Raw genomic sequence first — 57,671 nt, 5'->3', positions numbered from 1 at the left:
CGGCGCGTTTGCGGTCGTAGTAGGCGCGGCTGACGGGGTCGGCCAGGGATGCGAACGCGGCGAGGAAGAGCGCGCGTTTGAGGTGTTTGTTGCCGCCTCGGGGTGGGTGTTCGCCGCGGATGCTGCTGCCGGAGCGTCGGGTGACGGGGGCGAGGCCGGCGTAGGCGGCGAGGTGGCCAGGGGTGGCGAAGGCGGTGCCGTCGCCGACTTCGAGCAGGATCCGGGCGGCGGTCCTGACACCGATGCCGGGCATCGAGGTCAGGACCGGGGCAAGAGGGTGTGCATCAAGCATCCCCTCGACCTGTGTGGCGACCTGGTCGCGCTGGCGTAGGACGTCGCGGAGGCTGTCGGCGAGACGAGGCAGGATCGTCTCCGCGGCCTGGGTGCCGGGAACGGTGACGCTCTGTTCGTCGAGGGCGGTCATGATCTGGGCGACGAGCCGTTGACCCATGCGGGGCGCGTGGGCGACGGCGATGGACAGCAGTTTGCGGCGGCCGGCCTTGCGTAGACCGGCCGGTCCACCGCAGCGCGACAGCAGCTCCAACACGGCCTTGTGGTGCACTTTCGGGCCGAGGACCCGTTCCAGCGCAGGGTGAATCTGTGTCAGCAGACCCCGGATCCGGTTGGACACCCGGGTGGCCTCGCCAGCGAGGTCGTCGTCGAAGCCGACCAGGACCTCCAACTCGGCGAGGGCCTCGTCGCCGGTGTCGACCCGCCGCAGGGTGTGGGGCAGAGTGCGGGCCGCGTCAGCGATGACGTAGGCGTCGCGGGCGTCGGTCTTCGCGCTACCGGGGTGCAGGTCAGCGATGCGTCGCATGGCCAGGCCGGACAGGTAGGCCACCTGATGACCGCACGCCCGGGCGACCGCGACCGGCAGGGCGCCGATCGAGGCGGGCTGGTCAACCACGACCAGCACCCGACCGTGGCGGGCCAGCTTGTCAAACAGCTGCCGCAGCCGGGCCTCGGTGTTCGGCAACGCCGCGTCATGCAGCCGTCTGCCCTCCGGGGCCAACCCGACCGCGTGATGATCACCCTTACCGACGTCCAAGCCCAGGTAGACGCCGTATCCGTCGTGCACCGCACCCGCCTCCACGTATCGGATCGTGGCCTCGGCCGCAGTCAGGGCGTCGGACTGCCGGCAGCCACGTTACGAAGAGACCTACCCCAACACGGGTGGCCGTGTCCCTGACTTGTTGGATCGGGGGCAGACGCGAGGGTCTGCAGCCCATAACGTTCAGGGCGCCGGTCGGCTCAGGTCCGCGTGTTCCTTGCCGCCCGTGTGGTTGGCTCACTGATAGCGTGCCACGTCGGCCGGTGCCCGGCCGTGGCGTGGCTCGACAGAGGCATGCGATCGATCTTCAAGTCAGGATGCCCACCACGCACATGCCCCTGCCAGCCGCCTGCCTGGAGACATCCGTCGTGATCGTGATCGGTATCGACCCGCACAAGTCATCGCTGACCGCCGTCGCCGCTGACGACACTGGTCATGAACTGGCGGCCCGACGCTTCGTCGTCAACGCCGGCACCTTCACCCAGCTCATCAGCTGGGCCCAACGCTGGCCGCAGCACCGCTTCGCTGTCGAGGGCGCCAAGGGACTCGGCCGCGGTATCGCTCAACAGTTGGCCGCCACCGGCGCGGGCGTCGTCGATGTCCCCGCTACCCTCGCCGAGCGGGCGCGGCTGCTGACCACCGGCGGCGGCCGCAAGACCGACGCCACCGACGCTGCCAGCGTGGCCCGAGTCGCCCTGCACCACCACCGGCTCAACTCTGTGCAACCCGAGGATCAGAGCACCATCCTGCGGCTGCTGACCGAGCACCGTGATGACCTGACCCACGAACGCATCCGCATCCTCAACTGCCTACACGGACTCCTACGGGACCTGGTCCCCGGCGGCGCGCCCACCGGCCTGTCCGCCGACAAAGCCGCCGCAGCCCTACGAGGTGTGCGACCGGCCACCGCCACCGACGCCTGCCGGCGCGACATCGCCCGGCAACTCCTGGCCGCGCTCCGACGAATCGACGCCCAACTCAACACCAACGAGACCGAGCTCAGTCAGGCAGTTACCGCAGCGGGAAGCAGCCTGACTGAACTACCCGGCGTCGGCGTGATCATGGCGGCGAAGATCCTCGGCCACGTCGGCAACGTCACCCGGTTTCCCAACGCCGACCACTTCGCCAGCTACACCGGCGCGGCACCCATCGACGCCTCCAGCGGACCCCGCAGGCGCCACCGCCTCAACACCGGCGGCAACCGCCAACTCAACTCCGCCCTGCACATCATCGCCGTCGTCCAAGCCCACCACTCAGACCTCGGACGGGCCTACTACCAGCGCAAACTCGGCGAAGGCAAGACACCAGCCGAAGCCCGACGCGCCCTGAAACGCCGCCTCGCCAACGTCATCTACCGACGAATCCTCAAAGATCAGAAACAAGCACACCCAACGGCCGCTTGACAGACAGAGGCGCTATCAGCGGTCCACCGACGCCACCCGACCCGGCGACAACACCCCCCCCGGATCATCCAAACGACAGGGGCAGAAAGTCATACCGGGCCGGGCAACCGAGGGTCCCCGGCCGGGGACGATCAACAAGGTAACGGGGGATCGTGTCGATGATCTGCCCGTCGGTGAAGTAGTCCCCGTGCCAGCGGTAGTGGGACTGCAGGTCGATCGGGCACGATGTCGACCGGCGCCGCGAGCATCGGCGCGACTGGCCGACGCAACACCGGTCCCGCCCCGGCGCTCGACCATACGGGCTTGACGTCATCCCAGCCCCCGTCACGCCGACCGCCGGTGCCACTCATGTCCGCCCCCCACACCATCGTGGGACAGATGTGGGCTGTCTCGGGCGGAGATCCGCGACAACGCATGTGCCAGCGAGGGGTCGCAACACGCTCGACGCTGGTCGGAAAGGGAGGAAGAACGCGATCATCCCCCGTGTGGTCCCTTCTACGGCCCGCAGCTGCGTCCGCGCTGTTGGTGACACGAGGGCTACCAGATCCGGCCATGATCAGGGGGTCATCCACAGGCATCAGAGTTATCCACAGCGCAGGGCCTTTGCCTCAGCGTACCACCGCATTTTCCTGGCCTGGGGCCTCCTCCATATCAGGCTCGGGCAGCGCGCGCAGTCTCGGCAGCGGCGAAAAGATGATCCACAGCACGCCCAGCAGCCCGCCGACCACCGCGATCCAGACTGTGGGTTTCAACCCGATCGTGGCGCCCAGCGCGCCACCAAGCAGGGCTCCGATCGGACGGATGCCGTAGTTGACGGTGCGGCGCGCGCCTTGCATGCGGGCCAGCATTGGCGGTGGGGTGGCGGCCGTCTGGACCGCCCCGGCGTTGATGTCGAGCATCACGACGCCCATCCCAGAGACGAACTCTGCGACGAACAGCATCGCCAGCACGACAGGTAGCGGGCCGTCGGCGAACGGCACCAGGATCAGCGGTGCGGGGAAGATGACATAGGCGGCCACGAGCGTCGGGCCGATGCCGAACCGGCGGGTGATCCGCCCGGTGACGACGGCCCCGATCAGGCCGCCGGCGGCACCGGCGCCGATGACGACGCCGAGCAGCCCGGCGCTGATGTTGAGCTCGGTGGTGGCGTAGAGGATGAACAACGCCTCGAACATGTAGTTGAACAGGTTGAGCGTCGTGCTGGCCAGCAGGATGGAGCGGAGCGTCACCGACCGGGCGAGATACCGCAGTCCGGCGACGGCGTTGCTCAGCCCGCTCTTGCGGGTGGATGGCGCGAGCTCGACCGCCTTGGTCCGGCCCAGCAGCAAGGCCGAAAACAGGTACGACGCCGCGTCCACGATCACCGCGACCGGTGCGCTGAACACCTGCACGAGCACGCCGCCGACGCTGGGCCCGGCCACCGACGACACCGCCTGTGACCCGTTGATCAGGGCGTTGGCGTCGAGGTAATCGTCGCGGGCCACCAGGGCGACGAACAGGCTGCTGTAGGCCACCTGGAACACCATCGACAACGTGCCCACAGCGAACATGACCACGTACAGGTGCGGCAGGGTCAGCATGTCGGCGAACCACAGCACCGGGACGGCGGCCAGCAGCAGGGCCCGGCCGAGGTCGGCCGCGATCATGACTCGGCGCTTGTGCGGGTAGCGATCCACCCATGCGCCGGCGATCACCGAGAACAGCAGATTCGGCGCGAGACCGGCGGCGGCCAGATAGCCCATCTGCGCCGGACCGGCCCCGGTGGCCAGCACCGCCAGCAGCGGGATAGCCAAAGTGGACACCTGGTCGCCGAACAGCGACACCGTCTGCGCCGACCAATAGCGCCGGAACGCCGCCTGGCGCAGCAGCTTTGGCAACCACCGCGGCCCCGGGCCGGTCGCCTGCGGGAGGGTTAGATCAGGCATGGTCGTACCGAGTCAAAAGGTCCCCATCTCATCGAGAGAGGCAGCGTAGCCGCAAAGAATCTTTCCGGCGAGCCCGGCGCCGGTCCGCACGGGTCACCCGAAACGCCCCTCGGACGGGTACTGTTCGTCGATCAAGGACGGTGCGGGGGCGCTCTCTCGCGCACCAGGCGGAGTTGGAGGAGCGGCGCATCGTGGTGTCTCGGGTTCAGACGTTGGACGAGGTCCTGCACCGCGGCGCCGCCGCTTGGCCCAACCGCCCGGCGCTGATCGGGGAGACCGTCCGGCTCACCTACGCCGAGCTCGACGTCCGGGTCGACGCGCTCGCCTCGGCTCTGGTGGAGGGGGGGCTGGCGCCCGGCGACCGCGCGGCAGTCCTGGCCGACGGGTCGGCCGGAGCGGTCCTCGCGATGGCCGCTACGATGCGCGCCGGTGCCTGCGCGGTTCCGCTCGACGCGGCCCACCCCGACGCCCGACGGGCCGAAGCCCTGCACGACGCCGGATGCGGGATGGTCGTCTCTCCCGACCTCGTCGCCGGGACTGCCGCCGCGCCGCCCGGAGCGGCACCGGAGAGCCCGGCGTACGCGATCTACACGTCCGGGTCGACCGGTCGCCCCAAGGCGGTCGTCGTCGGGCACGCCGCTTCGGCCCGGCATGCCGCTGCGGCCGCCGACTACTTCGGGATGACGCCCGACGACCGAGTTCTGCAGTTCGCGTCGCTGAGCTTCGACGTCGCGCAGGAGGAGATCTGGCCGACCTGGCTGGCCGGGGGCACTGTGGTGACCCGGCCTCGCGAGGTACTCCATGCCGCGGCGCTCGGACGCTTCGTCGCCGAGTACGGCATCACCGTCCTCCAGCTGCCGACGGCGTACTGGCGTGCCGTGCTGCTGGATGCCGAGATGATCGAGGCGCCCGACCTGCGAACGCTGCGGTTGGTGGTGATCGGCGGGGAGGCCGCGTCGCTGGCCGACGTCCATCGGTGGCGCGACAGCCCGTTCCGCGACATCGACCTGGTCAACGGCTACGGACCGACCGAGTGCGTGGTGACGGCGACGGCATTCCGGCTCGCCGGGACGGATGCCGTGCCTGTCACCGGCGGCGGCCTGCCGATCGGCTCGGCACTGCCCGGCCGCCGGTTGTGGATCCTGGACGACGCCGGCCGCCCGGTGGTCATGGGATCGGCCGGCGAACTGTACGTCGGCGGAGTTCTGGCCGACGGCTACCTCAACCGGCCCGAGCTGACGGCGGAATGCTTCCGGGACATCGAGGTCGGCGGTGAGCGGCACCGGACGTACCGGACTGGCGACCTCGTTCGCGAGTGCGAGCCCGGCGTCCTTGAGTTCCTCGGGCGGCGAGACAACCAGATCAAGGTGCGCGGCTACCGGATCGAGCCGGAGGAGATCGACGCGGTGTTGCGAGACTGCCCCGGCGTCCAGGACGTCGTCACCGTGCTGGTCGCGGCGCGCACCGGCGAGCCGGTGCTGGCCACGCTGATCGTCGGCGACGACGGCTCGGTGATCGACGAGGCGTCCCGCCACCTGCCGGCGTACATGCTACCCACGGTGACCGTCACCGCCGAGCGCCTGCCGCTCACTACCGCGGGGAAGGTCGACCGCGTCGCCGTTCAGGCTCTCCTGGCGGAGGCGCTGACCGGGCGGCGGCCGACCCCAGCGGGAAGCCCGACCTGACCGATCTCAGCAGAGGAGGAGAAGGACTGTGTTCAGGCACCGTTCGGCCGAGCTGGCCGTCACCGTCGAACCGGCCGACGCATTCATCCGCACCCCGCGCCCGGCGCAGAGGGAATGGTGGCTGCAGCGGGCCGGCGAGGAACTGGTCGACGACCTCATGCACCTCGACCGGCTCTCCGCGAATCTGGTCACTGGATCCGAACGTCCGGCCATCGCCCATGGATGGCGGGACAGCGACGCCCACTATGCCGCGGACGAGCTGATCATCGAGGGCCAGCAGGTCATGCAGGACTGGGAGGCACCGCTGATGCGCGCCATGGCCACGCAGGTCGCCGCTAATGGTGGCGACGTCCTGGAAGTCGGTTTCGGGATGGGAATCTCCGCCACCTACATGCAGGAGTTCGGCATTCGCTCCTACACCGTTCTGGAAGCCAACGAGGACGTTGCACAGGCGTTCGCCGATTGGCAGAAAACCGTTCCGGAGGCGGACACCAAGTTGATCCTCGGGCCGTGGCAGGATACACTGCCGACACTCGGTCTCTACGACGGGATATTCTTCGACACCTACCCGGCCGACGAAACCGAATACATGCAATACGTCGTCGAGGATGTCACCTTCGCCGCCCACTTCTTTACGCACGCGGCGGCTCATCTGCGGCCGGGCGGGGTGTTCAGCTACTACAGCAACGAGATTGATTCGCTGAGCCGCCGACATCAGAGGCGGCTTCTCGAACACTTCAGCGGCTTCTCGGTCGAGGTCGTCCGCGGTTTGGTGCCCCCCGACGACTGTACCTACTGGTGGAGCAATTCGATGACGGTAGTCCGGGCGGTCAAATGATGATCTTCGTGAAATTGCCGGCGATGCAGGAAAGAGGTCACGGGCGTTTCAAGATCATGGCACGAGTTCGAGGACGGTGAAGGGCCTGGTCATGTTACGGCTGGCCCAGCGGGTGGCTTCGGTGATATCACGGCGTCCGGCCAGGCGTAGGCGGGCGATCCAGGAAGTCGACAGCCGTTCAGATGACGTTTCAATAGCTATTGACCGTTATGAGGAATTTATCCCTAGCGGTTTATGCCGCTTTGGCGCTGACAGTAACCGTTTTGAGTCAGCGAAGCAGGCTGAACGACGTCCATTTGGAGTGGAAACTGACCTCCCTTTCCGTCCGGTCTAGAAAAATCAGGCTCGGACGCCTCCGCGTAGGGCGTGACCGACCACAATCGGGCATTCCGTCTTGACCTAGGCACGGAGCCGCCAGGATAGGGCCGACGAATCATCGGCAAATCACCTTAAAACGGAAACATGAATGCCTATCAAACGTCCTCTCACCGACCTGGAAGATCCCCACCGATTCGGTATACGGCAGGAACGCACCGCGCCCGACCCACATCCACCGGGTTCGAGTCGGTGTCACTGTTGAAGGACGTAAGACGCCGGTTCCTCGCGTACTCCTCTTCGACTCGCTAGCCGAACCCGCCCCATCTGGCAGTACTGGCACGTCCCGGCGTTGTCAGGGCTGCTCCCACCCTCCCGGCACCACCCGGATCAGGCTGCCCCCAGCTACATCAACCTGCTGCGACAGGCCGAAGGTGGTGGTCTCTCACCTCCACTCGAACCAACAGCACCTCACGGCGCAAACCGAAAGTGAGACAGAGCCGAAAACCCCACACTCCCCGGTGGCCCGGTATGAGGTCGCTGTCTTGTCGTAGCGCGTCGCGAGGCTGCGGAACTGCTTGAGCCGGTTGAAGCAGCGTTCGACGACGTTGCGCCGTTTGTAGAGCTGCTTGTCGAACGCTGGTGGCCGGCCGCCTCGGCTGCCTCGTCGGCGGCGGTTGGCCTGCTGGTCGGCGCGTTCTGGGATGGTGTGCCCGATGCCGCGTCGGCGTAGGTCGACGCGGATGGCTTTGGAGCTGTAGCCCTTGTCGGCGATGACGTGGTCCGGGCGCACGCGGGGCCGGCCGGGACCCGGCCGCTCGACACGGATGTCGGCGAGGACCTGGGTGAAGCGGGTGCAGTCGTTGACGTTGCCGCCGGAGAGCACGAACGCCAGGGTTCGGCCCAGGCCGTCGCAGGCGAGGTGAATCTTGGTGGTCAGTCCACCTCGAGATCGACCGAGGGCGTGATCTTGTGGTTCGTCCGTTTCTCGCCGCCCCCTTTAGCGCCGGCGGCGTGCTGGTGGGCTCGCACGATGGTCGAGTCGACCGAGACCAGCCAGTCGATGTCACCGGCAGCGTCCGCGTCGACCTGGACCCCGGACAGCATCCGCTCGAATGTCCCGTCCAGGGCCCACCTGCGGAAACGGGTGTAGATCGATTGCCAGGATCCGTAGCGGGCGGGCACGTCCCGCCACGCCGCCCCGGCTCGGATCTTCCACACGATCCCGTTGAGCACCCTCCGGTCATCGACCCGAGGCCGACCACCCGTCACCGCCGACGGCAGGTACCTCGACAGCGCTTCCCACTCGACGTCAGACAACTCGTAGCGACGACCCACGCGCTACATCATCCGACACCAAGATCCTTTAAAGACACCGCCTAGGCTCCGATCTCGGTGTCCAGGGCCTGCGGATCGACATCAGTACACACCCGTCACAACGTCGAGCGCGACGGCCGACCGGCCGGCAGCACATCGGCCCGTAGATACAAGTTGGTCAACGCCGGCTGTGGCACGTCGGCCACCCAACCTGCCATCGCCGTGTACCCGGTCGTCCCCGCCACCGTCGCTGCCGCGACCAGCGCCACCACCACCACCGCCGGATGATCCCGACCTGCGACGACCGGCCGTCCGACACCCCGACCAGCAACTCAAGCAGATCAGCGCACGCCCGAGCTACCGGGATACCCGCAACCGACGCAGCATCAGCGTCGGCACTGCGCCACGACGAAGCCCGTTGAAGACAAGATCCGTGACAACACCTCGCCCTACCGGAGCTTCATCCCTACCTGTCACACGACACGCCACTGTGGCCAGGACGCGATCGGACAGTTAGACCACACTCGCGCTCTTGAAATGCCTTCGGGAAGAAGGTGCGCTGACCAGTGGCTATGCGCATCCCCGAAGATCTTGGGTCTAGACAGACACTGACCTTCATGGTCAAATACTTGCTGCTTCGCGCTCTGCCGGGCCCGGACAGGCCTTCAGCTGCGCCAATACCGATTTGACTGATCCGGGGGTCAGCAATCATTCGTCTCGACTCACTCCTGGGCGACCGTGCCATCACGCCGGGCGCCACGTCCTACGACGAGCACCGGTCGGTGTGGAACGCGGTGCACGATCGGCGGCCGGCACTGATTGCCCGGTGCGTGAATGCCGCTGAAGTCTCGTCAGTGCTGCGTTACGCGCGGTCAGCCGGCCTCGGCGTCACCGTGCGCGCGGGCGGCCATAACGTCGCGGGCAAGGCCGTCTCCGACGACACGGTCATGATCGATCTGTCGCTGATGCGCGGCGTCTCGGTCGATCCGTCGGCCCGGCTGGCAACAGCGCAGGGCGGGTGCCTGCTCCGGGATCTTGACGCCGCCACCACCCCGCACGGGCTCGCGTGCCCGGCCGGCGTGGTCTCGCACACCGGGCTGGGCGGGCTCGCGTTGGGCGGCGGATACGGCTGGCTCGCCCGCCGATGGGGCCTGACGTGTGACCACATCGTCGCGGCAGAGGTCGTATTGCCGGACGGGTCGATCGTCGAGGCCACCGACAGCGAGCACGGCGAGCTCCTGTGGGCGTTGCGCGGTGGCGGCGGCAACTTCGGCGTCGTCACTCGGTTCACCCTTCGCCTACACCCGGTCGGCCCGGTCGTCCATCGGACCGGGGTCTACGCGCTGGACGACGCGGCGGATGCGCTGGCCGCCTATCGCGAGTTCGCCGAGAACCAGTCGGCGGATCTGCACGCTGTCGGGGCGTTCAAGATCGCCTCCAATCAGTACTGGATCCCGGCGAAGCTGAACGGCCGACCTGTTCTGCAGCTCACCGCGGCGTGGCTCGGCGACCCCGACGGTGGAGACAGCGCGATCCGGCCGCTGTTCGACAGGGCCGCTCCGGCCGGAAGGTTGGAGCGCGTCATGTCCTACGCCGAGCTGCAGGCTCTCGGCGATCACAGCGAGCCGGCCGGGCACCGCTACTTCACCAAGACCTGCTATCTGAGTGAGCTCGGTCCTGCGGTGGCCGAGAGGATGGTCGCCAATGCCAGCGATATCCGATCGCCACTGTCCTGCATAGATTTCGAATACCTCCGCGGGGCCATCATCGACGTCCCGGAAGAGGACTCCGCCTTCCCGGGACGGGCGGCGCCGTACATGTACACCGCCTCCGCGCACTGGCTGGATCCGGACCAGGACGACGAGGAAGCGGCCTGGTCCCGGCGCAGCATCGCGCGGCTCTCGGATCGGCATTACGGCGGTTCCTACGTCAACTACGTCCAGGACCAGCCGACGCTTGGATCGATTGACGTCTACGGTGCCGGCCGATACCGGCGGCTCGCGGCGATCAAACGGCGCTACGACCCGGACAACCTGCTGCGGCACAACCAGAACATCGCTCCAGCCCCGGAGGCCCGCATGACAACCGAGGAGGATGGCCGGTGACGTCGTTCGACACCACGTGTGTCCCCATCTATCCGGTCGGCCGGCGTGACAGCACCGACCCCCGGACGGTCATCGACGACCTGCGCTCCGGCTGGTACGGACTGATCGCCGAGCTCAATGACGTGGTGCACACCGAAACCGTCCGCTATGCCGCGGGGCGGGGTCTCAAGCATCTCTTCCTCCCGATCACGACGCGAACGGTGACCTGCCCGACCGCGCTGGGCAGTGACGCGGAGCCGGTGCCGGTGACGGTGACCGGGGTGCACACCTATCTCGCAGACTCCATGCAGTTCGCGCTGGAGTACGGGTGCCGTGTCGCCCCGGGCGGCTGCTACACGATCATGCCGTCGTTCCGGGCGGAGCAGGCTGACGAGACCCATCTCGGCCAGTACACGCACAGCGAGGCCGAGATCCCCGGTGATCTGAACGCGGTGATCGCCTATGTGACCCGCTACGTCAAGGCGTTGTCCGGCGCCATTCTGGAGAACCTCGGTGAGCGGCTGGAGGCGGCTCGCGGGGATGTCTCCCATCTGGTGCGGATGGCCGGCAGCGGTGGGTTCGAACAGTTGACCTTCGATGAGGCGGTCGCGCGCGTCGCCGACGTGCCGGGTACGGTCCGCGACGAAGGCACCTGGCGCGTGCTCACCCGCAAGGGCGAGCAGTTGCTGCTGGACCGAGTCAGCGAATTCCTCTGGGTGCACCATTACGACAGCCTGGCGGTGCCGTTCTACCAGGCCGCCGGCGATGACCAGTTCCGGACCGCCCGAGCCGCCGACCTGTTCTTCGGCATGGGTGAGGTGGTCGGTGCCGGCGAGCGGCATTCCGACGCCGAACCGCTACGCAGATCCATGACGTTGCACGGCGTCGACGAGCGTGAGTACGCGTGGTACGTCCACATGAAGCAGGAACTCCCGATGCTGACCTCCGGATTCGGCATGGGCGTCGACCGGTTCCTGATGTGGGTCCTGGGCCACGGCGACATCCGGGACCTGCCGTTGATATCCCGTATCGACGAGCCCGCGGACTGGCCCGTCGCGGTCGTCCGGCCGTAGTGCCAGGGAGACGAGAATGACCGCGAGCACGCTCTCCCCGCAGTCGCCCCGGCACGATTCGGTGCTTCGCCGATTCCTGCACCAGGCCGACCGTGTTCCCGACGATCCCGCGATCCGCTGCGGCGCGAACGTCACCACCTACCGGCAGCTGACGGCGTGGGCCGAGTCGCTCGCGGCCACTCTGAACGACCACGGTGTCCGCCCGGGCGACCAGGTGCCCCTACTGGCCCCGGCGACCTCGGACACGCCGGCTGCGATTCTGGGCTGCTGGTTGGCCGGTGCGGCGTTCGTGCCGCTGGACCCCGAGTGGCCGCGGGGCCGGACCGAGACGATCCTGCGGCACCTGGATGCCGAGCTGGTGCTGGTTCCCCGAACCCTGGAGGAGTTCACCTGCTCGGTCGACGCCGTCGCCGTTCCGCCGTGCCCGCCTCCGACCGCCACCGCACGACCGAGCCCGGCTGCCGAATCGGACGTGGCCTACGTGATGTTCACGTCGGGCACCTCGGGCGAGCCCAGAGGCGTGGTGATCGGACAGGCCCAGCTGGCCCACTATGCGACGGCCAGCCGCTCCGCACTGGATCTGCGGGACCGCGCGAGCTTCGCCGCCGTCTCTACGATGGCGGCCGATCTGGCCTACACGGCGGTCTTCCTACCGCTGACGAGCGGCGGGTGCGTGCGGTTGGTCGACGCGGATCGGGCTGCCGATCCGCGGCTGCTGGCCGCCGAGTTCACCGACCGGCCGGTGGAGGCGCTGAAGATCACGCCGTCGCGACTGGCCGCACTGATCGCCCAGCCGGTTGCCGGCTGGCTGCCGACCGAGGTGCTGGTGGTGGGCGGTGAGCCGCTTCCTCCGAGCCTGGCCGAGCGCGTGGCCGAGCTGAACCCCGGACTGCGCGTCTACAACGAGTACGGCCCCACCGAGACCACGATCGGCGCGTCGTGCGCGATGGTGCGGCTTCCCGCCGATCCGCGCTGCGCCTCGATCCCGGTCGGCACGACGCTGGGCGACTGCGCGCTGACCGTGGTCGACGAGTCCGGGCACCCGGTCCCGCCTTGGGTTTCGGGCGAGGTGGTCGTCTCGGGCCCCGGGGTGGGGATCGGCTATCTCGACGAGGTGCGGGCCGGGCGGCCCGGCTTCGGTGAGCGCGGAACACGGCCGTACCGGACCGGTGATGTCGGGCGCCTGGTGCCGGGGGCCGGCGTCGAGGTGCTGGGCCGGTTGGACGACCAGGTCAAGGTGGGCGACCAGCGGATCGAGTTGCTGGAGATCGAGACGCTGCTGCGGCGCCAGCGCAGCGTCGAGGCCGCCGCCGTCATCGCCCGGCGGGACGACGCCGGGTTGGTCACCCACCTGGACGCCTACGTCGTCCGCCGCGACGGGTTCGGCGACGTGCAGGCCGAGGCGCTGCAGAAGTCGCTCGGCCGTCTGCTTCCGCCGGCGGTCGTACCGGCGGGCTTGCGGTTCCTCGATGCCCTGCCGCTGACCGGCAACGGCAAGGTCGACCGGGACGCGCTGTCCCCGATCGAGGTGCGCCGGACCGGCTCGGCTCGCCCCGGCGACGCGTCCGTGCAACGGATGGTGACGGTCTGGGCCGATGTCCTGGGCCTGGCCGACATCTCGCCGGACGACGACTTCTACCGCCTCGGTGGCAACTCGCTGCACGCCATTCGGTTGATCTCCCGGGTCAAGGCAGCCTTCGGCGTCGAGCTCTCGATGGCCTCGGTGCTGACCGCCCGCACGCCCGCGACCATGGCCGGCCTGGTCGGCCCGGGAAGCGGTGCCCGGTGACGGCCGCGGAGCGCCGGCCCGAGCTCCGGCCGGTCGACCGGCCCGCACGGATCCCGCTCTCCTTCGCCCAGCAACGGATGTGGTTCCTGCATCGCTACGGCGAATCGGGAGCGGCGTACAACCTGACCTATCTCTGGCGGCTGGACGGCGACGTCGACGAGCAGGCGCTCGCCGGGGCGCTCCGGGATGTGATGGTCCGCCACGAGACGCTGCGCACGATCTTCCCGGAGGAGGCGGGCGAACCGGCGCAGATGGTGCTGGACCCGTCGGTCATCAGGACACCGCTGACCGTACGCCAGGTCGCCGTCGCCGAGGTCGACGCGGTCGTCCGGGAGCTGGCCGACCTCGACTTCGACCTGCGCAGCGAACCTCCGATCCGCGCGGCGCTGCTGATCAGCGGTCCCCGGGTGAGCCACCTGGCCCTGTTCGTTCATCACATCGCCTGCGACGGCTGGTCCGGCGGTCTGCTGGCGCGGGACCTGTCGACGGCCTACCGGGCCCGCGTCGCGGGCGTGGCCCCGCACTGGGCCGCGCTCCCGGTCCAGTACGTCGATTACACGATCTGGCACCAGGCTCTGCTGGGTACCGACCAGCAGCCCAGCGAGCTGACCACCAAGCAGCTCGGGTACTGGACCGAGACGCTGGCCGGAGCTCCGGAGCTGATCGCCCTGCCCCTGGACCGGCCGCGTCCTCCGGTGGCCAGTTACCGGGGCCGCACCACCGAGCTGACCATCCCGCCCGGACTGCACGCCGATCTGGTGGATCTGGCCGCCGAGCGGGGATGCACGCTGTTCATGGTGCTGCACGCGGCGCTGGCGGCGGTCCTGTCGGCGTACGGCGCCGGCCGGGACGTCGTGCTCGGTACCGCGTTCGCCGGGCGTAGCGACCGCGCACTGGAATCGCTGGTCGGGTTTTTCGTCGACACGCTGGTGCTGCGCCTCGACCTGTCCGGTGACCCGACCTTCGGCGACCTGCTCGACCGGGCCCGCAACACCGATCTGGCCGCCTTCACGCACCAGGATGTGCCCCTCGAACGCGTCGTGCAGGCGCTGAGACCGGAGCGGTCGAGCGCCTACCATCCACTCTTTCAGGTCTTCTTCGCCTTCGACGACGGTGCCACCACGAACGAGCTGCGGCTGCCGGACGTCGTGAGCACCGCGCTTCCGGAGCCGCTGGACACCGCTAAGTTCGACCTCTCGGTCGACTTCTTCCAGCAGCTCGGCGTGGACGGCAGCGCCGCCGGCGTGCGAACCGTCTTCGAGTTTGCGACCGACCTGTTCGACCTGGCCACCGTTGACCAGCTGGGTGCTCGGCTGCTGCGGTTGCTGACGCTGGTGTCGGCCGACCCAGACGTGCCGCTCAGCCGGCTCAGCCTGCTCACCGCTGCCGAACGGCGCCTGCAGCTGGAACAGTGGAACGGGCCGGTCACCGACGAGCCGCCCCTCGATCTGGTCGCGGTGGTGCGGCAGATCGCCGAGCAGCGGCCGGAGGCGATCGCGGTCTCCGGCGCGGACGACCAAATCACCTACCGCGAGCTGGCCGGGATCGCCGCCCGGATCGCCGGTGACCTGCGGGCCGCGGGCGCCCGGCCGGACACGCTCGTCGCGGTGCTCTCCCACCGGACGCCCTGGTATGTCGCAGCGGTGCTCGGTGTGCTCGGCGCAGGCTGTGGATTCATGCCGGTCGACGTCAGCACGGGTGTCTCGCGAGCGGCGCAGATGCTGGAGGACGGGGAGGTAGGCCTGCTGCTTGCGGCCTCCGACGTGCTCGACCGGGCCGAGTCGATCGCCGCCTCCGCCCGGCTTCCGGTCCGGGTCCTGCCGCCGGGCTCCGGCCCGACCGACGTCGCCAGCTTCGTCGCTCGGCCGAGCCGGGACGAACTGGCCTACGCCGTGTTTACCTCCGGCTCGACCGGCCGTCCCAAGGGGGTCCTGGTGCCGCACCGGGGTCTGTCGAACCACCTGCACGCGATCATCGAGCTGTACAAGCTGGATGAACGCGACGTCTTGATGTTCAACGCGCCGCTGACCTTCGACGTCTCGATCTGGCAGTCGCTGACCCTGCTGGCCGTCGGAGGTCGCGTCCACACGGTCGACAACGACGTCGCGCGCGATCCGGTCGCCATGGCCGAATGCTGTGCCGAGCAGGGCATCACGATCGTGCAGATCGTCCCGTCCCTGCTGCGGGCCGTGCTCGAGTCCTGCGAGGAGACGTTTGGGCTGGCCGACCGGCTGGCCGGGCTGCGGTGGATGCTTGCCCACGGTGAGGAACTACCGCCCGACCTGATCAGCTGGTGGCATCGGCGGGTGCCCGGCGTGCCGCTGGCCAACGTGTACGGCCCGGCCGAATGCTCCGACGACGTGTCGATCGCCATGCTGAGCACCGACGTGACCGGCCCGTTCGGCCGAGCCTCGATCGGCCCGCCGCTGATCAACACCTTCGTGTACGTGCTGGACGACAAGCTGGCCTTAGTGCCGCCCGGGGTGACCGGCGAGCTCTACGTCGCCGGAGCCGGCCTGGCCCGCGGATATGCGAGCCGCCCAGCGCTGACCGCGGAACGATTCATCCCCAACCCGTTCGGTCTGCCTGGGCAGCGGATGTATCAGACCGGCGACTTGGTCCGTTGGACCCCGAATGGGGAGCTCGAGTTCCTCGGCCGGGCCGACGGCCAGGTGAAGATCCGGGGGTTCCGGATCGAGCTCGGCGAGATCGAGCACCATCTGCGGTCTGTGCCCGGGATCGGCCAGGCGACGGTCGTCGTCCGCGAGGACCGGCCCGGTGATCGGCGGCTTGTCGCGTACTACACCGCCGACGGCCAGGTGCCAGCCGCCGCGCTCAAGACGGCGGCCGAGAAGTCGATGCCCGGCTACATGGTGCCCGCCGCGTTCGTGGAGCTGACCGAGATGCCGCTGACCGGCAACGGCAAGCTCGACGCGTGGGCCCTCCCCGTGCCGGATTACTCCGGTGGCGGCCGGGAACCGTCGAGCCCGGAGGAGCACCAGCTGGGTGCCCTGTTCGGGGAGATCCTGGGCATCGAAGGGGTCGGCGCCGACGACAGCTTCTTCGAGCTGGGAGGGCACTCGCTGATGGCGACCCGGCTGCTCAACCGCATCCGAACGGTGATGGGCGCGGAAGTCTCGGTCCGCGACATCTTCGACGCGCCGACCGTGGCCGGTCTCGCGAGCACGCTGGCCGGCCGCACCCGCTTTGCGCGGCCGGTTCTGCGGCGCCGGACCCGCGAGGGCGAGCTGCTGATTCCCCTGTCCTTCTCCCAGAGCGGCCTCTGGTTTCTCAACCAGTTGGACCCGTCCGACACCTCCTATCACGTACCGCTGGTGTGGGATTTCTCCGGCGAGGTGGATGAGCGCGCCCTGCGGGAGGCTCTGCGCGACGTCGTCGTGCGGCACGAGAGCCTGCGCACCGTCTTCCCGGACACCGACGGCGTCCCGCAGCAGCGGGTCGTGTCTTCGGCTGAGCTGGGTCCGCTCCTCGTCGAGGTGCCGGCCGGCGACGAGGAGACGTTCATCGCCCGGCCGTTCGATCTGGGTACGGACATCCCGCTTCGCGGAGCGTTGCTGCGGAGCGGTCCGAGCCGGGGCCGCCTCGTTCTGGTCGTGCACCACGCGGCCTTCGACGGCTGGTCCGAGCCGATCTTCTGCCGGGATCTGAGCCGGGCCTACGCCGCCCGCGCGGCCGGACGCGCTCCACAGTGGCCCGAGCTGCCGGTGCAGTACGCCGATTACGCACTGTGGCAGCACGAGCTGCTGGGTGACGAGGTCGACCCGGACAGCCTCATGGCTCGCCAACTGGGCTACTGGCGAGACCGCCTGGCGGGGCTGCCGCAGGAATCCGGGCTCGAGGCCGAACCGCGTACCGGGCGATCGGGACCGAGCCGCACCCGCGGCTTGCAAGTCGACGCGGAGACCCACCGGGGCGTGGTGAGACTGGCGCAGCAGACCGGCGCGACTCTGTTCATGGTCATCCATGCCACTCTCGCCGCCGCCGTCACCAGGCTTGGTGGGGCGACCGATCTGCCCCTGGGCACGGTGGTCTCCGGCCGGTCGGACGAAGCGCTCAACGACCTCGTCGGCTATTTCACCAACACGGTCGTGCTGCGGACCGACACCTCGGGAAGCCCGACGTTCACCGAGTTGCTGAGCCGGGTTCGCGAGACCGATCTGAGTGCGTTCGCCCACCAGGACACCCCGTTCGAGAAGGTGGTCGCCGCGGTGAACCCCGCACGGCGGCGGTTCGGCAGCCCGCTGATCCAGATCCTCTTCTCGGTCGAGGATCGCGCTGAACCGGCGCTCGACCTGGGTCCGGTGCACCTCACGTTTCGGAACTGGGCCGCCACGGCGGCGAAGTTCGACATCGAGGTGTTGCTGGAAGAGGAGTTCACCGGCGCCGGTGAGCCCGGCGGGTTGACCGGTGCCGTCGAGTACCGCTCGGACCGCTTCCCGGCAGCGCTGATCGATGCCCTCGTCGATGAGCTGGTCCGTTCGCTGCTGGTGATCACCGTCGACCCCGACCGCCGGATCGACGCTACCTAGCGGGCCGTCGCCAACCAAGGAGCTGAAAGTGGTCTCGCACATTTCCGGGGTGACCGGGCTTCCGCCGCGGACGGCCGGCGGCGGCCTCGAGCAGGATCTCGACATCGCACACACCCTGCACGAGTTGATCCAGGCGCAGGCCGACCGGACACCGGACGCGGTCGCCGTCGAGTCGGGATCCCGGCGGATCCGGTACCGCGAGCTCGATGACGCGGCTCACGCGTTCGCCCGGGTCCTCGCCGACCGGGGAGTGGGCGCGCGGGCGCTGGTCGGTGTCTGGTGCGACCGTGGCCCGGACCTGCTCGTGGCACTGCTCGGTGTGCTGCACGCGGGAGCGGCGTTCATCCCCTTGGACCCCGACTTCCCGCCCGCCCGGGTACAGACCCTGCTCACCGAGGCCGGTGCCGGTCACTGTGTCGTCGACGTCTCACCGTGTGGTCCAGTGGACGGCCTTGACGTCGAGGTGATCACAGTGACCGGCGAGGCCGGCGAGCCGTTGACCGTCCCGGTCGATCCCGACGATCTGGTCTCCATCTACTACACCTCGGGCTCGACCGGGAAACCCAAGGGCGTGGCCAACCCGCACCGCGGCTGGGTGAACCGGATGCGCTGGATGCAACAGCGCCATCCGCTGCGTCCCGGCGAGGGCGTCCTGCACAAGACGGTCCTCAGCTTCGACGATTCGGCGGTCGAGCTGTTCTGGCCGCTTATCGTCGGCGGCCGGGTGGTGATGCTCGAGCCCGGCCTGCACCGGGACCCGCAGGCCATCGCACGGGCGGCGGCGGCACACGAGGTGACGGTGCTCCAGTTCGTGCCGAGCATGCTCGGCCTGTTCCTAGAGGAGGTGGCCGGGAGTCCGCCGCCTGCGCTGCGGACCGTGGTCTCCAGCGGTGAGGCGTTGCGTCCCGAGCTCGTCGGCCGGTTCCACGAGGTGCTCGCCGGCACGCCGTGCCGGCTGCACAACCAGTGGGGCCCGACCGAGGCGTCGATCGATGCCACCATCCACACGTGTTCGCGCGCCGACGCCGCATTACCGGTGATCCCCATCGGCCGGGCGCTGACGAACTACCGTGTGCACGTGCTGGACGATGACGGCCGGCCGGTTTCCCCGGACGTCGAAGGCGAGCTGTACGTCGGTGGCGTCGGGCTGGCCCGCTGCTACTGGAACGATCCAGCGAAGACCGCGGAGACGTTTCTCCCGGATCCGGTCGTACCGGGAGAGCGGCTGTACCGCACCGGGGACCGGGCGGTGTGCGGGGCGGACGGTGTGATTACCTTCCTGGGGCGGCGGGATCACCAGGTGAAGATCCGTGGAATCCGGGTCGAACTGGGCGAGATCGAGCGGACCCTGGCCCGGCACCCCGACGTCGCCGAGGCGGTGGTAACGGTGTCCGAGGCGCAACCGGGGGACAAACAGCTACTCGCGTACGTCGTCGGCCGTAACGGCGTGCTCGACCGCGACACCGTGCGCCAGTTCCTGAGCGAGCGGCTTCCGGGGTACATGGTCCCGACCAGCCTGATCACGCTCAGCGAGTTGCCGCTGACGGCCAGTGGCAAGGTGGACCGGAATCGTCTGCCGACTCCCTCGAACGAGCCGGCCGCAGGCCGTCCTCCGCGTACCGAGTCCGAGCTGCTGGTCGCCGAGGCGTGGGGCCGCTTCCTGCCGGCCACCGACGCCGAAGCCGACTTTTTCGACCTGGGCGGGCACTCGCTGCTCGCCACCCGGGTCATCAGCGCGTTACGGCGGGCGCTGGACGCCGACCTGCCGCTGGTGCTGCTCTTCGACAATCCGACGATCGCGGAGCTGGCGCTGGCCATCGAACACGAACTCCTGGGTGAGGGGACCGCCGATGAGTGAACTTCAGGACCGCCTGAAGGCCGCTCGGGCCCGCCTGGCCGGCGACGCGGAACCGACCGCCGGCGCGATACCCGGTCAGGGTGACCCGGCCCGGCACGTGTCGGCCGAACAGAAGTGGCTCTGGCTGGCAGACCGGATCCTCGGCGATTCGGCGGCCTACCACGTGGCGGAGGCCGTCCAGCTCATCGGCGATCTGGACCTCCCCAGCCTGCGGACCGCGGTCACCGCCGTGGTGACCCGGCATCCGGTGCTGCGGACCGGCTTCACGGATCGGGACGGCTCGCCGGAGCCGGTCGTCCACGCGCCCGGCGCCGTACAGGTCCGGGTGGGCGACACCTCGGAGGAGACCGATCCGGTCGCTCTCGCGGCCGCGGCGGTCGCCGAACCGCTGCTTCTCGCCATCCAGCCGCCGATGCGCGTCCACGTCTACGAGATGGCCGACCGGCGGTGGCTCGTCGTCCTGGTCGTGCATCACATCGTGGTCGACGCACCGTCGATGTCGTTGCTGTGGAACGAGATCGCCGAGGGGTACGGCCGGGCGCGGGCCGGCGAACCGCCGGTGCTGGAGCGACCGCGGCTAACCTACGCCGACGTCGCTGCCGCCGCTCCGGCGCGGTCGAGCGCGGATCTCGACTACTGGACACGCACGCTGGCCGGAGCGCCGGAGCTGGAGCTGCCGCTGGACCGGCCCCGGCGTGCGGCGGGCGGCCGCCCGGGGGCGCAGACGTCGTTCACCGTGCCGGCGACCCTGGCCGCGCGCGTCCGGCGCCTTGCCCACGACTGCGGCGCGTCCGAGTTCATGGTCTACACGGCGGGATTCAGCGCGCTTCTCGGATTGCTCAGCGGGCAGCCCGACGTGGTCGTCGGGACGCCGGTGCTCGGCCGATCCGACATCGAGTTGCAGGACGTGATCGGTCCGTTCCTCAACGTGGTGGCGTTACGGATCGACGTGGCCGACGAGCCCGACTTCGTCGAGGTGATCCGGCGCACCCGGCACGCCGCGCTGGCCGGGTTCGCCCGGCAGCGGGTGCCGTTCGCCGAGGTCGTTGAACGGATCGGCCGGTCCTCGGTGCGCAACCGGAACCCGTTGTTCGAAACGATCATCACTGTGCAGCAGGGCGAACCACCACTGCCGCGGTGGCCGGGCCTGAGCGCGTTCTGGGTCGACTTCCCGGTGGAGTACGCCAAGTTCGACCTCGAGCTGTTCCTGACCAACGGGCTACCGGACGGCGAGGCCCGGGGCGACGTCGTCTACGCCGCCGACGTGTTCGACGCCGCCACCGTCGACAAGATCGTCACGCTGTACGTCCGGCTCCTCGAGGTCGCCACCCGTCACCCGCAGGATCCGGTCATAGGGTCGATGCTGGTGAGCGCCGACGACCCGCCGGTGATCCCTGGGCGCGAGCAGGCCGAAGCCCCGATCCTCATGCACCGCATCATCGAACAGGCGCAGCGCCGCCCCGATGCGCCGGCGGCCGGCAACCGGGCCCGGGTGCTGACGTACGCCGAGCTGATGGCGATCGCCGCTGGGGTGGCCGCGCAGCTCCGCGCGGCCGGAGTGCGCCCCGACGACATCGTCGGGGTCTGTCTCGAGCGGACGCCCGTCATGGTGGCCGCGCTGCTCGGCGTCTGGCTGTCCGGAGCGGGCTATCTCCCGCTGGACCCCTCCTACGGTGAGAAGCGCGTCGACTACATGCTCCGCAACAGCGGCACCTCGGTCGTCCTGACCGACGGCGCCACCGAGCAACTGCTGGACTGGGCCGCGGCCGGGGCCCGGTCGCTGGCTGTCTCCGAGACCCGGAAGGCCGTGGTCGAGCCCGTACCGGTGGATCCCGAGAATCTGGCCTACGTGATCTACACCTCCGGGTCTACCGGCCGTCCCAAGGGCGTGATGCTCCGGCACGGCGGCTTGGCGAACATCGCGGCGGACTGGATCGAGATGGTGGGGCTCGAGCCGACGGACACGGTGGCCGCGACCATCACGATCTCGTTCGACGGGGCGGTGCTGGAACTCATGGCACCGCTCGCGGCCGGAGCCCGGGTGGAGGTGATCGACCGGGACACCGTCGTCGATGGCCGGCGCCTCGCCGAGGTCATCAGTGACGCCGGGGTGACGGTGATGAAGTCGTCCCCGGCCGGGTGGTCGTTGCTGATCGCTTCGGGCTGGAAGGGGGGTCCGATCCGGGCCTTCTCCGGCGGGGAGGCCCTGTCCGCCGAGCTGGCCCGCAACATCACCGCGCGCACCGAGCGCCTGTGGAATTCCTACGGCCCGACCGAGACGACGATCAATTCTACCCAGCAGCTGGTGCCGGCGGCCACGACGGTCCCGCCGGCGTTGGGTGAGCCGGTGGCCAACACGACGCTGGTGGTGCTCGACGGGCAGGGCAGGCCGGTGGTGCCCGGCGCTCCGGGCGAGCTCTACATCGGCGGCAGCGGGCTGGCCCGCGGCTACATCGGCGATCCGGCCGCCACTGCGGCCCGGTTCGTCCCCGACCCGGCCCGGCCGGGTGCGCGTATGTACCGCACCGGAGACCTGGTGCGCCGCCGCTTCGACGGGTCACTCGAGTTTCTGGGCCGAGCGGACAACCAGTTGAAGATCCGGGGCTTCCGGATCGAGCCGGAAGAGGTCGAGGCCCGGCTGCGGGAACACCCGGCCGTCGCCGACGCCGCGGTCGGCCCGGTCGGCCAGGGCGTCGAACGGACGCTGGCCGCCTACGTCGTGTGGAACGATCCGGCCACGCCGAGCTGGCCGCAGGTGCGGCAGGATCTGGCTGACGTGCTGCCGGACTACATGATTCCCACGGTCCTGGTCACGATGGAGCGGCTTCCGGCGACCCCGAACCGCAAGCTCGACCGGGCGGCACTGCCCATGCCGGTGCCGGCCGTCGTCCGCGGTTCCGCACGGCCGGAGACCCCGCTGCAGCGCCGGCTGGCGGCGATCTGGTCGGCCGTGCTCAAGCTCGACGGCATCGGCCTGGACGACGACTTCTTCGCCCTGGGCGGCCACTCCCTGCTGGCCGCGCGGCTCGTGGCCGCGGTGCGGGCGCAGCTCGGCGTCGACATTCCGATGCGGCAGCTGTTCGCCCATCCGACGGTCGGTGCGCTGTGCGACTTCATCGGTGATTTCACCGAGGCGACCGAACCGGCGCCGGTCGAACCGGCCGCCGAGGGCGCGGCCCCGCTGTCCTCGACCCAGCAGCGTTTTTGGTTCCTCGAGCAGTTGCGGACCGCCCGCACCGACTTCCACGTCAACGCGACGGTCATCCTGCGCGGCGCGGTCGATCCCGGGTTGGTACACGACGCACTGCTGTCGGTCGTAGCGCGGCACGACATCCTCCGCACCAGCTACGGTGACGGCTCCGCGCAGGTGGTCGGCCCGGTCCGCCCGCTGTGGAACGAAGTCGTCGAACTGGGCCACCGAACTCCGGTCGCCTTCGCCGACGAGTGCGCGGCCCAGCCGTTCGATCTGGCCGAGGGACCACTGACCCGCGCCGCGTTCGGCCGTTCCGGCGCGGACTACGTGCTGGCCTTCGTGATCCACCACAGCGTGGTGGACGGCTCCTCGATGGCCATCCTGTGGCGGGAGTTCAGCTTGGCCTACCGGGCGCTGGCCGCCGGCGCCCGGCCGGCCGGGCGTTCGCCGGTCCAGTTCGCCGACTACGCCCGCTGGGAACGCTCGCGTCCGGACGACGGACCCGACTCGGCCTATTGGCGGCAGCGTCTGGCGGGGGCCTCGGCCACCGAGATTCTCCCCGACCGCCCGCGACCGGCGGTGTTCGTCGAGGACGGCGCCGAGCACCGGTTCGAGCTGGACGTCGCGACGTCCAAGGCGGTCGACGAGCTGGCCCGAGAGAGCGGAACGACGCCGTTCGGCGTCCTGTTGGGGGCGTTCGCCGTCACCGTCGGTCTACTCTCGGGTACCACCGATGTCGTGCTGGGCACGCCGATCGCCGGCGCCGGGCGCAGCCGGCCTGAGTTCGCCGAGCTGGTCGGTCCGCTGCTGAACAGCATCGTGATGCGGATCGACGTCGGCTCCCAGCAACGGTTCACCGAATTGCTGGCCACCCTGCACCTGGACATCGCGGACGCCCACGACCACCAGCAGATGCCCTTCGAGCGGCTGGTGGAACTTCTGGATCCGCAACGCGACCTGGCTCGGCACCCGCTCTTCAATATCCAGTTCGCCCTCGATGTCGGCAGCGCCGACGCGATCGATCTGCCCGGTGTGACCGTCGAGGAACTGGACACCAGCCGGGTCAGCGTCAAGTTCGACCTGAGCATGGAGCTGTCGCTCCAGGCCGGCCGCCTCACCGGGTCCCTCCTGTACGCCACCCGCCTGTACGACCCGGAGTCGGCGGCCGTCCTGGTGTCGGTGTTCCGCCGGGTGCTGTCCACGGTCGTCTCCACGCCGGACGCGGCGCTCGGCGCCCTGCCATTGGCCGGAGCAGATGCGGTCGTGCCGCCCCTCCCGGCGCAACCGGAGGCGGGTATTACGCTGACCGAGCTGGTCGGCCGCGGTATCCGACCGGACGCGCCGACCCTGACCGCCGATGGCGTGACTCTGACCGGCGACCAGCTGCTGACCCGGGCGGAGGACCTCGCCGCCCGGCTGCACGAGGCCGGCGCGAGTCGCGGCGTGCTCGTTGGGGTGCTACTACCCCGATCGGCGGCCCTCGTGGTCGCCATGCTGGCCGTGCTGCGCAGTGGGGCCACCCTGCTGACCCTCGACCCCCTCCAGCCGCCCGCCCGGCTGCAGCGTCTGATCAACGGCCTTCCGCTCGTCGTCACCGATCGGTCGGCCGGCGATCCGGCCCTGCCCGGCGATGTACGGATCATCCACCCCGACGGCGTTCCCTCGGCCCCGCTGACCACCGACGGGCCCGTGCCGGACGACGTCGCCTACGTCACCCACACCTCGGGCTCCACCGGGACACCGAAGGCCGTGACCACCACGCACGGCGCCGCGGCCGGTTACCTGCGGCACGTGATCAGGGAGTACCAGCTCGGCCCTCGGGACGTGGTGCTGCAGCTGGCGGCGCTGTCCTTCGACGCCAGCGTGCGCGAGATCCTGGGCACGCTCGCCGCCGGTGGGCGCCTCGTGCTGCTGCCCGACGAGCAGGCTCGCGACCAGCGTGCCATCGCGACGGCGCTGTCGGACAACCACATCACCGCGTTGCTGGCCGTGGTGCCATCGATGCTGGGTGCGCTGGTGACCGAGGCCGCGCGGGAGACCCGCCGGCCCGAGCTCCGGCTGATCCTCAGCAGCGGCGAGGAGTTACCGGTGGCGGTGGCTGCGGCGGTCTCCGCCCTGGGCGACCACGTCGAGATCGTGAACCAGTACGGCCCGACCGAATGCACCATGACCACTACCTTCCACCGGTTCAGTGCAGCCGATTCTCAGGCCGGGTACATCCCGGCCGGCCGGCCGTTGCCCGATGCCTGGATCTACGTCCTCGATCCCCGGGGCCGGTTGCTGCCGCGCGGCGCGGTCGGTGAGTTGGCGATCGGCGGCCCCCGCGTCTCGGCCGGCTATCTGGGCGTCCCCACACTGACCGCGAGCCGCTTCATGCCGGACGAGTTCCATCCCGGGCAGCGGGTCTATCGCACCGGAGACCTCGGGCGCGTCGGCCCCACCGGCGAGGTGCGATACCTCGGCCGGCTGGACCACCAGGTCAAGATCCGCGGAATCCGGATCGAGCCGGGGGAGATCGAGTCGGCGTTGCTCGCGGTGCCCGGCGTCCGGGCCGCCGCCGTGGTGGTGGCCGGTGACAAAGAACTGGTGGCCCACGTGGTGGCCGACCCGTTCGACGCCGCCGTGCTGCGTTCCGCGGTGGCCGACACCCTGCCGCAGGCCTATCACCCGGCTCGCTTCCTGGCGGCCGGCGAGCTGCCGCGAACGGTGCACGGCAAAGTCGACCGGGCCGAGCTCGTACGGCGGACGCCGCCACCCGCCGACACCGGGGTGGAGGTGCTCGAACCGCGGGACAGCACCGAGCTGCGCATGGTGACCGTGTGGGAACGGGTTCTCGGGCACGGTCCGATCGGCGTACGGCAGGACTTCTTCGAGCTCGGTGGTCACTCGCTGAAGGCCGTGGAGCTGATCGGCGCACTCACCACCGAGCTGGGCATCGACCTGCCGTTGAACGCGGTCTTCCAGCACCGGACCATCGAGGCGATGGCTGCGCACGCCGGACGGCCCCACAACCGGTTGGTCGTGCCTCTGACCGCACCCGACCTCAACGGCCCCCCGCTGTTCCTGGTGCACCCGCAATCCGGTGACGCGTGCGGCTATTTCGCGCTCACCCGCGAGTGGGGACGGTGGCGGCCGGTCTACGGGATCGAGGCCGTCGGCTACAACACCGACGACGCCCCGCTGACCGACATCACGGCCATGGCTCAGCGGTACCTGGCCGAGGTCCGGGAGGTGGCGCCGCGGGGGCCGTACCTGCTGGCCGGTTGGTCTTTCGGCGGCAACGTGGCCCTGGAGATGACCCGGCAGCTGGAGGAAGCCGGCGAACAGGTGGCGTTCCTGGGTGTGCTCGACGCTCGCGCCTTCGGCGTCGACCCCACCGAGGACCGGTATGCGGACGTGCCGGATCTGGCGAGGTTCTCGCTGTCCTACGAAGCCGAGATCCTGGACGACGCCGATGTCGAGACGGTTCTCGACCGGCTGACCCGGTATCTCGTCGATCGGGGACAGCTACCGGCCGGTGCCCGGACGCCGACGGTACGGCGGATGTACGACGTGTTCACCGCCAACGGTCACGCGGCCGATCGCTTCCGGCCGGCCGAGGTCGCCGCGGACATCTGGCTGTTCAAGGCGACCGAACAGCACCCCACGCTCTCCCGGCCGGTGGTCAGCGCGGAGAGCTGGCAGAAGCTGACCCGGGGCGAGACCCGGGTGAGCCTCCTGCCCGGCAACCACCACGATCTGTTCAGCGAGGCGAACGTGGGCACGGTGGCCGCTCGGCTGCGCGACGCCGTGGACACCGTTCTCGCCACCGGGGGCGACGCATGAACCGGCTCGGCATCGTCGGCGGTGTCGGGCCGTACGCGGCGGCGCACTTCTACCGGCGGGTCCTCGACCTGTGCCCAGCGGTGACCGACGAGAAGTACACCGCCGTCATCCTGGTCGCTGAGCAGATCCCCAGCCGGATCGACCACCAGCTGGCCGGAGGGCCGAACCCGCTGCCCGCTCTGCAGGAGGCCGTCCGCCGGCTCAACCTGGCCGGAGCGGATCTGATCGCCATCCCCTCGGCCACCACGCACGTCTACCGAGCCGACCTTGTGCGGGAGTCCCGGGTCCCGATCGTGGATCTCCTCCTGGAGGCCACCGCACATCTGGAGCGCGTAGGCCTCACCCGGCCGCTGGTCCTGGCCACCGAGGCGACCGCGACGCTGCGGAGCTTCGAATCGCACTTCGCCCCGGACACCCGCGCGGTGTACCCCGATGCGGACGGGCAGCGGCAGATCACCGACTTCATCTACCGGGTCAAGCGCGGAGAACCGGCCGATCCGGCTCGGGCCGAGTTCACCCGGTGTGTGCAGGCGCTGCTGAGCGCTCATCCGGGCGCGGACTGTGTGGTGCTCGGCTGCACAGAGCTGTCGGTGATCGCACCGGCAGCCGACGTCGGCGTCCCAATCGTGGATCTCACCGACGTGCTGGCCCACGCTGTCCTGAACTTTCTGGCCGGCGCGGAGGTCCCGCGTACCGGCAACGACGAACTGGAGGTCCGGCTGTGACGGATACCGAGGTCACCGACCGGTGGCTGGTCGTGATCAACGACGAGGAGCAGTACTCCATCTGGGCCGCCGATCGGCCGGTCCCCGCAGGCTGGCGGGCTGTGGGTGAGCCGGACGACCGCGAGAACTGCCTGAAGCGCATCGAGGAACTCTGGACGGACATGCGCCCCAAGAGCTTGCGAGACCGAACCGCTGCCGCGGCGGACGGACGATGAGGGCGCCGTGACCGATCAGCGAGACGAGCAGCAGTTCACCGTCGTGGCCGGTGCGGCCGTACACCGGACGTTGCAGGGCACCGAGCGCGAACTCATCGAGCTGGTGGAGCGCGCTTACCTGGTGCACGGCGCGGGCTCGACGGTGAATCCCCCCTCGTACTTCCTCCGGTTTCCGGACCGCCCGGATGCGCGCATCATCGCGCTGCCCGCGTCGGTCGGCGACCCGGTCGGCGTGGACGGGATCAAATGGATCTCCAGCTTCCCGTCGAATCTCGCCGCCGGACTTCCCCGGGCCTCGGCCGTGCTGATCCTCAACGACCCGAGAACCGGATTCCCGTACGCCTGTCTGGAAGGTTCCATCATTAGCGCGGCCCGGACGGCCGCGTCGGCGGCGGTGGCGATGCGGGCGATGACCCGGCAGCGCGGGGTTGCTCCCCGGCGCCTCGGTTTCGTAGGCACCGGGCTGATCGCCCGCTACATCGACCGCTATCTGCGGGTCCTGGGCTGGGAGCTCGACGAGATCGGGGTGTTCGATTTGGCGGCGGATTCCGCCCGCGGCTTCAACGGCTATCTGCGCGGCGAACATCCCGGGTTGCCGATCGTCAACCACACGACAGCAAGCGAGCTGCTGGAGAACAGCGACGTGGCGGTTTTCGCGACCACGGCCGCCATACCGCACGTCGGTCCGGGGCGGTGGCTCGAGCACAACCCGCTGGTGCTGCACGTATCCCTTCGGGATCTCACCGTCGACGTCATCGACGCGGTGGTCAACGTGGTGGACGACCGCGCCCACGTGCTGCAGGCGAACACCTCGGTGCACCTGACCCAGCAGGCCCACGACGGCGCCGACCCGGCCGCGGCCACGCTCGACGACCTGCTCACCGACCGGTTCACGATCCCGGCCGACCAGCCGGTGGTGTTCTCCCCGTTCGGGCTGGGGGTGCTGGATCTGGTCGTCGGCGACCACGTCTTCCGAGCGGCCCGCGAGCGCGGGGAAGTGCACGCGGTCGACCGGTTCTTCTTCGACATGCAGCGGCACAGCGCTCCGGCATGAAGGCTCTGATATTCGGGGGTAAAGGGGTTCTGGTCGGTCCCGGCGGCCCCCGTTCGGGAGTTCGCCGGCTGGCCCGGGAGGCGCTGGTCGCGGGATGGCGGGTCGTGGTCGGTGCGGAGCGGGCGCGGTCCGTGATGAACGTGGCGTTCGGCATGGAACTGCTGCCCGACATCGTGGTGGCGCCCGATCCTCTCCGTTGCGATCCGGGCGACTGCCTGGTCATCGAAAGCACCCGCGAGGGCTTGCTGGCGGCCGGGTCGAACTGCGTGATCACACCGACGCCGGCGACCTTCCACGCGGACTTCTCCGAGGCGCTGCTGGTGGTCACCGGGCTCGGTGACCCCGGGGCGCCACCCGAAGTCGTCATCGGCGGCCGTACCCTGACCACCGCCCGCCCCTGGTACGGGCTGGCCGATCTCGAGTGGCTCGCCGCCATACCGGGCGCTCGCCGGCACCCGGAGAGGCAGTTCGATGATCTACGACTCCATTCTTGAGTGCATCGGCCGGACGCCCGTCGTACGCCTGAACCGGCTCTTTCCCACCGGCGGGGTCGAGGTCCTGGCGAAACTCGAGTTCCTGAACCCCGGCGGCAGCATCAAGGACCGGCCGGCGAAACACATCATCGAGCAGGGTCTGCGCAGCGGGGCCATCACCGGCCGGTCCAGGCTGGTCGAGAGCACGTCCGGAAATTTCGGCATCGCGCTGGCAATGGTGGCGAAGATCTACAACCTCACCTTCACGGCCGTCATCGATCCCAACATCTCGCCCGCCAACCTGGCCATCCTCCGCAACCTCGGTGCCTGTATCGACCTGGTGACCGCTGAGGACGCAGCCGGTGGCTACCTCCACTCGCGGATCAGCCGAGTGGCCGAGATCGTCGCAGGCGATCCGGACGCGTTCTGGATCAACCAGTACGCCAACGAGCTCAACCAGGCCGCGCACTACTCACACACCGCCGAGGAGCTCATCGACGACCTGGAGACCGCCCCGGATGTGCTGGTCGTCGCGGTAAGCACGGGCGGCACCATCGTGGGCACGGCCCGCCGGATGCGGATCGAATACCCCGGACTGATCGTCATCGGGGTCGACAGCGTCGGCTCGGTGATCTTCGGCGGACCGCCCGGGACCCGGCGGCTGCCCGGCATCGGCGCCAGCCGCCGTCCCGAGCTGATCGATCTGGGCGTGATCGACCGGGTCGTGCATGTGACGGAGCCGGACTGCATAGCCGCCTGCCACGACCTCCTGACGCAAGAGGGCATCTTGGCCGGCGCGTCGTCCGGGGCGGTGATCGCCGCCGTCCGCGGCCTACTTCCGTTGCTGCCCGAGCGGTCCCGCGTGGTCACGCTGTTCCCCGACCGCGGCGAACGCTATCTGGACCTGGTCTTTCCGGCCGCCGAACAGCTTGACATCCAGAAACGGGGAGAAGAACGATGAACGGTCAGGACACCCATGCTCAGGTCCAGGCGCTGGTCCGGATACATCCGCAGCTCCGCGACCGCGTCGGCCCGGCCCGGATCGCCAAGCAGCGTCCGGCCGACGAAGGCGCCGGAGACGATTTCGGCGCACCCCGGCGTGGTGCGAGCTACGTCGTCACGCAGCAGTCCGTCCGCACCCGGCTGCGGGGCATCGACCAGATGACCGGCATCCGGACCAGTCCATGTCGTGCTCGATCTGCTGGGCGGGGACGGGCTCGTCCACCGGGTCCGATCGCTGCTCGGCGGGAGCATCCCGGCCTCACTTCAGTGGCCAATCCCTTACCAGTCGTGCAAGGAGAAGGGTTGTTTCTCTTGGTGGAGGCGGATGACCTCGGCGGTGTAGGGCATGGTTGGGTCGGGTAGCTCGTCTGGTGGGAACCAGGCGAGTTGGGAGCATTTGTCGGGTTCGGCGTTGCGGGGTTCGCTGGCCAGTCGGTGGCGAGGAAGCCGAACCCGATTCGGGAGTCGTGGTGTGGGGGGCGGTGGTGTGTGACTTTGATGAGCAGGTCTATTCCGCGTTGTCGCGCCAGGTCGATCACGGTGCTCTCGTCGGTCCGGTAGGCAGGGCTGAGCAAGTTGTGACGGACAGCGATCAGATCTGGTTGGCAGCGGTCGAGCAGGTGCAGGAATCGTCGTGCTTGTTTCCCGCGGGGATTGCTCTCGTCCGCCCACTGCGTGGCGAATTCATGGGGAGCACGAATCGCGATAGCGCGGATCAGGCCCTCGCGTTTGAACTCGTGCATTTGTACGATCGCCTCGGCGAGGTATTGGTCATTTGAGCCGAAGTCTGTGCTGTGGTAGGCGTAGATGTCGACGTAGTCGGTGCCTAGTCGGGTCAGTGACCGTCGTAGGTGCCGCGTCATCTGAAGCGCCTGGTAAGGGTGTCCACTGCGCCGGTCGTAGCCGGTCTTGGTGCTGACGATCACCTGGTCGCGGGGTACCTCGGCCAGCAGGTAGCCGAGACGTTCCTCGCCTCGGCCGTGGCCGTATACGTCGGCGGTATCGAACAGTAGCAGACCCCTTTCCCAGGCGGCGCGTAGCGCGTCCAATGCCATGATGTCGTGGGTGGGTGCCCAGCCGACATCCGCGCCATCGTTGACGCAGGGACCGGCGAGGGGCCAGCAGCCGGCGGCCAGTGCCGGGGAGGTCCGGCCGAGCCGGGTGGGTTGTCGCGGTGGCAGCTCGGGGGCGGTCACGTGCCGCATGGGTCTGCCGTGTTGATCAGCGCCCAGTCGGTGGGGGTGGTCCAGTGAGTGTGGGCAGTGGTGAGGATGTCGGCTCGGTCGGCGGGAAGCACGGCGAGGACCGTGGCGATGGTCGGTGTCATGGCCGCCTGTACCTCGCCAAGCCCTCGGTTCAGCAGGTCAATCAACGCGGGGTTGAGAGCTTCCGGGGCGGGGGTGTGGAGTGGGTGCCGGTCGATGAGGTCGAGCATACGGCCGAGCAGTGTCGCTGCGGCGTTCTTGAGGACCACCCGCGCGGCGCGGACCTGGCGTCGCGCCTGGCCGTCGAGGATTTTCTCCAGGCTTTTGAGGGTGTAGTCGAACGCGAAGTTCCGGTCGATCCTGAGCTGTGCGTGGTGGGAGGCGCTGCCGATGCGCCAGTCGGCGTAGTCGGCGTCAACGCGGCCCATTGACGGGCGGACTGTGCGGGTCAGGCCAGCCTGTTCAGCGCGACGGGTGTACGCAGCTCCGATCAGGCACTCCATGGACACGAGCATGTAGGAGATGCCGGTGTGCAGCGGCCGACCGGTGGTATGCGCGGCGACGAACGTCTCATCGCGGACCCCGTCCACGATTGTCTCGACCGGAAGGTAGGGCAGCGGCCGTAGGAGGAGTTCGGTGCGGGCCTGGAACGCGTGGCTCTCGGCAAGTTCGTCGCGGGTCATGAGCGGGTCGAAGGTGATGTAGGTGAATCGGGTTGGTACCCCCAGCGCGGTCAGGGTCCGGATAGCCAGAGCGTTCTGCTCGGCTGTGGTCTCCTTGTTGAATCGCTCAAGGATCGACGTGACCCCGGACTCGACCCCGAACAGCATGCGACGTAGTCCCCGCTGCAGCAGTCCGTGCCACATGTGGGCGCGGTCGAGGTGCCACTGTCGGTCGCGGTGCGGGTCCACTACCTGGTCAACCCGGCATGACGACTCCCAGCGAAAGCCCGCCGAATGAACAGTGTCGGCGACGGCCAAGGCCCGGGGCGCGGCATCCGGGTCGCCGCCGATGAACTCTTCGTCTACCAAGTACAGCGTGCGCGAGGTTTCGGGATGGCGGTCAAATACCTGCGACATCGCTGCCAGGACCGTCGGCATTCCGTCGGCGCGTGCCCCGGACCACGTGCCCTTATGCCCGCGTGGGCAGAACGAGCAGTAGTTGGTGCATCCTCGCGACGTCTCCAGTTGCGCGACGCCGCGGTGGGTGAACGTGGCATCGAGCAGGTCCAGCTCCGGCAAGTTGTCTGTCTGTGCGCGGTTGGCGATCGTCCGGGTCCGGCGGTACCGGCCCACCTGCAGTAAGCCTTCCTGTGCACGGCTGTTGCCGGAGTAGCCGATGCCTCGGATGTCGGGCAGTGAGAGGTCGCCGTGCCAGTAGCTGATCGCGTCCTGGATCGTCGGCTCGCCGGCCCCACGGGCTATGAGTAGCTGCGGGTATCGGTCCAGCAGTAGGCGCTCGTTGCGCGCGGTGAGGCTGCCGCCGGCAAGCACCAGCGGGGCTACGGCCATGCCGTACACCTGATCCAGCAGCCGGAGCATCAGGTCGTGCTGTCCAAACGTCGCGGACACTCCGAGGATGTCGGGGCGATTCTCATCAATAACGGCGATGAGGTCGTCGAGGGTGGCCCCCAACTGCATATCCAACAGGTCCACCTGGCCGGTCAGGGTGCTTCGCGCTGCTCGTGCAAGATCAGAAATCGCCAACGGAAACCGTGGCAGTGGGAAGATCTCCGGCCGGTACAGAGCTGTCAGCAGGACACGCGGGTGGAGTAGACGCTGCATTGCCTGTCTATCGATAGCCGCTGGCGACAGCCACGAGTTCGGTGCTTCTAGTATGAGGTGATCAGCTGCCTAAGGGTCTGCTGCACCGATGGGTGACGGTTCCAGTTACGCGGCCTGACTGGCCGGTGGGGTCGTGATGGTCTCGTACTCGTTAGGGGTCAACCGGGACAGAGAGTGTCGTCGGCGGCGGTGGTAGGTCCGTTCGATCCAGGTCACGATCGCGGTCCTGAGCTGCTGGCGGGTGGTCCAGGTCCGCCGGTCGAGGACGTTGTTCTGCAGCAGGCCGAAGAACGATTCCATGGCGGCGTTGTCGCCGGCGGCGCCGACTCTGCCCATCGATCCGGTCATGTGATGCTGGTGCAGGGCGTGGACAAATTTTCGCCCTGCGACCCACGGTCGGTGTGCAGCACGCAGCCGGCCAGCCGGCCGCGTCGGGCTACGGCGTTGTACAGGGCGTTGACGGCCAGCCGGGACTTCATCCGTGAGTCGATGGAGTAGCCGACAATCCGCCTCGACCACGCGTCCTTGATCGCGCACAGGTAGAGCTTGCCCTCGCCGGTGCGGTGTTCGGTGATGTCGGCCAGCCACAACCGGTTCGGGCCCGCTGGCGGTGAAGTCCCGTTGCACGAGGTCGTTGTGAACCGGTGGACCGACCTTGCCGCCCTTGCCGCGCTTCTTGCGCTTACCGAAGGCGCTCCACCAGCCATTGTCCGAGCAGATCTTCCACCCGGTGCGCTCGGCCATCGCCTGGCCGGCGGCGCGGGCCTCATCGACCAGGAACCGGTACCCGAACTCCGGGTCATCGCGGTGGGCATCGACCAGGGCGTTCGCGCGATGAGCGGCGACGAGTTCGGCGTCACCGACGCTGCCGGCCGAGCCACCGGTAGTAGGGCTGACGAGCGATGTTCAATACCCGGCACGTCACCGCGACGGGGATCCCGTCGGCGGCCAGCTCGCTCACGAGCGGGTAGAGCCTTTTCCCGGCAGATGCGCCTGCGACAAGTAGGCAGCGGCCCGACGCAGGACCTCGTTCTCCTGCAGCAAGCGGATCCGTTTGCGGGCCTCGCGCAGCTCGGCTGACTCGCCACTGGGCGTGCCGGGCTTCGCGCCGGCGTCGATGTCGGCCTGACGCAGCCACTTGAACAACGTCATCGGGTGGACCCCGAAGTCCTTCGCGATCTGCTCGACCGTCACTCCCGCCTCGCGGTCACGAGCCACCCGCACGACGTCATCACGGAACTCTCGGGGGTAAGGCTTGGGCACACAGCGACATCCTTCCAGCCCGCCCACAGGGCAAGCCAACTCAGATGTCACCTACTGGTGCAGCAGACCCCGTCGCCTTGGAGACGGAGCAGTTGGAGGGCGTCCGTGCGGCCATCCAGCGGTGGCAGCAGGCCACCCCCGGTAAACCCGGGCCTCGGCATACCGGCGATCTGGGCGACATTGTTGACCTCATGCTCGCACCCGGTGCCCGTATCGGCGAAATCCTGGCGCTGCGGTGGAAGGATCTCGACCTTGCCGCTGAACGACCGACACTGACCATCTGCGGCACGATCATCTACCTCAAGGGCAAGGGCTTCTTCCGGCAGGATTGGACGAAATCCGACGCCGGCTTCCGAACCGTCGTCCTTCCTCGCTTCGCCGTCGGAATGCTGATGACCCGCAAGCTCAACGCCGCCGACAACCCCCGCGATGCGATCTTCGCCTCCCGGCGCGGCACCTGGCTGTCTCCACAGAACGTCCGCCGCCAGTGGCGTCAAGCTCGCGCCGACGCTGGCCTCGAATGGGTCACGCCACACACCTTCCGCAAGACCGTCGCCACCCTGATTGACAAGGAGGCCGACGCCAAGCACGCCGCAGCCCAGCTCGGCCACGCCACCGAGGAGGTCACCAACAGGCACTACATCGTCAAGCCCGCTCTCGCACCAGACAGCTCCGAAATCCTTGAACAGCTCGGCGCTGGTCAGGCCACGACCAGGCACGAGCGTCGCTCCCATGGCCCACGCGAGACCGGATAGACACACAGGGGACCGTCCCCGACACGCCGCAGCACGGACCTTCAGAACCCGATCGCCCCCCAACGTTACCGAGGGGTTTTTCGGGAGGCGATTCAAAATTGCATAGATAGAAATCTAGGCCCTGGCTGGCTTAATGCTGGTCAGGGCCTTGTGTTGGTGCCCCCGGCAGGAATCGAACCTGCGACACACGGTTTAGGAAACCGTTGCTCTATCCCCTGAGCTACGAGGGCGCGAGCGCCCAGTCTAGCGACCCGGGGGTTCACCTGGGGTGGCAGGGAGTGGCCCACGTTCACCCACGTCACCCGGCCCCCTGTTGTCGCAGCCCAGGAGCACACCCCGAGCACACGTACCCGGGTTGCGACCGGCGGTCGCCCGCGATGGCCCGTGTTGGCATCGGTTCACCCGGGTTGGCGTCCGCTGAAGAGCACACACCGCGCACATCATCGAAGATGATGTGGGCTGTCCGCTCCCCGGCTGGGCGTCGCTTGCGGCGGGGGCTTCGACGAGTTTGTCATTAGCCGCGTGGTGGCCCAGTCGTCGCTGTCGCGGTTCAGGTCCCTTGGGCCGAGGAAGCTGTCCCGCAAAGCGCGGGCCAGGGCCGCCTCGGCCTGCGGAGTGAGCGGCGGCCGTCCGGCGGAGATGTCCTCGCGAGCGTGGACGACGAGTTCCTCGGTGATGTATCCCGCGAGCACCGCGTGGCGCTCACCGTCGGGAAGCTGCGCGCCGTGCACGGCCAGACGGTCGCTGACCCGAGCGCGCAGCCGCGCCAACACATCCGGCGGCACCGCGGTCGTGCCGCCGTTGAGAGCCGTGGCGGTCACCGCGTGACCTTCAGCCCCGCACCAGCGAACTGTCCGCCGACCGCGACGGACGCGGCGAGGGCACGTAGCGCCTGGGCGAGGCGGGTACGGGTCCACGCCCGCCCCGTCATCCGCCCGGCGAGGACGCCCGCGCCCCATCGGTCGGTGGGCAACTGCGCCCACACCGGGACACCAAGGCGCCCACTGATCTCGGCCGGGGCGTAGGCGGACCTGCCGGAGACGGCCAGCCCGACACCACCTAGCCCGACAGCCGCACGCAGCGCCGGCAGGCGGGTGTCCAGATGATCCAGGTGCTCCGTTGACCCCCAGGTGACCAGCACGACTGCGTCAGTGGAGCGCAGCAGGCCCCAAGCCGGGCTGTGCGCGTATAGGCGGCCCGCGTCGGCGACCACCACCGACGGCGCCAACCCCGCGACCGCGTCGGCCCGGCCGGCGAGGACCGATACCGCCCCCGCGGCGGTCTCGGCCGCACCCGGCCCGACGAGGACGTGCAAGCCCAGCGGCACCTGCTGCACGTACGGCGCCGCCCCATCGGTGTTGTCACCGTGCCGTGCCGCTGCCGCCAAGGACGCCAGACCCGGCTCCTGCGCCAGCCCGAACCGCGCAGCGACCACCCCACCGCCGGGGTCAGCCTCTACCAGCAACGCCGGGTGCTTCGGCCACAACGCCGCCATCCCCAACGCTGTCGTTGACGCGCCCGGCGCGCCGGACATCGACGCCGCCACCACCAGCATCTCCCGCGCCTCCTCACATCTCATTGGGACGGGCCGAGTTGCACCAGCGACACGTCTCCCGGGGCCGCCGCGACCGCTTCCGCCGAATCCGCGGCGAGCAGTACCGTCACTAACTGTGTGCCCACCTGGTCCCCGCCCGCCGCCACGGACACGACCGTGGCCACCGCCCGGCGCACACCGTTGTTCTGCTGTGACGCCTGCTGTCCCCCCGCAGGCGGAGCGACCAGCACCACCACCCGCGACCCGGCGGTCAGGCTCGTCGGGGCCCGGCCCGGCTTGACCGGCACCTAGATCACCGCCTGCCCCGGTGCGGGCCACGCCGCCGGCCCGACTTGCGCCGATACCAGCAGGCTCCCCGCCGCCAGCGGCACCGCCGCCGAACGGCCGACGATCCCCCCCACGCCGCTCGGCCGGGACGAGATCCAGGCCGAACGGGTTCGCCACCCGCACCACCCGCACATCGGCGTCGGCGATGACCTGACCCGCTGGTACGTCCCGCGCTACGGCGAGGAACTGCTCGTCAACGTGCCGGCGCAGATCCAGCACCCCCATCGCGACCGCGTCCGTGCGCTGATTTGTCAGGTGGCGTCGAATTCGCGTGCTGACGCCTTCTGTCGTCTTCCCCACGTACATGGCTTCACCATCGAAGTCATAAAATGCGTAGACTCCGTAGCCACCCGAACCAACCTTCTTGTTTCCAACCTGCCATTCGTGCCAACGGTTTCTAAGTCCCGCTCGAAGCTCTATGCCCCGGGCAAGCATTCCTCGCTTCGCTATCGTCTCCTCAAGTTTGCCCGATGCCTCTTTCAGGGAGGCCCGAACTGCCGCGAGGTCCGCTTTGCACTGTTTGGAGCCCCGACGAGGCGAAGGCGCAGCAAGGATTCCACTCAGGCGGGCCCGCACTTGCGCCTCCGATTCTTTCAGGCAAGATACCTTGTCATCCAGCTCGCTGATGAGTTTGTCAAGCTCGCCAGCATCGCGGCCAAGGGCACCGAGCGCTGCAGCGTCTTCGTCGAGCGTCAGCTTCAGTCCCTCGGCCAACAGCTGGTAGAACTCCCTAATATCGGGCGTATCGGCGTTGTAGTTGTGCGGCGGGACGAGTCCGGGCATGGTTCAAAAGACTAGCCTAGACCGCGAGCGGGGAAGCGTAACCGGCCTAGGCGACGAATAAGTCCAAGATCGCCTAACGGGCCCTAGCTTCTCCGCAAGGGACATTGGGCAGGCTGGCCCGGCGACCAGCCTGTCCGCGCGGCAGCGCAGGCTGGCTGCTATCGGGACAGGACGAAGCGCTTGACGCGGGCAGCGACCTCTGCCACCTGTTCGTGCTCCCATACTCTGATCACGGTCCAGCCTGCATCGTTCAGCTGGCCATCGACGGCGGTGTCGCGGTTCCGGTTTCTCTCGATCTTTGCATGCCAGTAGCCCGTCGGGTCAGAGGGCATACGCCCGTGTTCGGGACAGCCATGCCAGAAGCAGCCATCAAGGAAGACCGCAATTTTGCGCCGCAGGAAGACAATGTCAGGGCGGACCTTTCTGTCCTGCAACTGAATCTGTAGTGCCACACGATATCGAAGGCCCTGCCGGAACAGCTCACGCCGCAGCGCGAGTTCCGGTTTGGTGCCGGAGCTCCGATTAGCCTTCATTGACTTGGAAGCGCTTGAGGGCGGTGGAGTCGCCGGGAGCTTAACTGTGGGCAATCTGCCGCCTATCAGGATGTTGGAAGATGCCTTCCGGCACCTCGACGACTCCTTCGGTGCCTTCGACCTCAATCACGTCCTTCAGGGCCTCGTAGCGGGCACGTGCTAGGTCGTTAAGCCGTTTGGTCTGTGTCAGCAGCGTCCGCCTCAGTCCCGGTGACACCTTGCGCTCGCTGATGTTCTTGGCGAGAAGCGAGATTGTCTGCGCCCGCCGGGCGATCCGGGCATCCGGATGGCTGCGATCCGGGAAGATGCTGTCCGGAATGATGACGCAGGTCAGCGGGTCGGGAAGCTCAACTGGTTCGGCGGCGGGAATATCACCTTCGTTGAGTATGGCGTTGAAGGTGCTCGCCTTGAGCAGGTTCTGGTAGACGGCATACTCATACGGATCGAGAGCGGATTTGCGATCCTTGGACGGAAGATCGCCGATGTGGGGTAACGACCACATCGATACGGTATGGACCTCGAATGGATCGAGTACGTATTTCGCCACTGCGTCAGACCGCTGGCCGGTCAGGTGCCTTCCGAGCCTGGCACCAAAGCCTTCAGCCGTCTGCCCAACGTAGATCGGCTCTCCGTCGTAGTCATAGAAGGCGTAGACGCCGGCCTTGGCCTTCCCGATGGTCTGGCCAGGGCGCTGCGGGTCCGGCCGCTTGAGGGCAGCTGTGATCGCGTCCCGGATGGCCTGGACCTCGCGGGGCAGGAACGTCGTGGCAAGGTCAATGCGGCGTGTGGACAACTGCAACCTCCGGGCGCTGGACAGGCTCGCCCTCGGAAGGCTACTCGTCGCCTGGCTCGTTGTCTGGCCGCAGTACAGGGATCAGGTAGTGCTCGCCGATCCAGCGGACGACGTCTACGACAACGGCATCGCCGAAGCCGAACAGTTGCTGGTTAGGTGTGCCAGCAACTAGTTTGTAGTCCCTAGCGCCCATGAGGTTGGCGTATTCGCGTGGCGTCATCCAGCGGATCCGAGGCTCGCGTCCGCCTCCCAGTTCGACTAGCGCCTGCTTGCTTGAGCCGCCGCCGGTCGTTCGTAGGCATCCAGCGATGGCGTCGCGCCGGAGTTCCCACATCGAGACGCCTTGCCGTGTACGTCGGTAAGCCGTTCGGCAGGAGAGGGCGTCCGCGACACGGAGGGACTCGAAGCGCGCCTTTTGCACGTCGCTGAGCGAGTCGACGAATGCTTTGACGCGCTGCTCATCCCACCACGCGCCTGACGGCACGTTGTGCTCCACCACTGCGCTGAGGTTCGTCGGGCCATCTGGGAGGTCAGGAAGGTCGAGGTAGTGCATGTTGATGTTCTCGTGGTGCGCTTCGTGGATTTTGGTGACCCAGGCCGGCCGCACGTCGCTGACCTCTGGAACTCCGACATGCGCGTTCTTTGGCAACTCCTCTTTGATGATTCCTATAATGAACATGCGCGGCCGGGACTGCGGCACAAAGTGCCGAGCATCGATAGCAAGCACATCGAGGGAGTATCCCAAATCGTTCAAGCATTGGAGCGCGTCGGTCAAATCTCTGCCGCCGTGGCTGGTCGCAAATCCGTACACATTTTCGAGTAGGACTACGCGGGGTTTATTCGGCAGCTCCTTGATTACTCGGGCGAACTGCCAGAACATTCCGGATTGCTTTCCGACAAGGCCGAGACGGTTGCCTGCGTGAGAGAGGTCGATGCAGGGGAAGCTGCTTGTCGCTAGCTCAATTCCGGAAGGCAGAGACTGTCCGTTGATGTCGCAAATGTCATCGACCTTAAAGTGATCCTCGGCATCGGGATAGTTCGCATAATATGCGTCAAACTTCGCTCGCTTGATGTCATTGGCCCAAACAACTCTCACTCCGAGCGGCTCCAGAGCCGTCCGCACGAGGCCAATGCCGGCGAAAAATTCTGCGGCATTGATTGCCTTGGTTTTCATGCGCCCTCCATCGCCGATCATCGTTGCAGCAGTCTATAACCTGCGACGGCGAACTGACGAGGGATGACGCCGGCCTGTGACCGATCTGATCATACGCCGCATGCCCTTCCGTTCGGTCAGTTACTCAATGTAACGAGAAAACACTTGTAGAGTTACGGATCAGGCAAGGTTAGCGCCTCGGGGCGCGCCGTCGCGGCTCGGCGCTACTGAACGCATGCCGACCTTCAGCCAGCCTTGCGTCCACTGTCACCGACTGCTCGCTCGGATCCGAGCACGCCTCCGTCACACTCCTTACTCTTGCTTGTCAACAATAGCGGCATTCCGCCGCGAGTCCCCTTGGTCTCGAATAAGACAACGTGCTTGTCGTCGCCAACGGCCGATTCGAGCGCAACCAAACGGAATGCCAAAGTCACCTGATGGGGTTGCAGCTCATCACTCGCGCGGCCAGGGAGCGGTGGCTGGCCTTCCTTCACCCGGTCAACGACTGGGTAGATCAGAATCGAACCCGATTGGGGCTCGATATATCGCCTCGCCTGTTCCTCGCCGATCTCCGCGTTGTTGACTGCTATGCCATCTGCGTGCAGGCACGCGTTTGACTACTTCTCCGGGGCCGGTATGTTCGAGTTTGCTGATCCCGCCGTAGCAATCGGGGCTTCTGTCAGGTTCTGGTGTGGATTCTGATAGGGGTGTTCCCCAGGATCCGTCAGTTTGCCGCTGAGCCCTTGTGTTGCGGCAAGATAACGACCCAGCCGCTGATTTGCTGCGGGTGAGCGAACTGAGCCAACGCAAATCAGGTGCCAGCGCATGGGTCTGCTGCACCGATGGGTGACAGTTCCAGTTCCGTGGCCTGACTGGCCGGTTGGGTCATGGTGGTCTCGTACTCGATAGGGGTCAACCGGGACAGGGATCGTTGCCGTCGGCGGTGGTGGTAGGTCCGTTCGATCCAGGTCACGATCGCGGTCCTCAGCTGCTGGCGGGTGGTCAGGTCCGCCGGTCGAGGGCGTTGTTTTGCAGCAGGCCGAAGAAGGACTCCATCGCGGCGTTGTCGCCGGCGGCGCCGACTCTCTGCCCATCGACCCGGTCACGTGGTGCTGGTGCAGGGCCTGGACGAATTTCCGGCTGCTGCCGTAGTGCGGGGCTGTGCAGGGCGCTCAGCACATGTTCGGCCAGGGACGGGTCGTTGCGTCGCCGGCAGCGGCGCAGCAGCGTGGCGAGGCGGCGGGCGGTCAGTCGCAGCCCGGCTTCGGGTGTTGGGGCGGCGCTCAAGACCGCCAATGCCGCCTTGTGTTTGAGGTTCGGGAAAGCGCGCAGCGCTTGCGGGTAGAACTCCAGCAGCAGCGACCGCAGACGGCTGACGGTCTGGTTGAGCGACCAGATCGCGTCCTGGTGCTGACGGGCCAGCGTCTTGATCGCCGAGGCGTGGACGCTGATGCTGGGCAATGGCCGGTGCTGGTGCCGGTCAGTGCGCAACAGATCGGCCAGCACGAACGCGTCGCCCGGGTCGGATTTCTTACCGGATTGCCCGTGTCGTTCCCGGTAACGGGCGACCGCCCGCGGGTTGATCGCGGACACGGTCATCCCGGCGGCCTGCAACGCGACGACCAGCAGATTCTTGTCGGTCTCGATCCCGATCGGCACCGACGCGAGCTGGTCGGCGTCGTCGACGTGCTCGGCCAACAGGGACATCAGGCGGGAGAATCCGGTCGCGCCGGTGTCGATCCTGGCCCGGGCCAGCACGCTGCCGTCGGCGTCGAGCACCGCCACGTCGTGATGCTGCTCGGCCCAGTCGATGCCGCAGGTGATCTGCACTCGGGTCGCCTTCGTGGTCAACAACAAGTTGAGCCCGAGGGCACGCGCGGCGACCTAATGGAAGCGCTCAATGGCGCGGCATCTCACAAGCCGATCACGGACCCGACGACTGGCGGGACCACCGTCTACCTTCAGGCCTCGACGGCCGTGTGCATCATGCGAGTGGACACCGGCCAGCGGCTCACCCACACCTTGCACCCGATCTTGGGCCGGTGATATCTCAGGGGCCCCTGCCAGTCGTCTCCGGGCACCGGAAATCTCTCCGGCCCTGCCATTAGGTGATGTCGCCGACGTAGCGCTGATTGACAGCAGGGGCGGTGAAGTCCCGGCCGATCAGGTCCGGTGCCTTCGCCGCGGCCGGGTCCGGCACCGTCGTACGAACTCGCCTGCGCAGTCGTAGACCCTGCCACCCGAAGCGGCGCATCACCCGCGCGACCCGTTTACGGCAGCCCGGCAGCCCGGCAGCCCGGCATCCCGGAGTTCGGCGGTGATCCGCGGCGCCCCATAGGTGCCGTCGTGCTCGGCGTGCACCGCCCGGATCCGGCCCATCAGAGCCACATAGGCGGCCTGGCGGGCGGCCCGCGCGTCGCCGGCCGAACGCCAGTAGTAGAAGCTCGAGCGAGACACCCCGATAACCTTGCACAACCGCTTCACGCCGTAGCGCTGCTGATGGTCGGCGACGAACTGGAAGCGGTTCACCAGCGCGTCTCACCGGCGAAATACCGGGCCGCCTTCCGCAGAATGTCCCGTTCCTCCTCCAGCTCCCGAACCCTGCGCCGCAACGCCGCTTTCTCGTCCTCCACCGAGCGCGCCGCCGGCGTCACAGGCCCGGCTGCTGCACCCCGACGCTGATCATCAGCGCGGACCCAACTGCGCAACGTCTCCCGATTCACCCCGAGATCGTCAGCGATCTACGCAATCGTCGCTCCCGGCCGAGACCGGTACAACGCCACCGCGTCGGCCTTGAACTCGGCGGGGTAGTGCTTCATCACCATCTGTCAGGGACTCCTGATCTCCCCGGACCATCACGATCCAAGGCTCAAGTGTCCAGGACCAGGGGCAACTCCCGTTTTAGCTTGGTTGCAGGTTGTGCTTGGCCGGGCTTGATCTTAAACTGCGACGGTTCCGTGACAGCAAGCTGTGCGACCGAGGGAACGGGGTCAGCCTGAAGGGGTTGGGAGCCAGCCACCTCCCACGCCCTACAAAGGTCCAACAAGGCGCAGGGCGCCGCCTCCGCTGCGCCAAGCTCACGCTGAACTCGGGCATTGCATCAATCTGGATGCCCTAGAGCAGGGGCATGCTCGTTGCGGCTGGCCCAGCGAGACTAAGGGATTCACTGGATGGCAGCAGGGGAGGCTTGTGACGGTGAGGCCAGAGGACGCGGCACCATGCCGCCACGCGGGAGTCCCGCCGCGCCAGATCGTTCAGAAGGTGAGCGCACTCATTCAGCAGCTAGCCACCGAGCGAGACCTCCTAGCGCGTCATGGTCTGACCACAGAGGAATATCGCGATGCCCTGCCTGCGGCGGTCGAGGCAGCCCGGGGCAGCATGAGCGCAAGCAACTCCGACCGCCGTCAGTTCCTGCTGGACGTCTTGGCGGCGCTTCGAGACGCGGGACTGGTGCAAGCTGTCACCAAGCCACAGTACGGCGACGACACCATATACCGGCTCTCGGTCGAGAAACTCGGCGATATCGCGATCATCCAGAAGGGCTGTCCGGACGGAGCGCATAGCAGCGTGCGTTGGTCGATTCCGGATTGGGCGAATGAGGCATATCTCTGGTGGCTCTGCCCAAGTCTGAGCGCGGAGCCCGGCGAGCACATCGCCAAAGGGGTCAAGCGCTTGCGCGGACGATTTTTTGACGAGATGCCCGGGGCGCTCGACGGTGTCATCTTCCACAACGATCTCTGCGGCACGTCCCGGCGCCTCTGCCCGAAGAAGGCATATGCCACTCAGATCGGGCAACATCTGGTGCCACCCCCATGCATCTATGTGATGCCTGACCGGCAGCCAGATGCCAGCACCGCAAACGGAGCGGTGGAGTGGAACTGGGACGGCAGTAAACAGCGGGAATTCCCACGGATTTTGCTGAGTCTCTTCGGGATCAGTGAACAGGCGTTTCCGGCATATGTCGGGCACGTCGGCTTCCAGCGCAAGGGTCGGACTGTCCGGACGACCATCTCGGCTCGATTCGGCCTCGGCCGATCCGCAACTTACAGGAGTTGATCCGGTTGCCCAACCCGATGCTCGACCAAGACCGTGTGGCGCTACTGCAAGCGCGGGAGCCAGTCCGCCATGTGCTCGTTCCAGCTTGGCCCCGAGAGCAGAAGGAGCTTCCTCAGGTCGAGGTCGAGGTCACCTGGGTGTGCTTCTCCACGCTCAATCACCGGACACGCGCTGAACAGCACCGTGAGATTCACCTGACCAATCAGCCGGACCTCTTCACGGCCGATTCGCTAGGCCCCGCTGCCCAGGACGCGCAGTACCGCATCCTCACAGGCCAAGATGGATTCAAGGAGCTCAAGGAAGATCTTCGTGACCGTGGCCAGCAAGACCCGGCAATCATCACAGCCGACGGCGTCCTGATTAATGGCAACCGTCGCACCGCCGCGCTCCGGTCGCTGTATCAAGACGACGACTGGCTCCGGGCACGCTATGTCCAGTGCCTGATTCTGCCGCAGGACGCACAGCACGAGGAACTGGTTGATCTCGAGGCAGAACTGCAGGTAGCTCGCGATTTCAAACAGGAGTACTCCTGGATCAACGAGGCTTTTTTGATCGAGGAGCTGTACGACCGGGAAGGCAAGGACTTCGCACGAGTGGCTCGTCGCATGCATCGCAGCGTCACCGACGTGCATACCCTTCACGCCAAGCTTCAGCAGGTGCACCAGCTGGTGGACCTGGCCCAAGGTGCACGCTTGCATGTCGACTTCGTCGCCAACGAGTCTGCCTTCGAAGAATTGGCCAAACACATCAGGAACAAGACGCCGGCCGAGGCCGACAGCGTCCGATCGACCTACTTTCTCGGCACCCTCGCCAACGTCGAGTACCGCAAACTGCGGCACCTTCGTCGTCCCGACGCGGCGGAACTGGTCCGGCGGGAAGTCGAACGCGACCCCGCGCTTAAGCCCGTGATCGAGGCGGCCAGCTCCGTAGCCACGAGCAGCGAGGACGGGGATCTGCTAGACGATCTGCTCGGCGAGGTACCACTAGCGCAGCCGTTGAACAACCTTCTCGGCCTCGTTGCTGCCCGAACGCCAGAACAGATGCTGCCGCTCCGAGAAGGAGCTACGGTCTCTGCACGTCAAGTTCTCAGCTCCCTTCGTAGCGCGATCACTGCTGCGGCCGATGAGGCTGAGGAAGAAGCGCGCGACCAGTCGACGGCGAAGGCGCCGCTTGTGCACGCCGACAAGGCGATTGGCGAGCTGAGGCGTATCCTCAAGGACCTCCCGAACGCCCGGACCCGAGCGGACTGGGACGCGTCCGGCTTCGCCGATAGGGTCCTTGAAATCAAGAACCTGCTCCGTGCCGTAGAGGGTGCGTAGGCATGATCGTCGCCGAGTTGTATAAGCGGGGCCGCCCGCTCGTCGTAGCCTCCCGTAAGGAGCCAGCTGCCGCTGGCGCATGGGCACGCCTTCAAGCCGCTATGGCCCGCGGTATTGTTGGCGGCACGGCAAACCGGATCGATATTCGTGTAGATGTTTTCCTTGCAGAGTTGCCAGCATTGCGCGAGGTTCGAACGATCTTTCAGGAGCAGATCAGGCTCGGTGCGACTCTACAAGAGCAGATTCGGTCACTGATTGAGGATCAAAAGCGCCGTGAGGACGCCACCTCGGGTGTCTTGCCTCCGACCATCGAGGCATTGGCACAAGATCTGTTGGCTGCGGGGTTCCGGCGCGAGCTACGTAGCTTTCAACTGGAGAACTTGGCGCTAATACGGCAGCTACCCCACGGAGCCGACTTCTCCGTCCCCGGAGCGGGAAAGACGACAGTCGCCCTAGCCAACCATACTTTGGCGCGATCTCAGAGCGGGGTCAAACAGTTGTTGGTGATCGCGCCCCTCGCGGCTTTTGAGGCATGGCGCGAGGATGCAGCGGCCTGCTTCGAATACCCACCGAGCATCACCATCCATGGGTCCACATCGTCGATAGACGATGATGCGGATTTGATGCTTACGAACTATAACAGGGTCGCATCCGACTACGACCGCATCCGCGAGTACGTAGGCCGTCGGCCGACGCACGTCATTCTCGATGAGGCCCATCGGGTCAAACGTGGGGAGCTCGGCGTGCATGGCCGGGCGGTGCTGGACTTAGCGTACGCCGCACGGCGTCGGGACGTCCTTACTGGAACCCCTGCGCCGCAAGGTGCGTTCGACCTCATTGCGCTATTGCGCTTTCTATATCCTGGGCAGGACCACAAGATCCTGCCAGCAAGCGCCTACAACGAGCGCAATGGACGCGACGACGACGTGCTGCGTGAGACCAGCTTGGCGATTCAGCGCTACTTCGTTCGGACGCCCAAGTCGCGCCTTGGCCTCCCCGGAACCTCTTTCGATGTTGTGCTGCGCCCAATGAGCCCAATCCAACAGGCCATATACGATGCCCTGTTGGGCCGCTATCGCGGCGACTTCGGGCTGGACCGGCCAGCGCGTCGCCAATTCGACCGACTTGGTCGAGTCGTCATGTACCTACTCGAAGCGGCAAGCAACCCAATGCTGCTTGTCGCCGGCTCCGACGACGCCGACGAGCGCGGGTTCATGCACCCACCACTAGCCCTCAACGGCGGGGAGCCACTGGCCGAGCTGCTCGCACGCTACCGCGACTACGAAGTGCCTTGGAAGTACCAGCACATTGAGTCGTTGGTCGAGCAAGCCCGGGAGCGAGGGGAAAAGATCATCGTCTGGTCTACATTTGTCCGCAATATCCGCTCGCTCGCCACCCACCTCAGTCACTATCGTCCAGCAATCGTCCACGGCGGCGTGCCGACGCAAGACAATGCGCCTTTCGGAGCGCTGAGCCGGGAGGCGGAGCTCGACAGGTTCCGCCACGACCCAGACTGTCACGTCCTGCTGGCAAATCCAGCAGCCTGCGGCGAGGGCATAAGCCTGCACCATTGGTGCCACCATGCTATTTACCTGGACCGGACGTTCAACGCAGGCCATTACCTGCAGAGCCAAGACCGAATCCACCGACTGGGGCTTGACCAGGACGTGCAGACGCGCTTTACGCTACTGTTAAGTATGGGCAGTGTTGACGAGACGGTGAACTCTCGATTGCGGGAAAAGATCGTCGCACTCTCCGCACTGATGAACGATCGTGGACTGGTGAGGGTTGCACTGCCCGAACCGGATGAAGGCACGCTCGATCAGCCGGCGGTGGCGGATGACATGCAGGCGGTCGTATCGCATGTCAAGGCGCGACTTAATGGTGCCTAGCCACGGGACGACATACGCGGTCTTTCTCCTATGTCACGCCGCCCGCCTGTCCCCGCGGCGCAACGTGGACGACTGGGTACGCGCTGCACGTGCCCAAGGATCGTACTTGGCCGCCGCAACGGATCTGGCAACGCCTGCACGGTGCCTACTCGCTGGCGGGCTAGCAGCACAGGCGCAATCCATCGTGCTCGCGCCAGCGCTGGCGGGCGTTTCTGGCAAGGCCGACCGGGTGACGCTCTGCAACATCGCTAGGGTCCTCCTCGTTACCGATCCACCAGCTTGGTTGCGCATCGCGGTATCGCCGAACGGTGTGGCGCGTGAATACATCCCGACGGCCGACTTACGCGCTCTGCAGTGGCTCGATCCTGAACTCGATACCCTGCTCCTCGATGTACATCGTGAAGTGAGCGAACCGCGCGACCTCGAAATGCGTAAGCGGATCGGGGACGCCGCGGAATTGGTGGTAATGGCGGCGCTTCGGACAAGCGGGCACAAGCCCACCCACGTCGCGCTGATCTCGGATGCCTTCGGTTATGACATTGAGATCTCCATCCCTCGCAAACGGCGTATCGAGGTCAAGGGGTGCGGCACCACGAGTCGTGGCAGCTTTCACTTGACTCGCAACGAATACGAAAAGTGTAAACTATACGGTGACGAGTGGGCGTTGATGCAGGTAGTTTTTGCCAGCGACGCCTTCGTAGTGCCTAAGATTAGGCCAGCCCACATCATCGGAATATTCGAAGTCCGGGCCGCGCATGTAGCATCAGCAGTACCGCCTGACACCCCTGAATTTGTTTGGGCCGATTCGGCGGTAGTCACACCAAGTTTCCAGAGGTGGCGGTGCTCCACGGAGTCTCTTGCCGAGGACTTCGAGCTGCCGGGCCTTATGCTAGCTATGTCGCCATGAGACGCGAACAGTCAGCCATGCGGCAAGCCTGTTTCTAGCTACTGGGCGACTTTTCTATCCTGGACATCGGGGCAGTTTGCTAATTCAAGCATTTCCGAATACTTCCCTTTTCCTCTTGCCGCTCTTAAGCAAGCGATCACAGCAACGCTCAGTGCGACCCGAAAGCGCAAGCGGTGGAATGGAAAACCGCAGGTAACGAGCCTGCTGAAGTTGATAGAGCAACGTCTTAGGAAACCGTTGCTCTATCCCCTGAGCTACGAGGGCGCGAGCGCCCAGTCTAGCGACCCGGGGGTTCACCTAGGGTGGCAGGGAGTGGCCCACGTTCACCCATGTCACCCCGACCCCTGTTGTTGCAGCCCAGGAGCACACGCGCCGGACATCGACGCCGCCACCACCAGCATCTCCCGCGCCTCCTCACATCTCATTGGGACGGGCCGAGTTGCACCAGCGACACGTCTCCCGGGGCCGCCGCGACCGCTTCCGCCGAATCCGCGGCGAGCAGTACCGTCACTAACTGTGTGCCCACCTGGTCCCCGCCCGCCGCCACGGACACGACCGTGGCCACCGCCCGGCGCACACCGTTGTTCTGCTGTGACGCCTGCTGTCCCCCCGCAGGCGGAGCGACCAGCACCACCACCCGCGACCCGGCGGTCAGGCTCGTCGGGGCCCGGCCCGGCTTGACCGGCACCTAGATCACCGCCTGCCCCGGTGCGGGCCACGCCGCCGGCCCGACTTGCGCCGATACCAGCAGGCTCCCCGCCGCCAGCGGCACCGCCGCCGAACGGCCGACGATCCCCCCCACGCCGCTCGGCCGGGACGAGATCCAGGCCGAACGGGTTCGCCACCCGCACCACCCGCACATCGGCGTCGGCGATGACCTGACCCGCTGGTACGTCCCGCGCTACGGCGAGGAACTGCTCGTCAACGTGCCGGCGCAGATCCACCTGCCAAAACGTCACCACCGTTGCCAGGACCAGCAGCAGCCCGGCGATCATCCGGCGACCGCTGCGCCGCCCCACCCGCCACGTACCCGCGGACACCGGCGGCAGATCCACGGCGGCAGCATCCGCCGCGCGGGGACGGTCCGTGGTGACGCTCATCGATCACTTCCGACGATCACTGCCGACGATCGCCTGGGACTCCGCCACCTGCACGGACACCGTCGAGGTCGTCGTGAGCGGGGCGAGAGTGCCGCCACTACCGGCACCAGACCAGGCGACAGACCACGTCACCGTCGCCCGCAGTCGGAACGCCGCCCCCGCCGCGGCAGCGGACGAGAAGGAGTAGGTATGCCCGCACGGCGACGACGCCCGCGGGTCCATGCCCGGCCTCCACGGCGTTCAGATCATCTGCCGCGATCGAGGCGGCAGCTATGCCGACGGCGCCCGCAAAGGGGGCACCTGACGCGATCCAGGTCGCCGACCGGTGGCACCTGCTGAAGAACCTCAGCGACACCGTCGAGAAAGTCATCCGCGGGCACCGCCGATGCCTACGCACCCACACCGAACCACCATCTGCCCTGGCCGCACCGCCCAACGAGCCCGTCGCAGCGGGACGACGGGCGGCGAACACCCGCCAACGCCACGCCGCCGTGCACGCCCTACGAGCCGAAGGACTGTCGATCAAAGCAACCGCCCGCCGCCTCGACATGAACGTCAGAACCGCCCGCAAGTACGCCCACGCCGCCACCGCCGAGGCGTTGATCGGCCCGAACTCCAGCAGCCGACCCAGCGTCCTCGCCCCATTCCACTCTCGTTCTGTGGGGAAGCGGGTTTTGCAGGTGGGGCACGCGTCGATCAGCCTGGTCAGGAGGGCTTGCAGTTCACGGAGTATGGCGTAGAGGGTCAGGCCGGCGGGGGGTGTCCCTATGGGTTTGGTCAAGTGGGGATGGGGCTTGTTGGTCGTGGTTGGTAGGGGATCTTGTCGTGGAGCATGGCGAACAGGACGTCGCAGCGGCGTCGGGCGAGGTAGATGAGGGCGGCGTTGTGGCGTTTGCCTTCGGCGCGTTTGCGGTCGTAGTAGGCGCGGCTGACGGGGTCGGCCAGGGATGCGAACGCGGCGAGGAAGAGCGCGCGTTTGAGGTGTTTGTTGCCGCCTCGGGGTGGGTGTTCGCCGCGGATGCTGCTGCCGGAGCGTCGGGTGACGGGGGCGAGGCCGGCGTAGGCGGCGAGGTGGCCAGGGGTGGCGAAGGCGGTGCCGTCGCCGACTTCGAGCAGGATCCGGGCGGCGGTCCTGACACCGATGCCGGGCATCGAGGTCAGGACCGGGGCAAGAGGGTGTGCATCAAGCATCCCCTCGACCTGTGTGGCGACCTGGTCGCGCTGGCGTAGGACGTCGCGGAGGCTGTCGGCGAGACGAGGCAGGATCGTCTCCGCGGCCTGGGTGCCGGGAACGGTGACGCTCTGTTCGTCGAGGGCGGTCATGATCTGGGCGACGAGCCGTTGACCCATGCGGGGCGCGTGGGCGACGGCGATGGACAGCAGTTTGCGGCGGCCGGCCTTGCGTAGACCGGCCGGTCCACCGCAGCGCGACAGCAGCTCCAACACGGCCTTGTGGTGCACTTTCGGGCCGAGGACCCGTTCCAGCGCAGGGTGAATCTGTGTCAGCAGACCCCGGATCCGGTTGGACACCCGGGTGGCCTCGCCAGCGAGGTCGTCGTCGAAGCCGACCAGGACCTCCAACTCGGCGAGGGCCTCGTCGCCGGTGTCGACCCGCCGCAGGGTGTGGGGCAGAGTGCGGGCCGCGTCAGCGATGACGTAGGCGTCGCGGGCGTCGGTCTTCGCGCTACCGGGGTGCAGGTCAGCGATGCGTCGCATGGCCAGGCCGGACAGGTAGGCCACCTGATGACCGCACGCCCGGGCGACCGCGACCGGCAGGGCGCCGATCGAGGCGGGCTGGTCAACCACGACCAGCACCCGACCGTGGCGGGCCAGCTTGTCAAACAGCTGCCGCAGCCGGGCCTCGGTGTTCGGCAACGCCGCGTCATGCAGCCGTCTGCCCTCCGGGGCCAACCCGACCGCGTGATGATCACCCTTACCGACGTCCAAGCCCAGGTAGACGCCGTATCCGTCGTGCACCGCACCCGCCTCCACGTATCGGATCGTGGCCTCGGCCGCAGTCAGGGCGTCGGACTGCCGGCAGCCACGTTACGAAGAGACCTACCCCAACACGGGTGGCCGTGTCCCTATCAGCGGTCCACCGACGCCACCCGACCCGGCGACAACACCCCCGAATCATCCAAACGACAGGGGCAGAAAGTCATACCGGGCCGGGCAACCGAGGGTCCCCGGCCGGGGACGATCAACAAGGTAACGGGGCTTTCCCAGAACGCAATAGCCCTGACTGGGGCGGTTGCACCATGGCGACCGCTCACGGCGCCCGGTTTGACGGTTGTATCGCGCTCAGGGTGCTAGGGGTGGTCTGTAGCATTTCGTGCCGTCGGGAAAACGCACAATGAAGATCACCGCTACAATGCAGCTCGGCCAAGATTGCCGCGCGAGACGGGGAGCACTCCGGTGATCATCGACCTGCAGATCGACCGACTGTCGGCTACCTTCGACATCATTTCAATGCAGGACGTCGTAGCGGATCGGAGCGGTGCGAATCACCTACAGCTCGGAGTAACGACAGGCGATACCCCTGTGGTTGCCCGCTACTTTGCGTACTGGGACTTTAGCGCTCTGTGCGGCAAGGTGACCACCAAGGCAACGGCGTACTTCTACAACCTATACTCCAAGACCTGCGCCGCCAGGCCCTGGGATATCTGGACGACCAACCCGGCCTCGGCGCAGATTCGCTGGTCGAATCAGCTGGGATGGCTGCATCAGGAGCAACACCGACACAGGAGGCCGTGTGCGGCACTGCTATGGCATCTCCTGTGATGATTCTAGGTATCGATTTACGCGGCGCCCTTTTGGTTAGCCAACAACAGGACCAGGACCATCGGGGTGCATTTGGCATTCGGGCCAGCAGTGAGGTGGGACAAGTGCAGCGGAAGGAGTTCCGGCCCCGCAAGGCGGTCAACAATGCACAGGCGCCCTACGCCGAGATCGCAATACAGGTGATCCTGTCACACTCACAACATTCGAGTGGATGATTGTTCGATGCCTAGGTCCTCTGGGGGGTTACGCCCGGGCGGTCGTGTACGGAGGGGTTGACTTTTCGTCATCAGTGGTTAATGGCGACTATAACGGGGGATAAATGAAGGTTGCGATAGCGTTGGTGGATGATGGGTCGGTCGCTTTTCGTGGTGTGACCGAGGTGCTATTGGAGATTTATGGTAACGAATTCTTGGGGAGCTTTGCCTCATTGGCAAGCGCCCTGAAAACGGCTCCACCGGATGGGCATGTAGTGATCATCGCAGATCCATTCACGGCCAGTGCGGTGCCATTCGATGACTTGTCCGAGCGGATGTCGCTATTGGTGATGACTGGGTCGCTGCGTTCCGCAAATGTGCGGTTCGCGGTTCGCGGTGGCGCGCGGGGATACATCGGGAAAGCCGCCTGCGTACCCAGACTTCGTGCGGCAATCGCTGCGGTTGCTGCAGGCGATCTGTACTTCGGGGGCGACATCGGAGACGCTCTCCTGTGGGATCTAGACGGAAAGTCGACTACATCGGCGAATGCGCCGCATCTGCTTACGCCTCGTGAGCGTGACGTACTCGGACTGGTGGCTCAGGGGCTGACCCACAAACAGATCGGCACAAGGTTGGGTTTGTCAAAGGCGACGGTGGACACCTATATACACCGGGTGCGGCAGAAAGTCGGGATAGCTAACAAAGCGGGTTTGACTCGCGTGGCCATCTCGCTGGGACTGTTGCCCGACTCTATGTGAACGAACTGCAGACCTCGAATGGCCGGGTTCATCCATTGTGTGTCGGTGTGTCGGCATGATCTTTGCTGGTGATCGTTGTAGGTCGGGGTGATGAGGTGCCCGATGGAGGTGGGTTCGCGTGGGGGCGGGCGAAGCGTGAGGCGGTGTGGTGGCAGGCGGCCGGTGGTTCGCCGAGGATGTGTCGGTGTCGGAGATCGCCCCGCCGGCTTGGGTGTCGCAGACCGCCGTATACGGGTGGCGGGCCGGTGGTGAGCAGGCCCTCGCCTCGAAGGGGCCGGGCGTGTCTCGGTGTCGCCAGGATCTCGGTGTCGCCAGGATGAGGCCCAGCTGTGGCGGCTGGCCGACGCCCTGGAACAGGGCCCGGCGCCGCACGGGTTCGGTAGTGATCAGCGGTGGACTTTGGCGCGGCTGTCGGAGTTGATCGCTCGGATGTTCCGCACCCGGTACACGCTGCGTGGTATGGCGAACATCATGTATCGGTTGAGTTGGTCGGTGCAGGTTCCTGCACATCGTGCGGTCGAACGAGACGAGGCCGCGATCACCCGCCCATCTGGCAGTACTGGCACGTCCCGGCGTTGTCAGGGCTGCTCCCACCCTCCCCGGCACCACCCGGATCAGGCTGCCCCCAGCTACATCAACCCGCTGCGACAGCCGAAGGTGGTGGTCTCTCACCTCCACTCGAACCAACGGCACCTCACGGCGCAAACCGAATGTGAGACAGAGCCGAAAGTCAGGCAGGTTCATGTGTCCTGGGACGACGCGGACACCCCTGTGGTCCCGGTCCCGGTTTCGAGCAAGGGCTCCGGCCGCGTGTCGATCGCCGGGCTGACCTGTTACTAGCCCGGCCAGTGGTCCCGGTTCATCTACCGCGCGATCACCCATCGCGGCCGCAGGAGCAAACAGCGCAGCTTCAGCGAACGCGACTACGTCGCCTGCTGGATGCCCCCCAGCAACTCGGCGGCCCGATCGTGCTGATCTGGGACAACCTGAATACCCACATCAGCGCCGCCATCCGGCAGATGATCGATGCTCGGGACTGGCTGACCGTGATCGGGTTGCCGGCCTACGCCCCGGACCTGAACCCCACCGAGGCAGTGTGGTCCCACCTCAAACGCAGCGTCGGCAACCTCGCCGTGACCGGCGTCGACCATTTCCTCACGATCATCCGCACCGCCACAAGAGCATCCCGTACCGCACCGACTCGACGGGTTCCTCACTCACACCGGCCTGACCCTCAAACCCGACACAACTGACCATTCAACGTCTGTACTGCCGCCTACATCCTCGCCGGCATCGGTAGGCGCCCTCACACCGGCTGTGACTCACGCCCGCGCCGGCGGTGCCGGACCAGGCGGGTCCAGGTCCAGATCGAGTCGACCAAAAAGATGATCAGCCAGATCCTGCTGGCGCCCAGCTGCCACGGCGCGTCGCCAAGGTCGCCGTTGAGGGCTTCCTGCAGGGTGTACTGGCCGCTCGCGACCGCGGCGAGCCAGGAGTGGCCGAGCGCCGCGAAGGCCACCTGCCCGGCGATGAACACGGCCGCGCGGACGGTCCAGCGACGCCGCAGCTCGACCGGCGAGCGGCGGCGCTGCGGTGGCGGCGCCGGTGGCACGGTCTCCGCCGCCGGCGTCGCCACCAGGTCCGCAGCACCCAACGGCTGGGGTGGTGGCCGGTCCGGTAGACCGACGCGGCGCAGTGCGGCTGGGACGAGCGCCGCTCCCGCCACGAGCACGACGGCCGCGCCGACGCAGGCCCCGCGCCAGCCGCCGCTCTGGTAGAGCGCGCCGGCACTCAGCGGGCCGAGGACCGCGCCGAGCAGGGTCGCGCTCTGGTAGATGCCCATGCCGCGCCCGAGGCTGCCGTCGGAGGCCTCCGCGGCGACGGTCTGCTCCACCGGGATCGCCGCAGCCAAGCAGACGGCGGACACCGCCCACAGCGCCCCGATGACCACCGGGTTGGCCGCGAAGGCCAGCCCGACGGCGACGATGGCGCTCGCGATCAGTGAGGAGGTCAGGGTTGCCGCGCGTCCGATCCGCCGTACGACTGCGTACAGACGCAATGGCAGCGTGGTGAGGATGACGAAGCCGGGCAGGAACACCAGGCTTATCTGGCCGACGGTGAGACCAAAACCCCGCTGTAAATGCAACAAGAGCAGCAGAGATACTCCGAACTCGACGGTGGCGGTGACCGCCACCACCACGAGTAATGGGCGTAGCCGGCGGGCGACCTGACGCAGGTCGGCCTGCGCGCGCGACTGCCCGCCAGCCGGTGTCGAGCTGGACAGGAGCAGCACCGCGGCGAGCAGGCAGGCAACCCCGGCGGTGGCGAAGACCAGCTGGTACCGGTCGTTGTCGAGGAGTGTCAGCGCGATGAGGAAGCCGATCCAGATGCCGGTTCCCTCGGCGGACAACAGCCGGCTGTAGATCGCCGCGTCGTCGCGCAGATGCTCACCAACGCGCGCCCGCAGCGCCACCCAGAACAGCGCCCCACCGATTCCGCCGCAGACAGCAGCGCCGAACGCCAGACCAAGGTCGTTGGCGAGCGCATATCCAAACAGCGATAGTCCGAACAGCACAGCCCCGGCCGCGGCCACCCGCGCCCGGTCGAAGCGATCGGCCAGGACCCCGGCGACCGGCCGACACAGCAGGGACAACAGCGCCTCGGTCGCGGCCAGCGCGCCGATCTGACCGGCCGTCGCGCCGATCGCCGCACCGGCCCACAGCGGCAAAAGGAAGTCCAGGACCTCGGCCGGCCCCCGCGCCAATGCCGCCGCAGCCAGCACCCAGAGACCGCGACGGTGGTCCGCGGCCTGGGTCGGGATCATGGAAGCTTCCTATCATGGTAGAGATAACTGCAACAAGTCCCGGCATCGGTACCGAGGGTAGTGGGCGGTGGGGGCACGCCCCACCGCCCGACCCGTACAGATCAGCAGTTCCAGCTCGCGGCGCTCTGGGCCATCTCTGCGGCCTCGTCCACCTCGACCTCGAGCCCCTGCAGCTCCAGAACAGTCGACAGATCCATTACACACCTCCCTTCCGTTGGCGTCGTCGGTCCGCGCGACGGTCGTCGGCGGCGACTCAGACAAGGTCCTCTGTCGGCGATGAGAACCTCGACGGCTTTGGTGGGACTGGCCCTTTACCTCGGCCGCACCAGCCGCGGCGGCGACTCAGGAACGGCAGGAACGATGACTCTTCGGCGGTCACCGCGTGCAGCGCCAGCAGGACGCCGGCAGATCCGGTCGCGACATCGGTGGACAGGCGCAGCGAGTGATTGCCCGGGTAGGCCAGTTCGCCGTGGTACGACACGGAGTGCAGTGCGAGGCGGTGGATGTGCCGGGCCAGGACATGCCGGTAGTCGGTGCTCAGCCGGGCGCCGGCCCGAGTGAGCGCGGCGATGAGCCCCGAGCGTCCGTGGAACAGGGTCGGTTGGACGACGACCTCGCTGGCGCAGGCGCGCAGCAGCCCGGGCAACGCGGTGCGCAGCCGGTCGTCCTCGCGGTGGTCCAGTAGCTCATCGATGCCGATAGCCAGACCCGCGCTGCCACCGTCGAGGTAGCACAACGTTCGGACCCCGACTTCCCCGACCTGCAGGCTGCCATTGCGTGTGGTGACGCAGCCGTCGAGATCGAGGGTAAGCGCCTGCACGGCATGATCGAGATAGTTCGGCTCGCCGGTCGTCTGGTGGGCGCGGATGAACAGCAGAGCGGCACCGGTCCAGCCGTGCAGCAGCCCGACTCCGTCCGGCCGTTGGACGCTTCTGGCCGGGTCCGCCCGAGCCGCTGCGGCCTGTGACAGCCGTGCCGCCAGCCGTGCCGCGATTCGTAACCCGGCGTCGCGATGGGCGGTGTCGCCGGTGCGCTCGGCGAAGCGCAAAAGGTTCATACCCGAGCCCGCTAGACCTGAGTAGAGGCCGACTGCGGTGACGGCGGCATCTACGCTGGTCGCGCGGGCCAGCAACGTTTCCGCCTGCTCTGGCAGGTCGAAGAAGTCGGCCAGATAGGCAAGACCGTGCAAGCCGTCGAAGAAGCCACCGCGGTCGGGCACCTGCCACACGGCCTCGGCGAACCACCGCTCGTGATCCGGATACCGACCCTGGCCGCTGGTGGCCAGGGCCCAGAGCACCCCACCTGCGCCGTGGG

At 67.5% G+C, this 57,671-nt stretch carries 38 protein-coding genes, 1 tRNA gene and 10 pseudogenes (2 of these 49 only partly in view); 27 read left to right on the top strand and 22 right to left on the bottom strand.

Going from position 1 to position 57,671, the window contains the following annotated elements; genetic code table 11:
* Positions 1-1,093, bottom strand: the 5' portion of a protein-coding gene (locus SALPAC3_RS0111525; protein WP_018221352.1) for an IS110 family RNA-guided transposase. It extends 122 nt beyond the left edge of the window; only the first 1,093 of its 1,215 coding nucleotides appear in the window; its start codon is at positions 1,091-1,093; its stop codon lies off the left edge, out of view.
* 275 nt (positions 1,094-1,368) lie between these two features.
* On the opposite strand from SALPAC3_RS0111525, the gene SALPAC3_RS0111520 reads away from it, so the two are divergent.
* Positions 1,369-2,454 carry an IS110 family RNA-guided transposase gene (locus SALPAC3_RS0111520; protein ID WP_232430495.1) on the top strand — a complete coding sequence of 362 codons (1,086 nt, stop codon included), beginning with the start codon at positions 1,369-1,371 and terminating at the stop codon, positions 2,452-2,454.
* 608 nt (positions 2,455-3,062) lie between these two features.
* Here the strand turns inward: SALPAC3_RS0111520 and SALPAC3_RS0111515 are convergent.
* Positions 3,063-4,379, bottom strand: a complete 1,317-nt coding sequence (locus tag SALPAC3_RS0111515; protein ID WP_018221390.1) for an MFS transporter — start codon at positions 4,377-4,379, stop codon at positions 3,063-3,065.
* Positions 4,380-4,519: 140 nt separating this feature from the next.
* Here SALPAC3_RS0111515 and SALPAC3_RS25730 point away from each other — a divergent pair, with 140 nt between their 5' ends.
* Both SALPAC3_RS25730 and SALPAC3_RS0111505 read left to right on the top strand, forming a co-directional pair.
* Positions 4,520-6,064, top strand: coding sequence for an amino acid adenylation domain-containing protein (locus tag SALPAC3_RS25730; protein ID WP_018221389.1), 1,545 nt, complete (start codon positions 4,520-4,522; stop codon positions 6,062-6,064).
* Positions 6,065-6,092: 28 nt separating this feature from the next.
* Complete coding sequence (locus tag SALPAC3_RS0111505) at positions 6,093-6,902, top strand: O-methyltransferase (protein ID WP_018221388.1); 810 nt, start codon at positions 6,093-6,095, stop codon at positions 6,900-6,902.
* Between the two features lie 760 nt (positions 6,903-7,662).
* Here the strand turns inward: SALPAC3_RS0111505 and SALPAC3_RS27750 are convergent.
* Positions 7,663-8,555, bottom strand: a pseudogene (locus SALPAC3_RS27750) (IS5 family transposase).
* Between the two features lie 95 nt (positions 8,556-8,650).
* Positions 8,651-8,812 carry a hypothetical protein gene (locus SALPAC3_RS27960; RefSeq protein ID WP_018221386.1) on the bottom strand — a complete coding sequence of 54 codons (162 nt, stop codon included), beginning with the start codon at positions 8,810-8,812 and terminating at the stop codon, positions 8,651-8,653.
* Between the two features lie 504 nt (positions 8,813-9,316).
* On the opposite strand from SALPAC3_RS27960, the gene SALPAC3_RS0111485 reads away from it, so the two are divergent.
* The 11 genes from SALPAC3_RS0111485 to sbnA are packed head-to-tail and all read left to right on the top strand — an operon-like array spanning position 9,317 to position 30,334.
* Positions 9,317-10,639, top strand: coding sequence for an FAD-binding oxidoreductase (locus SALPAC3_RS0111485; RefSeq protein ID WP_018221385.1), 1,323 nt, complete (start codon positions 9,317-9,319; stop codon positions 10,637-10,639).
* Complete coding sequence (locus SALPAC3_RS0111480) at positions 10,636-11,691, top strand: amino acid--tRNA ligase-related protein (RefSeq protein WP_018221384.1); 1,056 nt, start codon at positions 10,636-10,638, stop codon at positions 11,689-11,691. The genes SALPAC3_RS0111485 and SALPAC3_RS0111480 overlap by 4 nt, the downstream gene beginning before the upstream one ends.
* Positions 11,692-11,707: 16 nt before the next feature.
* Entirely contained in the window at positions 11,708-13,480 is a 1,773-nt protein-coding gene (locus tag SALPAC3_RS25720; protein ID WP_018221383.1) for a non-ribosomal peptide synthetase, read from the top strand.
* On the top strand, positions 13,477-18,030 hold the full coding sequence (locus tag SALPAC3_RS0111470) for a non-ribosomal peptide synthetase (RefSeq protein WP_018221382.1): 4,554 nt from the start codon (positions 13,477-13,479) through the stop codon (positions 18,028-18,030). Before SALPAC3_RS25720 ends, SALPAC3_RS0111470 begins: the two co-directional genes overlap by 4 nt.
* Positions 18,031-18,058: 28 nt before the next feature.
* Positions 18,059-19,888, top strand: a complete 1,830-nt coding sequence (locus tag SALPAC3_RS0111465) for a non-ribosomal peptide synthetase (protein ID WP_018221381.1) — start codon at positions 18,059-18,061, stop codon at positions 19,886-19,888.
* A complete protein-coding gene (locus SALPAC3_RS25715) occupies positions 19,881-26,906 on the top strand; it encodes an amino acid adenylation domain-containing protein (protein WP_018221380.1) in 7,026 nt (2,341 codons plus the stop codon). Before SALPAC3_RS0111465 ends, SALPAC3_RS25715 begins: the two co-directional genes overlap by 8 nt.
* Positions 26,903-27,631, top strand: a complete 729-nt coding sequence (locus tag SALPAC3_RS0111455; RefSeq protein ID WP_018221379.1) for an aspartate/glutamate racemase family protein — start codon at positions 26,903-26,905, stop codon at positions 27,629-27,631. The genes SALPAC3_RS25715 and SALPAC3_RS0111455 overlap by 4 nt, the downstream gene beginning before the upstream one ends.
* The gene (locus tag SALPAC3_RS0111450) at positions 27,628-27,846 is read left to right on the top strand and encodes an MbtH family protein (protein ID WP_018221378.1); all 219 of its coding nucleotides are present in this window, start codon (positions 27,628-27,630) and stop codon (positions 27,844-27,846) included. The genes SALPAC3_RS0111455 and SALPAC3_RS0111450 overlap by 4 nt, the downstream gene beginning before the upstream one ends.
* A gap of 7 nt (positions 27,847-27,853) precedes the next feature.
* Entirely contained in the window at positions 27,854-28,900 is a 1,047-nt protein-coding gene (sbnB, locus tag SALPAC3_RS0111445) for a 2,3-diaminopropionate biosynthesis protein SbnB (protein WP_018221377.1), read from the top strand.
* Positions 28,897-29,394 (top strand): HAD family hydrolase, encoded by a 498-nt coding sequence (locus tag SALPAC3_RS0111440; RefSeq protein ID WP_018221376.1) that lies wholly within the window; start codon positions 28,897-28,899, stop codon positions 29,392-29,394. Before sbnB ends, SALPAC3_RS0111440 begins: the two co-directional genes overlap by 4 nt.
* A complete protein-coding gene (sbnA, locus tag SALPAC3_RS0111435; protein WP_018221375.1) occupies positions 29,372-30,334 on the top strand; it encodes a 2,3-diaminopropionate biosynthesis protein SbnA in 963 nt (320 codons plus the stop codon). Before SALPAC3_RS0111440 ends, sbnA begins: the two co-directional genes overlap by 23 nt.
* 320 nt (positions 30,335-30,654) lie before the next feature.
* Here sbnA and SALPAC3_RS29405 read toward each other — a convergent pair.
* The 3 genes and pseudogenes from SALPAC3_RS29405 to SALPAC3_RS27955 form a co-directional block, all read right to left on the bottom strand.
* A pseudogene (locus SALPAC3_RS29405) lies at positions 30,655-31,430 on the bottom strand (aldo/keto reductase).
* A 137-nt stretch (positions 31,431-31,567) separates the two neighbouring features.
* Positions 31,568-33,364, bottom strand: a complete 1,797-nt coding sequence (locus SALPAC3_RS0111415) for a B12-binding domain-containing radical SAM protein (RefSeq protein ID WP_018221372.1) — start codon at positions 33,362-33,364, stop codon at positions 31,568-31,570.
* A gap of 105 nt (positions 33,365-33,469) precedes the next feature.
* A pseudogene (locus SALPAC3_RS27955) lies at positions 33,470-34,627 on the bottom strand (IS3 family transposase).
* A gap of 71 nt (positions 34,628-34,698) precedes the next feature.
* Between SALPAC3_RS27955 and SALPAC3_RS25705 the strand changes: the two are divergent.
* Positions 34,699-35,382: pseudogene (locus SALPAC3_RS25705) on the top strand (site-specific integrase); the annotation flags it as partial.
* A 154-nt stretch (positions 35,383-35,536) separates the two neighbouring features.
* Here SALPAC3_RS25705 and SALPAC3_RS0111390 read toward each other — a convergent pair.
* From SALPAC3_RS0111390 to SALPAC3_RS29195, 4 genes and pseudogenes are all read right to left on the bottom strand, one after another.
* Positions 35,537-35,612: transfer RNA gene (locus SALPAC3_RS0111390), tRNA-Arg, on the bottom strand.
* A 210-nt stretch (positions 35,613-35,822) separates the two neighbouring features.
* The gene (locus SALPAC3_RS0111385) at positions 35,823-36,203 is read right to left on the bottom strand and encodes a hypothetical protein (protein ID WP_018221369.1); all 381 of its coding nucleotides are present in this window, start codon (positions 36,201-36,203) and stop codon (positions 35,823-35,825) included.
* Positions 36,200-36,937 (bottom strand): P-loop NTPase family protein, encoded by a 738-nt coding sequence (locus SALPAC3_RS0111380; protein ID WP_018221368.1) that lies wholly within the window; start codon positions 36,935-36,937, stop codon positions 36,200-36,202. Before SALPAC3_RS0111380 ends, SALPAC3_RS0111385 begins: the two co-directional genes overlap by 4 nt.
* A gap of 20 nt (positions 36,938-36,957) precedes the next feature.
* Positions 36,958-37,489, bottom strand: a pseudogene (locus SALPAC3_RS29195) (SAF domain-containing protein).
* Between SALPAC3_RS29195 and SALPAC3_RS28345 the strand changes: the two are divergent.
* Entirely contained in the window at positions 37,463-38,062 is a 600-nt protein-coding gene (locus SALPAC3_RS28345) for a hypothetical protein (RefSeq protein WP_198290375.1), read from the top strand. The pseudogene SALPAC3_RS29195 and the gene SALPAC3_RS28345 sit on opposite strands and share 27 nt — an antisense overlap.
* A 143-nt stretch (positions 38,063-38,205) precedes the next feature.
* Here SALPAC3_RS28345 and SALPAC3_RS25695 read toward each other — a convergent pair whose 3' ends face one another.
* Genes SALPAC3_RS25695 through SALPAC3_RS0111360 form a run of 3 tightly spaced genes read right to left on the bottom strand, consistent with a single transcriptional unit; the run spans position 38,206 to position 40,547 of the window.
* On the bottom strand, positions 38,206-38,634 hold the full coding sequence (locus SALPAC3_RS25695; protein ID WP_269744916.1) for a very short patch repair endonuclease: 429 nt from the start codon (positions 38,632-38,634) through the stop codon (positions 38,206-38,208).
* Positions 38,621-39,373 (bottom strand): GIY-YIG nuclease family protein, encoded by a 753-nt coding sequence (locus tag SALPAC3_RS25690; RefSeq protein WP_018221365.1) that lies wholly within the window; start codon positions 39,371-39,373, stop codon positions 38,621-38,623. Before SALPAC3_RS25690 ends, SALPAC3_RS25695 begins: the two co-directional genes overlap by 14 nt.
* 40 nt (positions 39,374-39,413) lie before the next feature.
* Positions 39,414-40,547 carry a DNA cytosine methyltransferase gene (locus SALPAC3_RS0111360; protein ID WP_026185465.1) on the bottom strand — a complete coding sequence of 378 codons (1,134 nt, stop codon included), beginning with the start codon at positions 40,545-40,547 and terminating at the stop codon, positions 39,414-39,416.
* Positions 40,548-40,903: 356 nt separating this feature from the next.
* On the opposite strand from SALPAC3_RS0111360, the gene SALPAC3_RS27950 reads away from it, so the two are divergent.
* A complete protein-coding gene (locus tag SALPAC3_RS27950; RefSeq protein WP_157632322.1) occupies positions 40,904-41,143 on the top strand; it encodes a hypothetical protein in 240 nt (79 codons plus the stop codon).
* A gap of 194 nt (positions 41,144-41,337) precedes the next feature.
* Here SALPAC3_RS27950 and SALPAC3_RS27010 read toward each other — a convergent pair.
* The 3 pseudogenes from SALPAC3_RS27010 to SALPAC3_RS28730 all read right to left on the bottom strand — a co-directional run.
* Positions 41,338-41,668, bottom strand: a pseudogene (locus SALPAC3_RS27010) (integrase core domain-containing protein); the annotation flags it as partial.
* Positions 41,669-41,876: 208 nt separating this feature from the next.
* Positions 41,877-42,356 (bottom strand): annotated as a pseudogene (locus tag SALPAC3_RS28735) (IS110 family transposase); the annotation flags it as partial.
* 277 nt (positions 42,357-42,633) lie between these two features.
* Positions 42,634-43,351 (bottom strand): annotated as a pseudogene (locus SALPAC3_RS28730) (IS3 family transposase); the annotation flags it as partial.
* 436 nt (positions 43,352-43,787) lie between these two features.
* On the opposite strand from SALPAC3_RS28730, the gene SALPAC3_RS0111335 reads away from it, so the two are divergent.
* The 4 genes from SALPAC3_RS0111335 (at position 43,788) to SALPAC3_RS27000 (ending at position 48,700) form a co-directional block, all read left to right on the top strand.
* Positions 43,788-44,582: a hypothetical protein gene (locus SALPAC3_RS0111335; protein WP_157632320.1), complete on the top strand. Its 795-nt coding sequence runs from the start codon at positions 43,788-43,790 to the stop codon at positions 44,580-44,582.
* Between the two features lie 5 nt (positions 44,583-44,587).
* Positions 44,588-45,901 carry a ParB N-terminal domain-containing protein gene (locus SALPAC3_RS0111330; protein ID WP_157632319.1) on the top strand — a complete coding sequence of 438 codons (1,314 nt, stop codon included), beginning with the start codon at positions 44,588-44,590 and terminating at the stop codon, positions 45,899-45,901.
* 2 nt (positions 45,902-45,903) lie between these two features.
* Entirely contained in the window at positions 45,904-47,793 is a 1,890-nt protein-coding gene (locus tag SALPAC3_RS25670) for a DEAD/DEAH box helicase (protein WP_080635161.1), read from the top strand.
* A 106-nt stretch (positions 47,794-47,899) separates the two neighbouring features.
* Positions 47,900-48,700, top strand: coding sequence for a protein NO VEIN domain-containing protein (locus tag SALPAC3_RS27000; RefSeq protein WP_157632318.1), 801 nt, complete (start codon positions 47,900-47,902; stop codon positions 48,698-48,700).
* Positions 48,701-49,121: 421 nt separating this feature from the next.
* Here the strand turns inward: SALPAC3_RS27000 and SALPAC3_RS29190 are convergent.
* Positions 49,122-49,695, bottom strand: a pseudogene (locus tag SALPAC3_RS29190) (SAF domain-containing protein).
* A 94-nt stretch (positions 49,696-49,789) separates the two neighbouring features.
* Between SALPAC3_RS29190 and SALPAC3_RS28340 the strand changes: the two are divergent.
* Together SALPAC3_RS28340 and SALPAC3_RS29400 are read left to right on the top strand one after the other, a co-directional pair.
* Complete coding sequence (locus SALPAC3_RS28340; RefSeq protein WP_026185464.1) at positions 49,790-49,987, top strand: hypothetical protein; 198 nt, start codon at positions 49,790-49,792, stop codon at positions 49,985-49,987.
* A 48-nt stretch (positions 49,988-50,035) separates the two neighbouring features.
* Positions 50,036-50,453, top strand: a pseudogene (locus SALPAC3_RS29400) (transposase); the annotation flags it as partial.
* Between the two features lie 124 nt (positions 50,454-50,577).
* On the opposite strand, the gene SALPAC3_RS0111300 reads toward SALPAC3_RS29400, so the two are convergent.
* Positions 50,578-51,792 (bottom strand): IS110 family RNA-guided transposase, encoded by a 1,215-nt coding sequence (locus SALPAC3_RS0111300; protein WP_018221352.1) that lies wholly within the window; start codon positions 51,790-51,792, stop codon positions 50,578-50,580.
* A gap of 423 nt (positions 51,793-52,215) precedes the next feature.
* Between SALPAC3_RS0111300 and SALPAC3_RS0111295 the strand changes: the two genes are divergently transcribed.
* The 4 genes from SALPAC3_RS0111295 to SALPAC3_RS28715 all read left to right on the top strand — a co-directional run bounded on the left by SALPAC3_RS0111295 (position 52,216) and on the right by SALPAC3_RS28715 (position 54,786).
* Positions 52,216-52,581 (top strand): hypothetical protein, encoded by a 366-nt coding sequence (locus SALPAC3_RS0111295; protein ID WP_018221351.1) that lies wholly within the window; start codon positions 52,216-52,218, stop codon positions 52,579-52,581.
* 319 nt (positions 52,582-52,900) lie between these two features.
* Complete coding sequence (locus SALPAC3_RS26985) at positions 52,901-53,533, top strand: response regulator transcription factor (protein ID WP_080635158.1); 633 nt, start codon at positions 52,901-52,903, stop codon at positions 53,531-53,533.
* A 288-nt stretch (positions 53,534-53,821) separates the two neighbouring features.
* Complete coding sequence (locus tag SALPAC3_RS29395) at positions 53,822-54,373, top strand: helix-turn-helix domain-containing protein (RefSeq protein ID WP_198290348.1); 552 nt, start codon at positions 53,822-53,824, stop codon at positions 54,371-54,373.
* Positions 54,374-54,381: 8 nt separating this feature from the next.
* Entirely contained in the window at positions 54,382-54,786 is a 405-nt protein-coding gene (locus SALPAC3_RS28715) for a transposase (RefSeq protein ID WP_408640401.1), read from the top strand.
* A gap of 53 nt (positions 54,787-54,839) precedes the next feature.
* Here SALPAC3_RS28715 and SALPAC3_RS0111280 read toward each other — a convergent pair whose 3' ends face one another.
* The 3 genes from SALPAC3_RS0111280 to lanKC form a co-directional block, all read right to left on the bottom strand.
* Positions 54,840-56,357: an MFS transporter gene (locus SALPAC3_RS0111280; RefSeq protein WP_018221350.1), complete on the bottom strand. Its 1,518-nt coding sequence runs from the start codon at positions 56,355-56,357 to the stop codon at positions 54,840-54,842.
* Positions 56,358-56,458: 101 nt separating this feature from the next.
* Complete coding sequence (locus tag SALPAC3_RS27735; RefSeq protein WP_018221349.1) at positions 56,459-56,554, bottom strand: class III lanthipeptide; 96 nt, start codon at positions 56,552-56,554, stop codon at positions 56,459-56,461.
* Positions 56,555-56,610: 56 nt separating this feature from the next.
* Positions 56,611-57,671, bottom strand: partial view of a class III lanthionine synthetase LanKC gene (gene lanKC / locus SALPAC3_RS0111270; RefSeq protein WP_018221348.1) — the 3' end only. Its footprint extends 1,624 nt past the window's final position; 1,061 of the gene's 2,685 nt are visible here — the last part of the coding sequence; the start codon falls outside the window, past its right edge; the stop codon is at positions 56,611-56,613.

The sequence above is a fragment of the Salinispora pacifica DSM 45544 genome (assembly GCF_000378845.1).
GTDB classification, from domain to species: Bacteria; Actinomycetota; Actinomycetes; order Mycobacteriales; family Micromonosporaceae; genus Micromonospora; species Micromonospora pacifica.
The sequence above is the reverse complement of the archived record's forward strand: the minus strand, read 5'-3'. Positions and strand labels throughout refer to the sequence as shown.

Bases quoted from the DNA above. Each gene is read 5' to 3' on its own strand.
- SALPAC3_RS0111520 (WP_232430495.1), top strand. From the start codon at position 1,369: ATGCCCACCACGCACATGCCCCTGCCAGCCGCCTGCCTGGAGACATCC.
- SALPAC3_RS0111515 (WP_018221390.1), bottom strand. From the start codon at position 4,379: ATGCCTGATCTAACCCTCCCGCAGGCGACCGGCCCGGGGCCGCGGTGG.
- SALPAC3_RS25720 (WP_018221383.1), top strand. From the start codon at position 11,708: ATGACCGCGAGCACGCTCTCCCCGCAGTCGCCCCGGCACGATTCGGTG.
- SALPAC3_RS25715 (WP_018221380.1), top strand. From the start codon at position 19,881: ATGAGTGAACTTCAGGACCGCCTGAAGGCCGCTCGGGCCCGCCTGGCC.
- SALPAC3_RS0111455 (WP_018221379.1), top strand. From the start codon at position 26,903: ATGAACCGGCTCGGCATCGTCGGCGGTGTCGGGCCGTACGCGGCGGCG.
- SALPAC3_RS0111440 (WP_018221376.1), top strand. From the start codon at position 28,897: ATGAAGGCTCTGATATTCGGGGGTAAAGGGGTTCTGGTCGGTCCCGGC.
- sbnA (WP_018221375.1), top strand. From the start codon at position 29,372: ATGATCTACGACTCCATTCTTGAGTGCATCGGCCGGACGCCCGTCGTA.
- SALPAC3_RS0111415 (WP_018221372.1), bottom strand. From the start codon at position 33,364: ATGCAGCGTCTACTCCACCCGCGTGTCCTGCTGACAGCTCTGTACCGG.
- SALPAC3_RS0111380 (WP_018221368.1), bottom strand. From the start codon at position 36,937: ATGCTGGTGGTGGCGGCGTCGATGTCCGGCGCGCCGGGCGCGTCAACG.
- SALPAC3_RS0111360 (WP_026185465.1), bottom strand. From the start codon at position 40,547: ATGAAAACCAAGGCAATCAATGCCGCAGAATTTTTCGCCGGCATTGGC.
- SALPAC3_RS25670 (WP_080635161.1), top strand. From the start codon at position 45,904: ATGATCGTCGCCGAGTTGTATAAGCGGGGCCGCCCGCTCGTCGTAGCC.
- SALPAC3_RS26985 (WP_080635158.1), top strand. From the start codon at position 52,901: ATGAAGGTTGCGATAGCGTTGGTGGATGATGGGTCGGTCGCTTTTCGT.
- SALPAC3_RS0111280 (WP_018221350.1), bottom strand. From the start codon at position 56,357: ATGATCCCGACCCAGGCCGCGGACCACCGTCGCGGTCTCTGGGTGCTG.
- SALPAC3_RS27735 (WP_018221349.1), bottom strand. From the start codon at position 56,554: ATGGATCTGTCGACTGTTCTGGAGCTGCAGGGGCTCGAGGTCGAGGTG.